This is a genomic window from Candidatus Accumulibacter sp. ACC012, assembly GCF_907163155.1.
In the GTDB taxonomy this organism is placed as follows: Bacteria; Pseudomonadota; Gammaproteobacteria; order Burkholderiales; family Rhodocyclaceae; genus Accumulibacter; species Accumulibacter delftensis.
Genome location: NZ_CAJQUC010000014.1, coordinates 228,838 through 286,078 on the forward strand (window position 1 = coordinate 228,838; position 57,241 = coordinate 286,078).

The following is a 57,241-nucleotide window of genomic DNA, read 5'->3' on the forward strand; positions in this document are numbered from 1 at the left end:
GCCGCCCTCGAGGCTGCTGACTTCGTCGTCCTCCAGGAAGCATTCGCCAATACCGACACCGCGGCCTACGCCGACCTGATGTTGCCGGCAACCACCTGGGGAGAAAAGGAAGGCACGGTCACCAACTCCGAGCGCTGCATCACCCACATCACGCCTGCGGTGTCGCGGCCGGGTGAAGCGCGGCCCGACTGGGAAATAGTCGTCGACTTCGCACACCGGCTCGGGGCCCGGTTCGGCCAGCCGCTGACCGGGCAGCTGTTTCCCTACGCCAGTCCCGAGGCGATCTTCAACGAGCATCGCGAGAGCACACGCGGCCGCGATCTCGACATCACCGGCCTGAGCTATGCGCTACTCGACAGCAGCGGAGCGCAGCAGTGGCCGTTCCCCGAAGGGGCGAGCAGTGGCCGCCAGCGCCTTTACGCCGACGGCGTTTTCCCGACCCCCTCCGGTCGCGCCCGCTTCGTCGCCGTCGAGCACCTGCCGACCGCCGAAAGCACCGACGAGAGGTATCCGATCAGCCTGCTCTCCGGCCGCCTGCGTGACCAATGGCACGGCATGAGTCGCACCGGTACCGTCGCCCGCTTGTTCAATCTCGACGACGAACCGCTGCTCTCGATGCACCCCGCCGACCTGCGCCAGCGCGGCCTGGCCGGCGGCGATGTGGTGCGCGTCGGCAATGCCCGCGGTCAGGTACATGTGCGCGTCAAACCCGACGATGGGCTGGTGCGCGGACGCGCATGGATGCCGATGCACTGGGGCAGCCAGTTCATGAACAGCGCCGGCGTCAACGCGCTCACCCTTTCGGCGTACGACCCGTTCTCGCAGCAACCCGAACTGAAGCATGCCGCCGTCGCTGTCGAGCAGGCCGAGTTGCCGTGGCAACTGGTCGTTCTGCGCAAGGCGGGAAGCGGAGAACTGGCGGCGCTGACCCTGCTCGCCAGGGCGCGCAGCCTGCTCCCCGAATTCGCCTTGGCCAGCGTCGGACTCTACGGACGCAGCGAAGCACTGGTGGTGTTCCGCGCGGCACACGGCGAAGCACTCCCCGAATCCCGCCTGCGCGAGATCGACGCGCTGTTCGGCCTTGACGCCGACGCTGCGGCGGCGATCGTTTACGCCGATCAGCGCCGACAGATCAGCAAGCGTGCCCTCGCCCCGGACGGCAAGCTGATCGGCATTCGTCTCGCCGGCGAAACACAGGCGCAGTCGTGGCTCAAGGAGCTGATGGCCGCCGAGGTCGAAGGGCCCGGAGGCAGCGACGGCGCCGCCGCAGGGCTCGATCCGGCGCTCATCCGCTGGGCGCTCGCGCCGATCGGCAAGCGACCGGGAAAGCTGCCACAGCGCAGCCGCGTGGTCTGCAACTGCGCCGACATCAGCGAAGCGCAGATCAAGGCCGACCTCGACGGCGGCGCGACGCTGGCGATACTGCAGGAGAAGCGGAAATGCGGTACCTTCTGCGGATCGTGTCTGCCCGAGTTGCGGCAGATGGTCGCCAGTCAGGCGCAGCGCAGCGCCACTGAAGCGGTGGCCTGAAGACGTATCACGGAGGGAGCATGGCGAAGAGCGAGGAAATGGAAGGAATCGACTTGGCGGCGGTCATCCGGGAGATCGGACGCGGCGCAGCCGGTGCGCGCGACATGCCCTGCGGCGAAGCACAGGCGCTCTACGCCGCGATTCTCGACGACCAGGTGCCAGACCTCGAACAGGGTGCGATCGCCATCGCCCTGCGCATGAAAACCGAGACCATCGACGAGATGGTCGGCTTCCTCGCTGCCGCCAACGAACGCCTGCCGAGCCTGGCTCGACCGGCCGGTCACCTTCGCCCGGTACTCATCCCCACCTATAACGGCGCTCGCCGCAGCGCCAACCTGACTCCCTTGCTGGCGCTGCTCCTGCAGCGCTTCGGCGTGCCGGTGCTGGTACACGGTCTCAGCGCCGACTACGGACGCGTCACCAGCGAGCAAATCTTTGCCGAGTTTGGCCTGCAAGCCTGCAGCAGCCTGGCGCAGGCACAACTGGCGATCGACGAATACGGCCTGGCCTACGTGCCGCTGCCGCTCATCTCTCCCGGCCTCGACCGACAACTCGCCTTGCGCAACCGCCTCGGACTGCGCAACAGCGCCCACAGCCTGGTCAAGATGCTCGACCCCTTCCGCGGCGAAGCCTTGCTGTTGGCTGCGGCGACGCACCCCGACTACATCACCAGCATGCGCGCCGTCCTGAGCGCCGCAGGCGCGCACGCCCTCCTCCTGCGCGGCAGCGAAGGCGAACCTTTCGCCAACCCCAAGCGCCGCCCGCTGATCGAACATCTGCACGACGGCGTCAGCGACATCCTCTTCGAAGCCGAGCGCGACAGCCTCAGGAGCCTGCCGCAACTGCCCGAGACCTGCGATGCCGGCGCCACCGTCGCCTGGATGCACCGCGTCCTCGCCGGCGAAGCCTCGCTACCATTGCCAATCGCCAATCAACTCGCCTGTTGCCTCTACGCCTGCGGCCGGGCCAGCAACTTCAATCACGCGAAAGCGCTGGTGGCCATCGAATGCGCCGGGCTGGCGATTGTCTAGCGCGCGGCCACAACACCCGACAAAGCCCCCAGGCAACACGGAGACACGGAGTACCCACATGAAGCGCCAAAGAGCCACCGTCATCGTCGAGATCGACGGCAAAATCCTGCTCGTCGAAAACCGCGGCGGAATGCTGCTGCTACCCGGCGGCGGCATCAACGCGGACGAATCGCTCGCGCAGGCAGCCGCCCGCGAACTCGCCGAAGAAACCGGCCTGCTCTCCGATGCGCTGCAGTTCCTCTTCAGCCACGAATCGCAGACCAATTGCCACCATGTCTTCCGGGCCAGCGCCAGCGGCGCAGCGCTGGCGGGCGATGACGCCATGGCGCTGCATTTCTTCGCGCACGGAGATCTGCCGCTCAGCGCCAGGATGTCGCCGGCAACCCGACAGATCATTGCGCGCTTCGCGAGCACTCGCGAGCAAGGCCAGGGGCCGGAAAAACGGCCGCCAGGAATGTCGCCGGCCGTGATGGCCGATAGCAGCGCCTGAAGAACTTCAGCGGCAAGCGCCCTCCCCCGGCGGGCCGTCGGCCTGCCCGCTCGATCGCGACAGCGCGCGCAATTCCGCGTGCGCAAAACTGAACTCGCCTTTCCGGTCGGCGAGCATGCCTTCGATGATCGCCAGCCGCGGGTCGCTCGGCTCGACCTTCTGCAGCCCGAACAGCCGCTCGATTCCCGCCGGTGGGCGGTCGAAAGCAAAGGCGAAAAGCAGGTCCATGCCGGGTGGGTCGCTCACCCTGACCCGGTCGTACGGACCCGATCCGGGAATCGCACGCGGCTTGCCGGCGGGCAGGGGCTGGGTCTCGCTGGCGGTGTAGGGGTAGAGCACCGAGACCAGGCCCGCGGCGTCGACATTGAGCAGCAGCAGCGTGCTCGCCCGCTGCGGCTTGACCACGAAGTGGATACACTCGCCGATCCGGAAATTGCCGCCGAAGGTCGCCGGTTGCACCTCAAAGTCGAGCAACCCGCGGCTACCCTGCTGCCCCAGCTCGTGCAGGCGCCTGGCCCAGGCCAGTTGCTGAACGCGGCTCACCAGTCGCTGCGGCTCGGCGGCGGGAACCTCGCCGAGTGCGTCGCCGCCAGCGGAGTAGAGAGCGAACCTCGTGCCCTCCTGGCGCACGACGAGTTCGGCGCCGCTGGCCGAAGCCGCCAGCAGCTCGACGCCGCGGATACGCTGCAAGGCCGCGAGCGCAGCGCCATCGAGGCCGACCGCCGCCAGCTGGAGTGTCGTCGTCGCGGCCGGCCGGCGCGCGGCGCTGCTGACGCGCTGGCCAAGGAAAGCGCGCTGTGCCAGCCCGCGCGAATCCTCGGCGACGTTGGGCAGGCGCTGCGGGCTGTGGCCGTAGGCGCGATCGGCCATGAAGCCGCTGACCGCGGCGTGGATCTCGGCCCAGCTCAGGAAGCCGTCACGGTCGTAATCGGCGTCGACGCTGCCGTCGAGCACGCGCAGCAGCGCGTCGGCCAGCGCTCCGTGCGGCTTGCCGTCGACCGTCGGGTAACTTGGCAGCCACTCCGTCGGGATGTCACGCGCGACCTCTCCCTCGGCCGCCGCCGACAGCCAGGCCGTTTCGCTATAGGGATAAGGCGATGGCGGCGTCGCCGGCCCCGCGGCGGCGCGCGCCAGGTCGCGCAAGAGTTCCGGCCCCGGCAGCGGGATGAACTTGCCGGGCAACGAGCCGCGTTCACCGAAGACGCTGCGCACCTGGTTCCCCGAGTAGCAGGAATCGGAAACCACCCACAGGCGCCGACCGCCGGCTTCGAGACGCTCGATGATCGGTTTCAGGTCACTGCGCCCGACGATCAGTCCGTCGACGGGCCGTGCCGCAGCGGGATCGTAGTCGGCAGGCACCATCGCCCCGCTGCCTTGCGGCAGCGGCGGCGCGAGACGCGAATCGAGCGCGCTGGTGCCGTGCCCCGAGTAGAAGACGAACACGTCATCCCCGGGCGAGCTGCGTTTTTCGAGCGCGCGCAGCTCGTCGAGCATCGCCGCGCGCGTCGCTTGCCGGTCGACCAGCGTGCGGATGTTGCCGGGCAGAAAACCCCAGCGTTCGATCAACACCGCGCGCAGCGCCGCCACGTCATTGACCGGGCCCTGCAGCGGCCCCTGCGGCGAAACGAGGTGCGGATAATCGGCGATGCCGATCAACAGCGCGATGCGCTTGTCGACCGCCGAGGCGGCCGTGGCGCCGGTCAGGAGAGCAAACGCCGTGGCAAGCAGGATGGCGCGAACCGATGTCGGCATGATGGGCCTCCGGGTGGCGCTCAGTTTCGCGTTGGGCGCCTCGTTGCAGCTACGCGGGAATCGGCTGAAGGGGTAAAAGCGTAAGCGTCTCAAGGGGCAAGCTTCCTGCGCTGCGCTACGGAAGCGCCCTGGCGAGACGGAAACCGCCGATCATGTTCTGATCCGCCGGCGCGAACCAGTGACGGATGGCAGTACGGGCATCCTGTGGATTATTGTTCCACGAGCCGCCGCGCATAACGCGTGCCTCACACCTTTCGCCGTTCCAGGCACTGCCGTCGGCGGGCACGCCCGCATAGCCGTCCCGATAGCAGTCCTGCACCCACTCCCAAACGTTGCCGATCACGTCGTGTAGCTTAAAGGCATTGGCCTTGAACCCGCCGACCGGGGCGGGCCGATCACCGCGCCCTTGGCTACCCGATTCCCGAAAGTTGGCGTGGCCACTTCCCGGCTGCTCGCCCCAGGGGTAGGCGGAGCGGCTGCCCGCTCGCGCCGCATACTACCACTCGGCCTCCGACAGCAGCCGATAGCGCTTGCCGGTCTCCTTCGACAACCAGACCAAATAGGTCTGCGCGTCATCCCAGCCTACCTCGACAACTGGCTGCGTGCCGCGACCCCAACCCCAGTCGTATGGCTTGTGACGACAGCCACCCGCGGCCACACAGGCGTCCCACTCATCGAAAGTCACTTCGTACTTGCCGGCGGCGAAGGGACGGGCGATCGTCACCGAGTGCTGCGGCCCCTCATCCCGGTCACGACCCGCTTCGCTCTCTGGCGAGCCCATGACGAACGCGCCGGCCGGAATCACCACCATCTCGGGACAGTCACTACAGTCGCGAAACACCTTGCCCGGCGGATAATCGGACGGCTGGCCAGCGGGCGCCGTCGGCGCGCTGGCCGCAACTGTCGCCTGCGAAGCCACCGGCGGCTGCACCGGCCGCGCGATTTCCTGCTGCGCCCAATCCGCGTAGCGTCCCTGCGGGTAGCGCGCCAAATAGGCTTCGTACGCCGAGCGGCTGTTCCCCTGCCGCGCCTGCTGCCAGGCGGCGTCCTCGTCGGCGCGCGGGTCGGCGACCGGTTTCGGTTCGGCCAGATGCAGCGCGGCGTAGAAGCCGATCTCCTCGGTCGATGGGTGCTGGCCGGCGTTGAGCCGATTGACGCGCTCGCCGACGCGGCGGATCAGCTCGCGGATATCGACCTCGGGTTCCTGCGCCAGGGCCTGCACCAGTTCGCCGGTGAACAGCCCGTTCGGCCGCGTCGGGTGCTTGTCCCTGGCCGTCTCGCCCGGTGCCGCGGCGTAGGCGATCAGCGTGCCGCTCGGTGGGGTGATGCGCTCCAGACCACGCTGGCCCGGGCCCCGTTCGGCTTCGTACCAGCGGTTGTTGCGGCAGGCATCGACGATCAGGAGGCGCGCCCCGGCGCCGCTGGCCTTGAGCCTGTCGGCGATCCAGCGCAGGCGTACTTGCCGGCGGCGAAGGGACGGGCGATCGTCACCGAGTGCTGCGGCCCCTCATCCCGGTCACGACCCGCTTCGCTCTCTGGCGAGCCCATGACGAACGCGCCGGCCGGAATCACCACCATCTCGGGACAGTCACTACAGTCGCGAAACACCTTGCCCGGCGGATAATCGGACGGCTGGCCAGCGGGCGCCGTCGGCGCGCTGGCCGCAACTGTCGCCTGCGAAGCCACCGGCGGCTGCACCGGCCGCGCGATTTCCTGCTGCGCCCAATCCGCGTAGCGTCCCTGCGGGTAGCGCGCCAAATAGGCTTCGTACGCCGAGCGGCTGTTCCCCTGCCGCGCCTGCTGCCAGGCGGCGTCCTCGTCGGCGCGCGGGTCGGCGACCGGTTTCGGTTCGGCCAGATGCAGCGCGGCGTAGAAGCCGATCTCCTCGGTCGATGGGTGCTGGCCGGCGTTGAGCCGATTGACGCGCTCGCCGACGCGGCGGATCAGCTCGCGGATATCGACCTCGGGTTCCTGCGCCAGGGCCTGCACCAGTTCGCCGGTGAACAGCCCGTTCGGCCGCGTCGGGTGCTTGTCCCTGGCCGTCTCGCCCGGTGCCGCGGCGTAGGCGATCAGCGTGCCGCTCGGTGGGGTGATGCGCTCCAGACCACGCTGGCCCGGGCCCCGTTCGGCTTCGTACCAGCGGTTGTTGCGGCAGGCATCGACGATCAGGAGGCGCGCCCCGGCGCCGCTGGCCTTGAGCCTGTCGGCGATCCAGCGCAGGCTGACGGCGCGATAACGCAGGTCCGCCGGGTCGGTAATCTTGCTGCCGACCGGGATCAGCCAGTTGTCGCCGCCGCGCCCGACGCCGTGGCCGGCGTAGTAGAACAGTGCCACGTCGGCGCCACGGCTGGCGTCGGCGAACTTCTGCACGACCTGCTCCATGCCGCGCTGGTCGAGGTCGCGCGGCTTCGGCGAGATGACCGAGAAGCCGAGCTTGCCGAGCGCCGCGCCGACGTCGTCCGCATCCTGGCGCGGCGTGTCGAGACGCTCGGCGCCGTCGTACGCGCCGTTGCCGATGACCAGCGCGACGCGCCGCTCGACCGCCTGAACCCCGTCGACGAGGACTCCCGCCAGCACCACGAACAACAGCGCGCCAAGCAGCACGCGTAAACGCCGCTCCCGACCATCAACCGTTGCAAGCCGCTTACGGCCCTCTCCCATGTCTCCTTCCCTTCCCGTGTTCCGGAGCCGTTATTCCCCGACGCGGATGTCGATCGGCGTCAGGTTCTCCCCGCCAGGCAGCGCTTTCGGTATCGGCCGACCCTCGAAATAGAGGGCGATCTCGCGTTGGCGACGGACCGTCAAACCGCGGTACTCCTTGCCATTGGCCTTGTTCCAGCGTGCCAGTTGCAGGGGTACGCGATGATGCTCGCCGGCGTTGATCACCTTGAGCAGCGTCGAGCTCTGCAGGTTGCCCGCCCCGACGTTATAGGTGAAGTCACACAGGGCGGCGTACTGCCCGTCGCTCAGCTCGATGTTGACCAGTCTCGTCACCGCCGATTGCGCGCCACTCATGTCCGCGACGAGCAGCGTTTCGCCCTGTGGTTCGCTGACGCCGTTGCGGAAGTCGGCCGGTTCGCTGCCGTCGCACGGCGCCTTGTGGATCAGGTGGCCATAGGCAATGGTGCAATAGCCTGCCGGATCATTGTACAGACGCGACACGAAGCCTTCCGAAAGCTTGGTCAGCCGGATTCCCTTGTCGTAAACCGGGCGCAATTGGCCTCCCCTGGGCAGCGGCAGTTCGCGCTCCGGGTCGAGCAGGATGCCCGGGACCAGGCGCTCGGCGAGCGGCAAGCCGCCCGACTCCGGCGCCATGGCCGCCGCGTCGCAAGGGCCGCTGGCCGCGCAGACCAGTGCATAGGCCATGCCACCGAGCAGCGGCGCGGCACGCGGCGTCACCGCGAAGCTCTTCGTCGCCAGATTTTCGAGCTGGCGGCGACTGCTGGCCGAGAGCAGTGCAAACTGCTCGTGCATCCGGCCTTGCACGTCGCGCTCACCGGCGCCGTCCTGGTAGAAGTCCAGTGGCTCCGTGCTGAGGAAAGCGGCGACCAGCGTCGGGCCGTAGGGTTTCGTTGCCTTCAGGTCGAACTTCATTTTTTCCGTCGGAATGCCGAAAGCGCCGGCGGCAACGCGGTTGTCGCTGTGATGGCGGTTGGGAAACAGCACCGTCGGCACGTCGTCGGGACCGACGCTGACCACATTGAGGTAGCCCGCGGACGGCACATCGACAGTCACTACCAGGAGGTCGCCATCGCGCAGCGAGCTCTTGTTCAGTCGTACGGCCAGGCCGCCGGCCAGGGCAGCGGCCTCCTCGGTAGTGCGGCGGAAGGACTCGCTGGCGGGCCGCGCGTTATCGACTGCGGCGCCCTGCTCGGCAGCGAGGACGGGCGGCGCCAGCACCAGCGACCCGATGATGACCCAGGGCCGCAGCCCGCGACCAACTCCCTTGCTCATTCTTCTCCCCCTTTTCCGTTCAGACCGTAGTGCGTTCATGGCTCTGCGCGCCAGTATAGGGCAGGGTCAGGGCTGCCCGGTTTTCTGCAGGCCGGCGAACCTGCGGATCTCGACGCGCCGGTTGACCGCCGCGCGTGGCTGCAGCGGATCCTTGAGCTTCTCGAAACCGAAACCCATCGGCACCAGGCGATCGGCATCGATGCCGTGCTGTACGACCAGGTAGCGGCGCGCGGAGAGCGCACGCTCGCACGACAGGCGGTCGTTGTAATCGGCGCCGCCGTCGACGTCGGTGTGGCCGGCGAAAACGAACTGTTGCGTTCGCAAGCCCGGATCCAGCAGCGCCCGCGCCAGTTCGTCGAGTTGGACCCTGCCCGCGGCCAGCAGCGCTGCCTCGCCATAGGCGAAGGCAATATCGAGATCGACTGTCGGCGCTGCCTCAACGTAGAGGTTGCGGGTCAGCAGCTCGCCGCGCTGGCCGGATTTCGCCAGCAGCCGCCGATTCAGATCAGCGTCGCAGACGCGCGTCGCCGCATCCGGATTGGCCTTCGGCAGAAAACCCTTTGCCGGCAGCGGCGGCCTCTGTTCGAGCGCCGCCAGGATCTGCTCGGCGCTCAACAGGCCATCGTCGGCGACGGCCGGCGCGACGAGGAAAAGAGTGGCGAGGAGCAACGCTGCGCCAACCAGCAGGCAGCCCGCCAGCCCGGTTCGCCAGCGGCCCGGACCTGCGCCACGACGAGTCGTCGAGCTCGCCATGTCAACGTCTCCGGAGCGGCGCCCCTGGCAGCAGGAAAGCGTTGCAGACATCAATACTCCTCGATCGCCAGCAGCTCGCTGGCGCCGTAGCGGCCGGGGTCGCCGCTTGCTTCGCCGGTGGCCTCGGCGAACAGGTTCTTCGCCGAAGCCGAGTTCGCCGGCGTGCCATAAAAACCTGTATTACCGATCTTCGCCAGCCCCTTGCGAAAATCGCGCGGCTTCTCCGAGAGCACGGCCAGCAGCCGGGAAGTGCCGGCCGGACCACCCGCCCTGACCCGCCAGCTCGGCCGCGGCAGGTGGACCGTGCTACCGGCGGCGACATGGTTGTTGGCGTCGATGTCGTTCGGAAAGAGCAGGTCGAAGGTCTTGCCGTCGCTGCCGACGTGCAGCACGCTGAGGTAGCCTGCCTGCTGCGTGCTGACCTCGAATTCGAGCCGGTCCTGCCCGATCTTCATCCGCTGTTTCGTGACCCGCAGCGCGACGCGCACGGTCGGCGACGCCGCGCTGCGGATGCCCTGCAGTACTGCGCCGGCATCGATCAACGCCGGCTTGGCAGCGGCCCCCGCGGCGAGGTAGGCGAGCGGCAACTCCTGGTTGCCTTCGAGTGCAATGTGCTGGTCGAAGCGCTGGTGATCGAGCCACTCCTGCGCGCAGCTGCGTAACTCGGCGCCGCGGTAGGCGCCATCGCGACCAGGGCCGCTTGTCGCCTGCAGGCAGCCAAGCCAGGCGACCGTCGCCGCGCTGCCGGCACTGGTCGCGAAAGCCACCTCGCTGTCGGACGCGGCGGCCACGTAGAGCAGGTTCGCGCCGCGTTCGGCGGCGGTCGGCACGATGTTCTTGGCAAACTTCATGTTCAGCGCCTGCCCGCACTGGTAATCGCCGCTCGCCGCCGCCAGCTTGAAGAATTTCGCCCGCTGCCCGGCGAGCGGCAGCGCCTTGGTCGCCGCGCCACCCGAGAAGCACGAATCGTTCATCATCACCAGCTGGCCGGCCTTTGTACTCAGCTCGGCGAGCGCCTCTTCGAGCTCGCGGTCCGAGTACACCTGCAGGTCGTGGGTCAGCAGCCCCTCGCTGCACTTGCCGGGATCGCCCGCGATCTGCGTACCGTGTCCCGAGTAATAGACGAAGACGTTATCGCCACGGCCGACCTTGCGCCCCAGTTCGGCAATTGCCGTGCGCATGCCGGCCACCGACAACTGCCGGTCGCTGAGCACTTGCATGTTGCCCCGCGGCACCGCCATCGCCTCGGCGATGGCGAACGCATTGCGCGCATCGACGTCGATGCCGGGCAGGTTGGCGGTCGGATCGGCGTACTCGCCGATGGTCATGATCAGCGCGTGGTTGGCAGCTTCGGCGGCGGGCGTCGCGAGGGTACTGAGCAGCGCCAGCACAACCATCGTCGATCCGGCCATCCGGCGAAGGGCGTCGCACCCGTTGGGCGGCAAGGCCTTTGCTTTCCGGTGGATCATCGCAGGTCTCCTGGAAGGATGAGCGACAGGCTGGATTCGAGGCCAGGCCTGGCGCAAGGGGTAAAGGCGTAAAGGGTTCAAGGGCAAAGCTTCCTGCGCTGCGCTACGGAAGCGTCCTGGCGAGACGGAAACCGCCGTCGCCGTCCCGGCTCGCCGGCGCGATCCTGTCGCGGTTGGCAGAACGGGCGTAATGTGGTCTGATGTTCCACGAGCCGCCGCGCAGGACGCGCGCCTCACACTTGCCGCCTTCCCGCGCGCTGCCGTCGGCCGGCGCCCCGGTGTAGCTGTCCTGGTAGCAGTCCTGGACCCATTCCCAGACGTTGCCGAGCATGTCGTAAAGGCCGAAGCGGTTCGCCTGGTAGCTGGCCACCGGCGCCGGGAACCAGTAGCCGTCGCTGCAGTCGTGCTTTAGTTCCCAGGATGTGCCTTCGTAGGTCGTATTGTCGGCCACGTTGGCATGGCTGCAGGCGTCCTTCGGATTCTCGCCCCAGGGACGCGCGGTCTTGCCGCCCGCCCGCGCCGCATATTCCCATTCGGCCTCGCTCGGCAGCCGGTAGCCCTGGCCGGTCTCTTTCGCCAGCCACTGCACGTAGGCGCGGGCATCGTCCCAGCTCACGCAGGCGACCGGCTGCTGCTCGCCCTGCGCATAGCCCGGTTCGCTCCACTTCCGCCCGGCCCGCCAGTCCCACTTCCCGTCACCCTTGTCCCAGGCATAGCAGCCCTTGCCGGTGTCCTTCTCGGCGCTGGTGCGGTAGCCGCTCGCCTCCACGAAGCGGCCAAACTCGCCAACGGTCAGCTCCTTGCGACCGAGCGCAAACGCCTTGCCGATGCGCACCTGATGTTGCGGCCCTTCGTCCTTGCCGCGCCCTTCTTCGCTCGCCGGCGAGCCCATGCTGAATTCGCCCGCCGGAATCGCCACCATCTCGGGACAGTCAGGGCAGTCGCGGAACACTGTGCCGGACGCATAGGCTGCCCTTGCGGCAAGCGGCGGCGCAGTCACCACGGGCGCATGCGCTGGCGCTTCGTCAACCGGTGGGCGGAAATAGAAATCGCCGATCGCCTGATCGTAGAGTGCCGGTACCTGCTCGTGGCCGACCGTTCTGGCCAGCCGCACCACCTCACTGCGCACATTGCGCAGAACCTGGCTCACCGGCACCCCCGGCCTGCTCATCTGCTTGAGGAACTCGCGCGCAAACAGGCCATTCGGGTTGCGGTCCTGCTCATTGAGCCGGTCCAGCGCCTGCTGCCCGGTGCCGGCCGCGTAAATCACCATCTGCCCGGTAGCCGGCGCGGTCGCCGCCAGTCCGCGCCCGCCAATGGCCTTTCCCAGCCCCTTGAACGGGTTGTCGCGGCAGGCGTCGATGATCGCCAGAGAGAAGCGGGCTTTCTGATCGTGCAGGTCGTCGAGCACTCGCTGCAGCCCGACCGCATCGTCGCGAACCTGGTCTGCAGTCTGCCCCCCGATGTCGACCGGCAGCAGGAAATTCTCACCGGAGAGCTGCACCCCGTGCCCGGAAAAATAAAACACCGCTTCATCGCCGCCAACGAGCTGCGCCTTGAATGCACGCAGCGCCCGCTCCATGGCTTTCTGGTCGACATCCAGCTTGAGCGTCACGACGAAACCCGCAGCCTCCAGTGCCTTGGCCAGCGCCCGGGCATCGGCGCGCGCGTTGTCCAGTTTCGGGACCTGGCGATAGCTGTCATTGCCGATCACCAGCGCCAGCCGCTGGCTGCGGCCCTCGACGATCAGATTGCGCGCATCAGCGGCGGCGACTGGCTGCAGCGCGCCTGACCAGAGAAGTGTCATCACCATCAACAGCCGCCACGAAACCATATCGCCCTCCCCCGTCTATCGACTCCGCGCGCCTCGCCACGTCGGCGCCCTCATTGGCAATCCCGCGCACCGCCGGTGGATTGTCGCGGCTAAAGGCTTACAAGGGCAAGCGGGTTTAGAGCGAAGTGCAGTAGGGAAGCGTGACCTGCCAGGCGCCGGCCAGCGTTTTTTGCCCGCTGGTCCATGCAGCGACGCTATCTGGCGAGAGAGGGCATGCGAATCGGCTCAGAGCAACTTCAGCCACGTCATTTCCGCCGGCGCGGGGGCCTCGCGGGTGCTTCGGGCAGATCGCGGATGCGGCGCAGCCACAAGGCGCTGTCCGGGTCCATGCGTGCGAGCACGGCCTGTGGATCGTCGGCTTCGTCGACTTGCGCCAACGCGACCAACAGGCTCGCCGTTGTCGGCGCTTGCGGCGTGATGTCGGCAGTCAGGAGGCCGGCGACATCACGGAGCAGACCGGGGTCGCGACAATGCTCGGCCAGGCCGGCAACGAATTCGCCAAGCTGGGAGTCGCGGGCTGATTCCTCGGCGCCGATCAGATCCCAAAGCCGACCCAGGCGAGGCAGTGCCGCACGAGCGGCCTCGAAGCCTTCGGCACGTCCATCGCTCTCTCCCCAGAGCGCGACGGCCCTGCCCACTTCGGATATGGCGATACTTATGAAAACGGGTGAATCGCGCACCCGTTCGGCTTGATCTTCGATCAGCGTATCCCACGCTTCCCAGGCCCCTGCGCGTGTGGCGGCGGCCAGCCCTTCGCCAAGCCAGAATTTCGAGCGAGAGTCCTTCTCGTCACGCGCGCTATCGAGATCCCATGCCAGCCATTGTGCAAATGCGGATACGGCTTGCAGCGAAGGGCAGGAAATAGCTGCACGTAGGGCTGCAACTGCCGTGCCAGCAATCTCGAATCCGTCCGCGAGGGCGTATGCCAACTTGAAGCCGGCCAAGGCCTCGGTAAGTGCTTCCCGGTACTGGCCGAGTTGATTGAGAGAATTGGCGGCGACCTTCATGGCCTCCGCTTGTCCAAGCCGATCGCCCGCCCGGGTAGCCCGCACTTTGGCCTCTCGGGCGCTGGCAATGGCTTCCTCGTGACGATCCAACTGGCCAAGCGACCACGCGGCAATTCGCAGGGCAGCGGCTTGTTCGCCGAAAGCACCCGCCTGGGCGGCCAACGCAACTGCCTCTTGGGTGCTGGCAATGGCATCCTCATGACGATTCAACTGGCCAAGCGACCACGCGGCATGCCGCAGGGCTGTAGCTTGTTCGCCGAGATCGCCCGCCTGTACAGCCAGTGCGGCGGCCTCGCGGGCGCCAGCAATGGCCTCTTCATGACGATTCAACTGGCCAAGTGACCAAGCCGCATCCCTCAGGGCTCGTGCATGTTCGCCGTGATCAACTGCCTGGGTGGCCAGCGCCGCTGCCTCGCGGGCGCTGACGACAGCTTCCTCGTGCCGATTCAACTGGCCAAGCGACCAGGCAGCACCTCTCAATGCAGTGGCATGTCCGCCGAGATCGCTCGCCTGGGCAGCCAGCTCCGCGGCCTCGCGAGCGCTGGTAAGAGCTTCGTGGTAGAGACCAGAATTACAAAGGGCCCATGTCCGATCTAGGTGAGCCAGTACCTTGAAGGTCGCGGGCAGTTCCGCCTCACGCAGCTCGCCCACGGTAGTAGCCTCGCAGATCGCGGCGGATTCATTGCGGTGCGCAAGGAACAGCAGGCACTGTTCGTGATGTAGCAAGACCTCAGTCACCGGACCCGCGCTTGTCGCAAGCTGCCGCACAAGCCGCTCGTCCGCCGCTTCAACCAGTCCGAGACGGACAAGAGCCTGGGCTGCAAGCACGGCGGCAATAGCATGAAAGACTGGCGAAGGCGATTCCCAAGCCTCGACCCGGCCAACCAGTCGCTCGGGGCAATTTTCCATTTCGCCCAGCAGATCGTCGACCGGAGCAGGTAGCGCTTCGCCCGCGGCGTCAAGATAGCGTTGCAGGCGAGGGCCGAATTCCAGGAAATAGCTGCTAGACATCGCTGCGCTCGCTTGGCCTTCCCGCACCAGATCGGCGAACAGCCGTGCTTCGGCGTGCCGGCCGGCGTCCAGGTGATTCATGGCCTGGGTCTTTTGTTCGTCGCGCGAGTAGAACGCGCGCAGGAACTCGAGAATGGTGGCCAGCGGCGTCTGCAACGCCGACTGGCTACCCTGGCGCAGGCGATAGAAGTGCACGAAGACCCGGTCCGTGACGCGATACAGGGTTTCGCGGCTGTCCGGAGCCGGCAGGCCGCGGATGATGTCGCTGCGCTGCAGTTCCTGCATGACCCGGGCGATGGTGCTTTGCGCCGGGGCGCCGACGCGCTCGGCCAGTTCGGTCTGCGAGGCCGGTTCGCCACCGCGGATGAGGGCATCGAGCAGGCCCTGGACCAGCGGCGGCAGGTCGTCGATGCGCCGCCGGTAGTAGTCCGACAGCTTGTCCGCCAGGGCCTTCATGGTGTCGGCGACGGTGAGAGCGTCCTGTGTCTCGAGCACCTCGGCCAGCAACTGCGCCAGCCGCGGGTTGCCGCCGATGAAATCGGCCACGGCACGCGCCTTGGCTTCCATCGCCGCGTCCAGCGGCGCCTTCCCCTCGGCCTGGCGGCGGCGGTTGAAATAGGCGATGCAGGTTTCCTCCTCCCAGGGTTCCAGGCGGATCGACTGGAAGGCCTGAAAAAGCGGGCGTTCGTAGTCCATGTCCACCGAGCCAGTGGCGGTGGCGATCAGCATCAGCCGGTTGCTGCGGCGGTCGAGCCACTTGCGCAGACGCTGTTCGGTGGCCGCTTCCTTGAAGACGCTGAAGAGGAGAAAGTCGAAGTTCTCGATGACCACGATGCCCATCCCCTTGCCTGCGGGCAGCGAGCGATCGAGTTCAGCTTCCAGCGCTGCGGTTGCTTCGTCCCACTGCTGCGCTTCCTTCTTCGGCTCCGGCCATTGGAACATGGCGCCCGCCCAGCTGCCGTCCCCGCCACTGCGCAAATCGGCGAGCCGGTGGGCGATGTAGGCGGGCAGTGCGTGCGGGTTACGGGTCAGGTTGTGCTGCTCCTCGGGCAGCAAGACAAATGGAACGGGCAGCTTGCGCGCGGCGGCGAGCTTGCCCGTCTCGATTTGCACCAGGCGGGCGATGAAGGATTTGCCGAAGCCGCGCGGCCCGTAGATGGCCATGTGTTGCAGCGCGCCGGGCGCCGCCTTGAGGCTGCGTTCGACGGCGTCCATGATCCGCTGCGTCTCGACTTCCCGGCCGGTGGCCAGCATTTCTATCGACGCATCGCTCATGCGATGGGTCATGAAGGTCTGCACCAGAGGCGCGGCGGGCGCGGTGCTCATGCGAGCCTCGACCGCTTCCACCACAGCTGCGCCAGCCGCGAGGCGGGCTGCCAGCTCCGGTTACCGTCGGAGTCTTCGCTAAAGCGGATGAAGCCATCCTCGACAAGCATGTCGAGCACGTCGGCCAGGTCGATCCGGGTATAGCCCTCGGGAAGCTCCAGCTCGTCCAGTTGCGTGCCGGTATTTGCGTCGACGATCCGCTTCAACGCCTGGACGACGAGTTGGCTCTGGAGCTTCCTGTCGATCTCGCCGTAGAGCTTGAAGCGTTTGTTGAATTGCTGGTAGAAATCGTCGTGCAACACGGGGCGCACGCGACTGGCGAAGATGTCGGCGAAGGCTTCTCGTGGTGGCGGCTGGTCAACCCCGAGTTCGAGCAGACCCTTGACCAGGAAACTCGGGTAGAGGACACCCGTTTGCGCGATGAATTCGCGCGTGAGCTCCTCTGTCCAGCGCCCCTCGGGCGGGCTCACGGTCGCTTGCCGGACGAAATCGCTTGCTTCGTTCTCGGTGAGTTCCGGCACCTCGAACGGCAACAGATCATTCAGATGATCACGGTTCAAACCGTATTTGCGCGACAAGGCGGTAATGCCGATCGAGCCGGTCAGCAACATCTTCATGCCCGCCCCACGCCATTCACGCATGGCGGCGAGTAGCTGATTGACTTCATCCCGGCCAGCTTCCGGGTTTCGATCGAGCACGTTCTTGAGCAGGAAAGGGAACTCATCGACGATCAGCAGAGGGGCGTCTCTTGTGTCCGTCAGGGCGTCGCGGATGCTGTTGTAGGCCTCTTTCCAGTAGGCAGAAACAACGTTCTCGCCGATTTTCGTGCCCTTCGCCAGGGCCTCCAGCAGATTCTTGATCGGACTGTCCTTGGCGATCAGGCCGAGAGCCCTGCTGGTCAGCTTCGACTCCTGCGGTAAAGCGCGAAACAATTCAGCGAGCAGGTCGGAAATCGTGTGCAGGCCTTGCGCATCGACGAATGCGCAGGGTTTCCTGCTTTGCTGCATCTGCTCGATCACGTATAGCCGCAGCGTCGACTTGCCTATCCGGCGCAAGCCGAACATCTTGACCCCACCGCTGCTCGCCAGCGTGCGCATCAGCCGGTCCTGCAGCTCGGGGCGTTCAAAACGCTGCTCGCCGGTAACGGCGTTTCCGTAAAGTAGGTGAAGAGGCATAGCCAAGCTCCTATCTGTCTGTTTAGATATCTACAGAGGAGCATACATGTTCTTGGCGCTTTAACAGTTATTCGACACGTCAGATATCTGTTTTTATAGATACAAAACGTGTTACTCCAGATAGGCGCTCTGCGCTCAGCGGAGGCTCTCGCCAATCTCAACACGCTGAGCTTCGGTGCCCGCAATCAGATCGGTGTCATTAGCCTGGCCGACGCCGACCTGCTTCAGGAAGCCGGACGGCCGACGCTGATCATCCTCCATGACGTGCTGGCGTGGAGTGGGCGGGCGCGAGCTCACTGCAAGCCTTACCGGCTGGGTCGAGAGTATGTTCGTGGCTGACGCCTCGGGAACTGCGGCATTTCAAAAAGGCCGCGCCCCTACCGGCAGTTGCTCGGCGAAGTCCACGCCACGCTCTGCCCCCGTCGCTAGTGTAGTGTTGCCTTCTTGATGAGACGTTCGGCAAGCATCTCCCACCCTCCGTCATTGCGAGGAGGCGAAGCCGACGCGGCAATCCAGAGGTTTTGCTTTTCGCGTGCTCACGATGTCAATGCGGTGGGAAATAGTGAGAGGATGGAACTGGATTGCCGCGCCGGCTGCGCCTCCTCGCAATGACGTGGGGGCTGGTGTGGCGGCGCATTCACCATTCACCATTCACCATTCACCGTTCCCGACGCGGCCTTCAGCAAGCATGACAGCAGCCGTGCATAGTGACGCCGGTCGCTTGCCAGCTCAGGCGGCCAGCTTCTTCTTCAGGAAGCGCATCAGCCAGCCGATTCCGGACAGTTTTTCGTAGAGTTCTTCGGCGGCGTCCCAGTAGTCGCGATGCCAGACGACTTTGCCTGCGGCATCGAACTTGAGATGCGATGCGCCGCGGATCACTTGCGCCTCGCCGCCGCCCCGCGCAAGCACGCGCCGGAAGTGCATCTCCCAAACCAGCAGCGCGCCGTTTTCAGCGAGCACTCGTTCGCGCACCACGAAACGCGGTGCGCTGAGCTGCCTGAACATATGGGTGAAGATGCCTTGGATCGAGACAACGCCTCGCACCTCGTTGAAAGGATCTTTGAAGAAAGCGTCGTCGGCGTAGAACTCCGGGAAACGTGCGACGCTCACCGGGCTGAGGTCTTCGTAGAAAGCAATCAGGGCGTTTACGCTGGCGGTGTTGTTCATGGCGGTTTCCATCACCGCCCGGCCAGGCGGCGAATCAGCGGGAAGTAGAGACGGTAGGGTAGATGCGCGAGCAGCTTGAGCACGCGCGTGAAACGTTTCGGGTAGTGAATCTCGAAAGCGCTGCCGGCAAAACCGGCGATCGTCGCCTTCGCCGCCTGCTGGGGAGTCAATAAGGCAGGCATGGCGAAATCGTTTTTCGCGGTCAGTGGCGTGGCGACGAAACCGGGGTTGATCAGCCGTACGCCAATGCCTTTTGGCTGCAGGTCGAGATAGAGCGCTTCGGCGAAATTGATCAGCGCTGCCTTGGTCGGGCCGTAGATCAGCGACTTCGGCAGCCCGCGATAGCCGGCGACGCTGGCGACGAAGCCGATCTGGCCCTGGCCCTGTTGCAGCAGCTGCGGCACGACGCAAGCGGCGAAAGTCAGCGCAGCGACGAAGTTCACGTCGACCATGCGCTGCGCGGCGGCGAGATCGATCTGCCAGGCGCGCATCGGCTGATAATCGCCAGCGACGTAGAGCGCCACATCGACGCCGCCCCACGCCGCCAGCAGTTCGTCCCAGGCGGCGCGCAGACTTGTTTCCTCGACCGCGTCGCAGGGCAAAACCAAGCTTCGCTCGGCGGCCGCAGGCGCATCCGTCGCCGCCACCCCGGCGACGACCTCGGCCAGGCGGCTGGCATTACGCGCCGAAAGCGCGACACGAGCGCCGCGCGCCAGCAGTTCAACGGCCAATGCTGCGCCGATACCGGTGGACGCGCCGAGCAGCCAGACGCGCTTTGCGGACCAGTCGTCGATTTGTGGATTCATGGTCTCAGCGCTTCCTGAAGCTCAGGCTGACTTCGCCGAGACGAAAACCGAACTTGCGCATTTCCGAGCGGTTGAGCATCACCTGGTCGTCGATCAGGAACATCCAGTCGTCAAAATCGACGTTCCACACCCGACCATCAACCGGCAGTGCCAGCACATAGCGCCAGCGCAGCGCGTTGCCGGCGGCCTCGCCGTGTGCTTCGCCGACAACGTCGTCGGCGACGCCAATGTAGCGCGCGGCGTCGACCCGCGTGATCGTCCATACCCGGCGCGAAGTGCTGCCGTCTGACCACGAGAAATGCTCGTCGAGCGTGCCGACATCGACCCCGTCACGCTTTTCCCATTTTGCATCGATCAGCACATGGAAGCGCTTGATCACGGCACCCGATCGATCCTGGAACATTCCCCAGCCGTCGATCTGGCCATTGAAGTAGGTGGCCAGATCGAGCGGCGGCTGTTCGGCCCGGTAACGCTCGACGGGCACACCGGAACAGCCGCCCAGACCAAGAAGGCCGCAAGCAAAGCAGGCCAGCCATAGTGTTTTCATGAAGACAACTCCAGAGTGTTGCGCCAGCGCCAGGCGAGCAAGGCGGCGACGGCTTTGAAGAGCAGCGGCAGCAGACAGTAGACCGCCGCCAGAGCGGCGCTGGCTGCGGCGGCCCCGGGCCGGTAGCCGACGAGATCAAGAAGCGGTAAGGACAAGCCGGCAGCCAGCGCCAGGTTGAGCTTGGCGACCAGATTCCACCAGCCGAAATAGGCGCCTGCCTGCGCCGAACGGCCGGACTCGCCGCAATCGTCAGCGGGGGCTTCCGCTATATCGGCCAGCAAAGCGGCGGGCAAGGTCAGGTCGGCACCCAGGGCCGCACCCGAGAGCAGGCAGACAACGGCAAAGGGCCAGACATCGCCGGCACCCAGACCCCACGCCCAGGCAAAGGAGGCGACGGCGACGAGCATCGACGCGATCCAGCTGCGCACACGGCCAAATCGCCGTGCGAGACTGACCCAAAGGGGCAGGAAAGCGACGCCGCTGACGAAATAGAGCGCCAGGAAAGCGCCGCTCCAGGCTTGTGCCTGCAGAACATCGGCGACGAAAAACAGTACCAGGGTCGCCGGCAGCGCGGCGGCGATGCCGTTGAGCACGAATACCGCCAGCAAGCAGCGAAAGCGCCCATCGTCGAGCACGCTGCGCAGGTCACCGAAGAGCTTGCCGCTGGCCGGAACACGAGCCTTGGCCGGCGGCGAACCGGAAAAAGTCCAGGCGGCAAGGAGTAGCAGGAGCAAGGGGAAGACCTGTGCCAAGCCGGATAGCCCGGCCGCCAGATCGCTCGAGATCAGGCCGGGCACGGCCGCCGCCAGCACCACGCCAAGCAGGCCGAAACCCTCGCGGCTGGCAGTCAGCTGCGTCCGCTCACCGGCGTCACGACCGAGTTCGGCGCCCCAGGCCTGGTAGGCGACGCTGGCCAGCGAGAAGCCAAAGTAGGTGACCAGCATCGACGCCAGCAGCCACAGGGGTGCCGAGACGGCGGGCGGGTGCAACAGGGCATACATGCCCAGCGCCAGGCAGGGCAGCGCCAGTATGATCAGGCGCGGCCGATTCGCGGCCCGGTCACTCCAGCCACCAAGCAGGGGATCCATGCCGGCGTCAAGCAGCCTCGCCGCCAGCAGCAAGCCGCCGAGCAAGCTCAGGCTCATGCCGGCGGCTTCGGCATAGAGGTGCGGAACATGCACATACACCGGCAGCGCGGCCATTGCCAGCGGCAGGCCGAGTGCGCCGTAGGCGAGAAGTTGCCGGCGCGGAATTGCGGCGGCCTGCGCAATGGCCATTTTCAATTCGCCGGACGGGTAAGCAGCGCGGCGCGAAGGTCCGGGCTGCGGCTGCGCTCGTCGAGCCAGATGGCGAAGAACAGGCGTGCGAAATCGGCATCGGCGACTTCACCACTGAGCCGCCCGCGATGGAAAAAAACGGCGCCTTGCCCTGGGTAATGGACGCCGACGATCGTCTCGCCTTCCTTCACGTCCGGGAAAATGCGCTGCAATTCGCTCTGCCAGCGCTGCAGTTGCGCTTCGCTGGCGCCAAGCCGGCGCATTTCGTCGACACTGCTCTCTACCAGGCGAGCGCGCGGGATGTCGCGCCGATAGTCGAGTTGCAGGGCGCTTGGCGCATCCGCTATGGCTACCGCGGTCGGGCCGGCGTCAACCCACAAGGTGGCGCGATAGAGCGCAATACCGAACCAGCTCATTTCGCCACTACCCCATTGCCGCCAGTCGCTGCCGCTTTGGCGCAGGGCGTCAGGCACTGCCTGCGTCAGTGTGCTGCTGATGAGGAGCAGCATGGCGAACAGCGCTTTCATCGCGCGTGCGCCAGTTCGAACTGCATGACATCGGTAGCGCCGCTGTTGAAGCCGGCCTGGCAGTAAGCGAGGTAGAAACGCCAGAGGCGCCGGAAACGTTCGTCGAATCCCTGCGCCGCGATCGCCGGCCACTGCTGTTCGAAACTGGCCGACCACTCCGCCAGGGTGCGCGCATAGTCACGCCCGAAAGCAAAGCTGTCGTTCACCGCCAGGCCGGCACGGGCTGCCTGCTCGCCGAAGACCGACGGACTCGGCAACATGCCGCCGGGAAAGACGTGCTGCTGGATGAAATCGGTGCCGCGACGGTAGCGGGCAAAAAGCTCGTCGCGAATGGTAATGCTCTGCACCAAGGCTCGCCCGGTCGGTGCCAGGAGTTTTTGCAGAGTGGCGAAATAGCTCGGCCACCAGCGCTCGCCAACCGCTTCGAACATCTCGATCGAGACGATGTGGTCGAACTGCTCGCCGACCAGATCACGATAGTCGCGCAATTCGATATGCACCTGCCGGTCCACGCCAGCCAGCCGCATCCGCTCTCTGGCGTACTGCAACTGGGCCGGCGACAGCGTCAGCCCGACCACTTCCAGGCCAGCCTCGCGCGCCGCGGTTTCGGCAAAAGCGCCCCAGCCGCAGCCTATTTCAAGCACCCGCTGGCCGGGCTGGGCGTCGATTCTTTGCAGGATCCGCCGGTACTTGGCCAGTTGCGCAGCGGCCAGCGAGCGCGGCGCAGCGCTCGAGTAGAGTGCGCTCGAGTAGCTCATCGTCGGATCCAGCCACTGCCGGTAGAAATCGTTGCCGAGGTCGTAGTGGGCCATGATGTTGCGGCGCGAGCCGGCACGGGTGTTGGCATTCAGCAGATGGCGCAGGCGCGCGCTGATGAGCGCCCACCAGCGGCCGTATACGGCCTTCGCCAGCGCCTGGCGGTTGCTTGCCAGCAGGGTCAGCAGTGCCGTGAGGTCGGGGCTATGCCAATGGCCATCGATCCAGGCCTCGGCGAAGCCCACATCGCCACGCTCGATAACCCAGTCGAAAACCGACCAGCTGGCGACCTCCAGGACTGCGGCGCTGTCGTCGCTGCGCGCCTGGCCGAAATGCAGGCTTGCCCCGTCCGGCAAACGCACTTCAAGGCTGCCGTATTCGAGGCCTTCGAGCAGTGCCAGAATCGCCCGCGCGCTGCGCGGCATTGGCTTGCCGGCGGTAGCGGCCGGCAGGGTGAGTACATTTTCGAGAGCATTCATCGTGTCGTCTCCTCAAGTGGAGGTGCGGGTTTTCTGAAGAAGGGAACGCGCTTGACCCAAAGCTTGAGCGCCTGCCAGTGGATACGCAGGACAACGCCAAGGGTGAGTAGCGGGAAATGGAAGAAGGCTTTCAGCAGGGGGCCGCTGGCGAGCGGCTCGGCGGTGCCGGAAATCGAGGTATGCAGCAGGTCGCCGCCGGCATCGCCGTGGTCGATGCGCGCCAGCCGCCAATCCGGCTTGCCGCTCCTGCCGGCACGCGCGTGAAAACGGAAGCGGTAGCTGCCAGCGACGTCCATGAATGGCGAGACATGGAAGACCTTGCGCCGCTCGATGGTCTCGCCGTCGCGAATGGGTCGGCCGTCGGGATGTGCCAGGAGGTAGTTATGGCGCTCGCCAAAAGTGTTATTGACCTCGGCCAGAACCGCCTTCAGATCGCCGCTGCTGTCGTGACAAAACCAGAGGCTGATCGGGTTGAAGACGAAGCCGAGGAGGCGCGGGAAACACTGCAGCCAGATCTCGCCGTCGGCAGTGATCCCCTCCTGCTGCAAGAGCGGACTGATCCACGCCAGCGGATGCGAGCCGTCGCGGGCGCCGTGGTCGGCAAAATGGAAGCTGAACAGGTTCCAGCGATTGACCGCGAAAAAGGCGCTGCGCGTCTGCGCGATGTGCGACAGCGGCAACAGGCAGTAAACCACCGGATAGGTAAAGCGGTTCTCCACCGGACGCAGCCGGCGGTGCATCACTTGCCCGAAGAAAAGGCGTGCCGATGCGGCGGTCACGCGGCCAGTTCCGTCAATCGCCCAAGCGCTGCAGCAGTCGTGGCAGGCGCATCGCTCCCCTGCCATGGCGCATGGCAGCCAAGGGCATTGGCCACCTGCAAGGCGGACTTGAGACCATCCTCGTGGAAACCGTAGCCATTCCAGGCGCCGCAGTACCACACCCCGCTGGCGCCCGAGATCGCCGGCAACTCACGCTGGGCGGCAATCGCCGCAGCGTCGAAGATCGGATGTTCGTAGTCAAATTCGGCAATCACCCGCTCGCCGCGCGGCGCGCGCTGCGGGTTCAGCGATACCAGCAGCGGTGTCTTAAAAGGCAGTGGCTGCAGGCGGTTGATCAGGTACGAGACACTGACCGGGCGCTGGTCGAGTTCCTGGCTGCTGGACAAGTAATTCCACGCCGACCACAGGGCTGGCGAACGCGGCAACAGCGCTTCGTCGGTGTGCAGCACGGCGCGGTTGGCTGCGTAGCGGATCGCGCCGAGCAAACGCCGCTCTGCGGGGCTGGCGGAGTCGCCAAGAATCGCCAGGGCCTGATCGCTGTGACAAGCGAGGATCACCTGGTCATAGTGCTCGACCGCCATGTCGGTATGCAGCTGCACGCCGGCCGCCGTGCGCCGCAGCTGACGCACCGGCGTTGCCAGGCGGATGTCGTCGAGCGAGGCGGCGAGCTTGCCGACGTATTCGCGGCCACCGCCCTTGACCGTTCGCCAGAGCGGCCGGTCGAAAACCTGTAGCAAGCCATGATTGCCGCAGAAGCGGACGAAAGTGGCGAGCGGATAGTCGAGCATCTGCCCGGCCGGGCAAGACCAGATCGCCGCCGCCATCGGCAACAGATACCATTCGGCGAAGGGCCGTGAATAGCCCCCGGCAGCCAGGAAGTCGCGCAAGCTGCGATCGTCGTCGGGATGGGCGCTGGTCCAGGCGACGCATTCACGGTTGAAGCGCAGGATGTCGGCGAGCATGCGCCAGAAGCCCGGCCGCAGGAGGTTGCGCTTCTGCCCGAAAACGGTGGCCAGGCTGCTGCCTGCCCACTCCAGACGAGGCTCCTCGAGGCTGACCGAAAATGACATCTCGGTCTCCACGCTGGCGACACCGAGGTGAGCGAACATGGCCGTAAGGTTGGCATAGGTCTGCGTATTGAAAACCAGAAAACCGGTATCTACCGGGTGACGCACGCCTTCCAGCGTCACGTCTACGGTGTGCGTATGACCACCGAGCCTTGCCCCCGCCTCGTAGAGCGTCACCTGATGTTTCCGGGCCAGTAGCCAGGCGCTCGCCAGGCCGGAAATTCCCGCCCCGACGACGGCGATACGCTGTGCACCACGCATCTTCATCTCCTCGTTCTCAGGCAGTTTCAAGAGTTTTCGCCGCTGAGTTCCGCGTAGGCGGAATGGTTGTGGATCGACTCGAAGTTCTCGGACTTCACGGTCCATTGCGCGATTCGCGGCTCTTTCATCAGACGCAAGGCAATATCGCGAACCAGGTCCTCGACGAACTTGGGGTTGTCGTAAGCACGTTCGGTCACCCACTTCTCGTCGGGCCGCTTGAGCAGGCCGAAAACCTCGCAGGAGGCTTCCTCCTCAGCCAGACGGACGAGTTCCTCGGGACTCATCCCCGAGCGCAAGCGCGCGACGATCGTGATATGCGAACGCTGGTTGTGGGCGCCGTAGTCGCTGATTTCCCTGGAGCAGGGGCACAGGCTGGTCACCGGTGCGACAACCTCCAGCGTCAACTCGCTGCGTTGGCCATCGCGCCTGGCGACAACCATCCGCACGTCGTAATCGAGCAGGCTCTCGACAGCCGACACCGGCGCCGCCTTGCTGATGAAGTAGGGAAAGGCGAGTTCGATCTCACCGCTCGTCGCCTCCAGGCGGAGCAGCATCTCGTCGAGCAGGCGCAGCAGGCGATTGACGTTCAGCGGCGCACGCCGGTATTCGAGAAGCTCGACAAAACGCGACATGTGCGTGCCCTTGACCTCTGCCGGCAAAGCCACCGACAAGGACAAGCGGGCGACCGTGTTTTGCACCTTGCCGTCGGCATCGAGGAGCGCAAGCGGGTAGCGCAGACCCTTCACCCCGACCTTTTGGATCGCCAGTTGACGCTGGTCGGCCCTGGCCTGGATGTCGGGAAGAAAGAAGCTATCTGGTGCATTCATGACGCTGTCTCCAGTGGAGAGAAGAAAGTGAAAATCACTGCTGACCGCTGGTCGATATCTGCTTGCCGCTGCGGTCGATGAGGTATCCATGGAAGCTCCACGGTGGCGGTGCTCACCCCTCGCCTGGCGCGAAAGTCAGCTGACACCAATTGTCCAGGACATACAAGACAGCCATACGAAGACTTCAGGCATGAAACGCATTCGTGTCGTCGGCCGTGATCACGCCTATAAGCACGATTCTCCGCTGCCATCCGAGGAATATCGGTCGCCAGATCGACAATTGAGAGCACCGATCGAAATGCAAAGAGCCACATTTCTGCACCCTGTTTGTCCTGGACATAAGTATTCATGGCTCAAATATATGGGCGCAGAAAGCGATTGTCAAGCCAAGTTCTCTTTTTTGTCCTGGACAACTTCTGAGATATGCGCGACACTTGGGCATTACGAAGCAATTCACAGGCTTTCTTGCCAACTTGCCCAGGACATCATGACAACTCTCCCCTCCATGAATATCAGCGCCGTCGAGCGCGACACCGGTCTGGGCAAGGACACGCTGCGCGTCTGGGAGCGTCGTTATGGCTTCCCGCAACCGACGCGAGACGACAATGGGGAGCGCGTTTACCCGGCCGAGCAGGTCGATCGTTTGCGCCAGATGAAGCGCCTGATCGACCAGGGCCACCGCCCCGGCCGGCTGGTGGCGGCAAGCGACGAAGAGTTCGAACAGCTTTGCAGCGTCGCCACCTCGGGTGGCAGGAGCGAGGCGGCGGCAACGGGCGAGGCTTCACTGATCGCCAGGATGATCGCCCTGCTCAAGGCCAACGATGTTCCAGCGCTGCGCCAGGCGCTGAACCAGGCCATGATGCGCATGGGTCTGCAGCGTTTCGTCATCGACGTCGTCGCGCCACTCAATGACGCCGTTGGCGAAGCATGGATGACTGGCGAGTTTCAGGTCTTCGAAGAACATCTCTACAGCGAGCAGATCAAGTCGCTGTTGCACCAGGCGATCGCCAACCTGCCGACAGGCGGCGCTCCACGCGTGCTGCTCACGACGCCGCCGGACGAGCAGCACGTCCTCGGCCTGCTGATGGTCGAGGCCTTGCTCGGCCTCGACGGCGCCACCTGTATTTCACTGGGTACGCAAACGCCGCTGGTCGACATCCAGCTGGCCACCGCGGCCCATGCTGCAGACATCGTAGCGGTATCGCTTTCGGCAGCTTTTTCCGGACGCCAGGTGCGTCCACTGCTCAGCCAGCTGCGCGCGATGCTGCCGGCGTCCGTCGAGCTCTGGGTGGGTGGCGCAGGCGCCCAGCGCATGCCAGCGCAAGACGGCATCGTGCCCTTGCCGACACTGCAGGCTGCGCTCGACGCGCTGGAAAGCTGGCGAAGAAGCCGCGCGAACGACAACTAAGGCGATTGCTTGCCAGGGGTGCTGGCGGCCCCAACGCGCCGCGGCGGGGGCAGGTCAGCGCGCTCTCGTCGCGCATCCGAAACGATAGCTAGCCTGGCTTCTCCGAAGTTGGTGGGCCACCACCCTCTTCTTGCCCATCCCACCACTCGCTGGAGCTATTCGCGCAACCGGGACCGACTCCATTGCACTGACATTTAATGTGAAAGTCGCGCAAGCGACTCACGAAACTCCCTTCTCCTCTCACGTCACTCACCGCAGCACGAGCCAGCGGCGACTGAGACCGAGAACGCTACGACTCCGCCGCGCCGAGAGCTGCCGAGGAGCGCTTGACGCGCGGCGTCGAGGCGACTGCGTGCCTTTCTCGCTTCTGCCTCAAACCGGCTGCAGCGGCCAGAACAGAGGAATCAGCACGCTCGCCGTCACCCAGACCACCAGATTGAGCGGAATGCCGAGGCGCGCGAAGTCGGCGAAGCGGTAATTGCCGGCCGTGTAGACCAGGGTATTGGTCTGGTAGCCGATCGGTGTCGCAAAACTCGCACTGGCGGCAAACATCACCGCCACCACGAAGGGGCGTGGATCGACGCCGAGATGTTCGGCGATACCGATCACGATCGGCGTAAACAACACCGCCACGGCGTTATTGCTGAGGAATTCGGTGGCAATCGAAGTGAGCAGAATCACCAGCGAGAGCATCATCCAGGGCGACAAGCTGCCGCCGACGCCGACCAGCGCGCTGGCCATCAACTTGTCGAGTCCGGATTCGTGCATGGCGATGCTCAGCGCCAGCATGCCGAAAATGAGTACCAGAATCGGCCATTCGATCGACTTGTAGGCCTCGTCGGCGCGCAGGCAGCCAGTCGCCACGACGAGCACCGCGCCGATGATTGCCAGCCCTTCGATCGGCATCACATTGAAAGCGGCCAGAGTCATCACGCCGACGATGCTGGCCAGTGCAATCGGCGCCTGGCGATGATTGCTCACCGGCGTGAGACCTTCGGTGATGGCGAACAGATCGCCGTTTTCGCAGAAGCGCTTGATCTGCGCCGAGCCGCCTTCGACCAGCAGGACGTCGCCAAACTGCAACTGAAAGTCGTCGCCGATATCGGCAATCGACGCGTTCTTGCGATGCACGGCGACCAGGTGGATACTATAGCGGGCAGTGAGGTCGAGGTCGCGGATCGGGCGTAGGACGTAACGCGAGGTCTGGCCGACGATTGCCTCGACCATCACCACCCCACGGCGGCGCAGCGTTTCCAGGTCATGCGAATCAGCCACCTGTGCCTGCACACCCATCAGGTCGGTGCTGCTGCGCAGATCCATCATCGCGCTGCTGCGGCTATGCACCACCAGCCGGTCGCCGACCATCAGGGCCGTCGCCGGCAAGGGTGCGGACCACTCCTCGTCACCGCGAAACAACTTCAGCACTTCGATCGTGCCGTTTGCCAGGCGCGCTTCCTGCAAGCTTCGTCCGGCCAGATGGGAGCCTTCAGGAACGAACAACTCGCTCATGAACAGGCGGTCGCCGCTACCGGTGAACTGCTGCGTCAAGGTCTCGCGCACGGGCAGAAAGCGCGGCGCCAACCAGAGCAGCAAGGCGCAGCCGATCAAGGCGATGGCGATGGCCGGAGCACTGATCTCGAACATCCGGAATGGCTCAAGCCCATGCTGACGCGCCACGCCATCGACCAGGATATTGGTCGAGGTACCGACCATGGTGATCATGCCGCCGAGGATGGTCGCGTAGGAAAGCGGAATCAGCAGCCGTGACGGCGCCACCCCGTAGCGCCCGGCCATGGTGATCACCGCCGGAATCATCACCATCACCACCGGCGTATTGTTGATGAACGGCGACACCAGCAGACCCACCGCGAGCATTGCCAACAGCAGGCGGCGCTCACTGTGGCCGGCCATCGCCCCCAGCCAGTCACCCAGGCGATCGACGCAGCCGGTCTTGCTCAGTGCCCCACTGATGATGAACAGGCAGGCAACCGTAATCGGCGCGCTGTTGCTGAAGACGCTGAGCACCTGCTTCGGAGTCAGCAAACCGAGCGCCATCAGCAAGGCCACCGCGCTCATCACCGCCACATCCGGCTTCAGCCATTCGCGCACGAAGCACGCAAACAGGCCGACCAGCGTCAGGCCGACAGTCAGGGCATGCAGTGACTCGGGGAGCAACATCAACAGGCCTTTGTGGCTAAGGGTCGGGTGGGCGTAGGCGAAGCAGCGCGCCAAGGTAGCGCAAAGCCCAAAGACTGCGAAAGAATAAAAAGTTTCCTGCTTATTCCTTCAAGGCCTATCGTTCGACGACAAGGAATGCGCCGCGCTGGCCCGAGCAGCGAACGGCGACCACCGCTCGCCGCGGACAAGTTGAGGCGGCGGTGGTAGCGGCTTCTGTTCCGGAGCACGCGATGCCAGTTTGCGGCGGCGTAGAACGGCAGGGGTTTGGCGGCAAGAACTGGCGACGGTATATGGCGGTGATGGACGTCGGCAGTGCGACGACCATCAGCGTCTGATCCTTCGTTAAGGCCCCTGAGCCGCGCGTGCCAGCCGCTGAGTCTGTTGCCCGTCAGGGAACGTCGTCGAATTTCGCCCAGGTCTTGGGACCGACGATGCCGTCAGGTACCAGGCCATGAAGCCGCTGAAAAGCTCGTACCGCAGCTTCGGTTCGTGGCCCGAACTCGCCATCGACGGTCACGCCGACCTTGGCCTGCACCGCTTTGACCACATCGCCGCTGCGCGGGCGCCGCAGCGTCGCGCGGGCGCCTTGCGTCGCGCCGGGCTGTGGCGGCTCGCTTGACGGGATCAGCGTCAGCACCTGTTGCCCGCCCAAGATCGCCTCGACGCGGCTGCGGAACGTCGGCATGTCGAATAGCGGATCGGGCTTGCGGCCTGGCGGCAGCGCGTATTCCTTGTGCCCGGCGCAGGCTTCGGCGCCCCTGCCGAGGTGGCGAAGGATCGCTGCGACGCCGTGCTGGTAGGCGTCCATCTGGATCGCCGGCCAGGGGTCGACGCCGGGCAAGCCACGGTTCTCCGCCTCGATGCCGATGAAGCTGGCATTACCCGTCTTGCGCCCCTGCCAACTGCCGTGCCCGGCGTGATTGCAGCGCCCGGCGGCGATCACGTAGTAGGTGCCGTCGCGGCCCAGCCCGAGTTGTGCCAGCGGGCCCGAGAGGTCGGGACGACCGTCGATCAGCATTCGCAGGCTTGGCATGTTGCCGCTCATCGGGCCGGCGGTATGGTGGCAGATGACGCCGAAGATCGCGCCGACGTCACCGCGGCCACGGCTCTGCCAACCGGGTACCTCGGCGACCTTGAGTCCGGCGCCGAGCAGGATATCGGGTAACCAGGTCAGCGAATAAGTGATAGCAGGCATCTCAGAGCACCCCCCCTCTCGCCGCCGGCAGCTGCTCGTCGGCGCTTGCCGCAGCGGCATCGATGGCGACATCGCAGCCACAGCCTTCCTCCTCGTCATCGGCAGGCGCGGGCCCTGACCCGTCACCAGCCGCCGGCTGCGCCGACGGCTCGTTGTTCAGCAGTGTCGCGATGTCCTGACTGGTCAGCTCGTTCGAGCCACCACGGCGCGTCTCTATATGCCAGGCGATGATCGCTTCCCGGCTGTCGGCGTCGAGGACGCCGCTCAGCTTGCTGCTCGGCATTTTCAGCGCCCTTTGGATGTCGCGCGTCTGCTGCTCGCTGAGCGCCCGCTCCGACTCGTTCAAAACATTCTGGAAGGGGCCGCTGGCGCCGGCTGGCGCCTGGCCGCCGGCGCCGCTCGGCGGACTTGGTGCCGCTCCAGCCGTGCCGGCTTTGCCGCTGGCGTCGGCTTCATTGGGCTTGGTGCCACGCAGTTTCACGAGTTGGCCAAGGAGGTCGAACCAGAATTGCGCGCCCAGCGTACAGGCAACGGCGGTAATAAAAAAACCGAGCACCATCGCGGCAAGGTTGCCCAGCGTCGCCACCGTGTCATCGCTCCCGAACACCGGTGGCAGCCACTGCCGACCGTTCCAGCCGAGCGGAATGCCAAGCGCACAGAGTTGACCAAGCGCCGCTTTCCCCTGCGCGGACTCGTTCTGCCCCTGTGTGAGCGCTCTTGCACTACCGTCGCCCGGGCCATTGCTCTCGAGATTCTGGAGCGTGCCCAGCCCCGGGACACTCGGACACACAGCAAACCCAGGCGTGCTGTCCGCGGCCGGCGGCGCGGCCGGCGGCGCCGGCATTGCGACGTGGCGCTCGTTGGCGATCGCCAGGCCGATCCGTTTCGCCTGCGCCTGCGCCAGCTCCAGGGTCGCCAGAAATGGCTTGCTGGCGCTGACGCTGGCGCCGGCAAAGTCCTGCTGCAGTTTGACCAGGCCCGCGTCGATCGACTTCTGCGCCTCGGCGAGCAGCTCTGAATGTGGACTCGGCATGGCTTCTATGTTGCGCGCGCGCAGGACTTCCTGGCGCAGACTACTGGCCTGCATGATCAAGGCGGTTGCCCGACTACCGCTGCTGGCGTTGAGGATCTTGATCAACTGGTCGATATCGTCGTTGCTGAGCTTCTGCGCGCTGGCCAGCGCGCTCACAGCCTTCTGCTGCTGATCGCTCGCTGCCGGCGCGGCTGCCGGTACGGCCGCTGCGCGCACCGTCGCTTCGCGCTCGGCGACCGCCTGCTGGGCGGCAGCGACCGTCGCCGCGCGCAGCACCGGGTCATTCCATAAGGCGATGCTGATGACGATCGGGTTGATGTTGAGGACTACGGCCAGCGCCAGGCCGACGCCAAAAAGCAGCGCTTGCGTCTTGCGCGTGAACCAGCCGATCGAGCGATCAGTGGTAGCGACGAACCACTGGCGGACGCGCCCCTCGAAGGCCGGCCAATCGTTTTCGACGCCGGCGCACAGGCTTTGCAGCGTCTCGCCGACCGCCGCCAGCCCCGTCGCCGTGGCGGCGTTGCCGGCCGCTGGTGTGATCTTCGCCAGCAGCGCCGAGACGTAGCCCTGCGGCGTTCCCTGGCCGCGCTGCACGGGTAGTGTCGCTTCCTTGCCGAGCAATTCGAACAGTGCGCTCAGGAAAATGTCCGGTTCCAAATACGACGGTTTGCCGTCCTTGAGGTAGAGCGTGCGCACCAGCGGCAGCTGATAGAGCTTGCCAGCCAGTTGCGCGTCGTCACCGAGCATCGAGGCGACGGCGGCGAGCAGGTTGCTGCCGCGCGTCTGCTGCCAGTTGCTCACGAAACTGGCCAACACGCTGGCAATCAGGCTGGACAGTGCGAAAACGAGCACCAGGCCAATAGCTACGTCAAGGATGCGGTTGTCCATGCTGTACCCAATCCGTCAAGCGATGTCGTTGAAGAAACGATGCCGACCGATCTGCGCGCACGGCTGCTTGCCGCGCGCCCATTTCGGTGGCACCGACAGGATCTCGGAGTAGTAGTGAGTGGCGCCGCGCGTCGGGTCGTCACCGAGCCTGTCCGACGCAGCGTGCTGGCGGCCGTCCAGCCTGGCCACGGCGGCGCCGGCGATCGCCAGCGCCAGGACGAATTGCGAATCGGCCTCGTTCACGGCGAGGAGTTTCTTCAGATTGGGATCGCCGACGTTCCAGCACGAGAACTGCCACGCTTTGCGGCATACCTCGGTGATCGTCCGGCCCCACCACGATTTCTTCCGGCAACGATTGAGGACGACGTGGGCGACGGCGGCCATCGCCACGGCACCATTGCGCTGATCGCGCGCCTCGCCCCAGATCGTCCGCGCCAAGGTGTCTTCGCTGCTCTTGCTCGGCGCGTCGGCAACGCGCGGCGTCACTGCCGGCGACGCCGCCCGCACACGGACCGGATTATCGGCAGGCGCGAGCCCGTGCCGACTGCCGTCGCCGAGCCGGCAGCCGAGGCGCTCCAGTACCGGCCCGATCGGGCATCCGAGAGCGTTCCAGTCGACTTCCGAACGTGGCGCGCCAGCACAGTGCAGGCCGAGCAATTGGCCGCGCGCGTCGACCAGCGCGCTGCCGCTGTCGCCGGGCCCCGTTCCCGGCTCGTCGACCAAATACGCCAGCCCGTTTTCGAGCCAGTAATCCCGCATTCCGGGCACTTCCGGGGCATCGACCCAGCCCGACCACCAGCCGCGAAAGCGCGCGCCGAGTGGTCCCTGCTGGCACAGGATGCTCAAGGGTTGGTCGAGGAAGGAGAGATTGCCGGCGTGCGTCTGCGCCATGCCTGGATGACGCGCGATCAGTACGTCTGCTTGCGGCGCTGAAATCTCGGCGATCGCCGCGTCGATCGGCGTCTGCGGCCGCCACGCGCCGAGCACGGGCTGCCAGTCGCGCAGCCTGGCAACGACGTGGCCGTCAATCTCGATCTGGTCGTCGACGCTGGCGTCCGGGCTGCCGGCGAAGACGTGCGCGGCGCTGAGCACGAACAGGCGCGACGCATCGCGACGTCCCCGCAGGATCGCCGCCGCCGTTCCCGGCAGTCCGTTGCAAGTCGCATTGCGGGCGCTGCCCATGCTCGTGCCGACGTTTTGCTGGACGCAGCGCGGCGCACGAATCGAGCGCACCGGCCAGCGTTGGCGCCCGTCGGCCGACGACAGCTGTGTGAGCAGACAGCCTCCGGGAGCGTCGTCGGCAAAACCAAGTACCAGCGGCAACCATGGCGACGATGGCGCCAATGGCGCCAATGGCGCCGGCCGCCACAGCCACAGCAGATGCGCGGCGGCAAGTTCACTCAGCACCGGTGCCGAGCGGTAGTCGGGTCGGCACAGCAGTCGCGGGCCCTGGGCAGTGGCACCGACGATCGGCGGGCAGAATGGCGGCCAGATCATGGCTTGCCGCAGCGGCCTGCCAACAAGGCGTCGACGATTCGCGGGTCAGTGCTGTTCGTGGTGCCCGGCAAGCCGAGCTTCGCCCTGCAATCCGCGACCGCATCCTTCATCCGCCCGCCAACAAGGCAATCGTCCTCGAGCTGCCGCTGCGCGCAGACCTTGTGCAGGTCGTCCCGTGTGGCAGGAAGAGTGCGCTGGTTGTCCGCCGCGGGTGGCGGCGACCCATCCGCAGCGCCAGCCGTTTCCCCCTTTGGCCGAACACGAACCTCGCGGCGGGCAACGCCACTCCCGTCGGCGATCAGCAGCATAAAGTCGACATTCGGTGCCGTCGCCGGCATCTTCAGCGTCACCACCTGCAAGCCATTGACGCCGCTGACGCTGACCTCGGCGCCTCTGGGCGCCGTGCCGAGCACTGCCGCCCGTGGTACCCCGGAGCCGCCGCTGACGACCCAGGTGAAGGTCTCGCCGCCGCCGAGGTGGATCTCGTCGCTTTCGGGATTGAGCATCAGCAAGGCATTGCCGGCGGCGGCGTTGAAGCGGCATCGCGACAAGCCGGCGACCTGGCGCGACAACATGTCGGCCTGCTCCAGCCAGTGCTGCAGATCAACCGTGCTGGCGGCCAGTTCCTCACCGGCCTGCTGCATCGCATCGACGGCCTGCGTCGCTGCGTCGCTGGGCGCGGCCTCGACGCCACCTGCCTGCGCGGGCGCCACTCCCGGCGGCGCCGCCGGCGTCGCCGGCGCCAACAGTGTCGCGCCCGAAAAGCGGAAAGCGTTGTTGCGCAGCGCCTCGGTGACCGCGAAGATGGCGCTGAGGTCGGGTTGCGTCTTTATGACTTCGGCGGCCACCTGACTCTGGATCTCGCGCGCCTTGCCGGTCAGCTGTGCCGGCGCGAGCCTGATCCGGGCCAGCAGGTCCTCGCCGCGGCCAATCACTTCACGCACCTTCCTGGCCAGCTGCGACGCAGCATCGGACTGCTGCCGAACGAGTGCGCGACTCGCACGATCACGCGCGACGGCGCGCGCGTCGGGACCTTTCATGCATTGCCGAAACTGAGTGTCGCTCTCACTGCTGGTCCGGATGCGCAACAGCTTGGCGTCGACGGCAGCCGTGTTCGGCGCGATCGCGGTCGCCTTCCTGCCGCACTTGGCGGCTGCGGCAGCTGGCCAGCTCGCGACGCTGGCGTTGACCCTGGTAATAATCTGTTCGTAAGTGGCCAATGCGCGACGGGCGGTCGCCATCGCAGCAAGCAGCGTCGGTCGCGCGCCGCTGTTGCCGCCGCTGTCCGGGTTCGCCACGGCGGGCGCCGGTGTCGGCTGTGCCGCGTCGTGGGCCACGGCTGCAGGTTTCGCGGCGTCCGCTGCAGGTGCTGCGACCTCGCCGTCCGGACTTGCGACGGAGTGGGTCACGACCGCAGGACTCACAACCGCAGGGCTGGCGAGCGCGGCAACAGGCATCGCTGCACTCGCCGGGCGTGGGCGAACGCTTTCGATCTCGTCCCGACGGTAGAGATAGGGGCGAGCGGCCAGCGATGCGCAACCCAGGGCGTCGGCGCCGGCCACGTAGATCAACTGCCGCGGCTGCGAGGTGAAGGTCGTGCCATAGGCATAAGCCGCGGCGCCGGTCAGGCCGGCGGCGGCCAGCCAGTTCTGCGTCGAATCCGATGAGCTGGTGATACCGCGATACATCGCGACCGCCGACAGCGGGATCAGCGCCGCGCTGATCAGGTTGCTCAGCGTCGTTTCGCTGCTGACGGCGTCGAGATAGCGCATCCGCAAGCGATTGACCCGGGCGATGACCGCGGGCAGTTCGCCGTAGAACTCCTCGTCAGCCTGTCCGCCCGGCGTATGCGAAAGATCTGTCTGTTCGAGCACTAGCTCCTGAGAAATGATCACCGGGCTAATTGTCGTACAGGCGCCAAGGACGAGAAGCACCGTGGCCATCAGCAAGCGGCTAGCCGCTGCAAGTCCGGCGCATCGTCGGCCACGGTCTCGGTAAACAGCAGATCCACTCACGCTTCCCCCCTCCCGGGTGGAACAACATCAACGCGACATTCACTGGAGAGAGCGAGATTGGCCCCTTACTCCGGATTAGGCAAATCCAATTTATCTATCGAAGTCTTCCTGGATGCGAGCTATGTCGGCGCCGACAAGCGGGAAAAACTGAAGGACCGGGACGTCAACTGGGAGATTGCCATGAAGCGCGGCAAGCTCAAGTCTGTCTCTGAAAAGAGCGGGGTTGGTCAGCTGCCACGCAACTGCACACGCTGTTCGCCCTTGCCAATCTGATGATTGCGAAGCGAAAGCTACTGGCGCTCAACAGCCAAGTTGCGTCCTGGATAGGACGAAAGGCCCGGGAATGGGCCGCCTACAAGCGGTTCAGAAGTAGCCACCACGGATCTAGTGGTCTTGTGGAGCGACTTGGTAGGCATTTTCCAAGGCCTGCCTGATTGGGGCAGGAATTTCTTTTGCCTTGCGCGTTTGTGGGTCAAAGAAGACTTCTACCGTGTCGTACGTGGCATGCACTTCCTTGGTATCAACATGCAACATTCGCTCGGTAAAAGTACAACTTTTGCGGCCGATACGGGTCAGCGAACTATCTACCAAAATCAAATCCCCTGCCAGCAGCTCCTGCAAAAACTGCACCGTCGCGGAGGCGGTTACCGTATGCACTCCAAACTCCTCCTGCATTTTCTTGTGACTCCCCCAGTAGAGCGGCCAAAGATGAAAGGCGGCGTCATCGAAAAAATGGCTATACCAACGGACATTCATATGGCCGAAGTTATCGCAATACCACGGATGCACAACTCCGCGCAGGATTTCTATGGGTTCAGACATACTTCTTCTCCAGTGATTTTTCGTCTCTCAATGCGACGCCATCCATGTATGCGATGGGTCCTCTGCCGGTCGAGCACCTGCGCGGGCGATGCTGACGGCTCCACGTAGGCATGACCGTCAAGCAGCAACGGGATCCGCTCACCCTGCCGACTGCGGAGCGCCGGATCAACAATCAGCGCCACGCCGACCCACCGTCATTGCGAGGAGGCGCAGCCGACGCGGCAATCCAGAGGTTTGGCTTTTCGCGTTGTAACTGTGTCACTGTGTCAATGTGGCGGAACATAGCGAGACGATGGAACTGGATTGCCACGTCGGCTGCGCCTCCTCACAATGACGTGCGGGCTGGTCTCGCGGTTTCACGAGCCAGGCGCCGGGCGCCAAGCATGGCCGAAGTACTGCTGACGCACCTCGCCGGCGACGCTTGGCGTCTCAGCGCTTCTTCCTCTCCGCCATCAGCTCATGCAGCGTCCGCGCCGCCGGCTTCATCGGCGTGCGGCTGACCGTCCAGCCGCCCTGCATTGGCGGGGTCAGCGCACGAAAGCGAGTCGCCAGCCAGCCAAAGGCGCGATATAGCGCCGGGCGGGTGTACAGCGCAGCCCAGCCCGACCAGACGGCGTCGACCAGGCGGCTCTTGGCAGCGCCCTGACCGCGCAGCGGAGCATGTCCGGGCCGCGCATCGTGCTGCGCTTCCTCGCGCAGGCGGACCAGCAATTCGGGAATCGGGATGCGCACCGGGCAGACTTCGCCGCAGGCACCGCAGAGGCTGGAAGCGGTTGGCAGGACGTGCGTGGCATTCAGGCCGAGCATGTGCGGCGAGATGATTTCGCCGATCGGCCCCGGATAGGTGGTGCCGTAGGCGTGGCCGCCGATGCGCGTATACACCGGGCAATGGTTCATGCAGGCGCCGCAGCGGATGCACTGCAGGGTCGAGCGCAGCTGCTCGTCGCCGTAGGCCTGCGTGCGCCCGTTGTCGACCAGCACCAGGTGCATCTCGCCGGGGCCGTCCTTCTCGCCGGGCTTGCGCGGACCGCTGATCATGTTGAAGTAAGTGGTGATCGCCTGCCCGGTCGCGGAGCGCGTCAACAGGCCGAACAGTGGCGGCACGTGTTCGAGCTTCTCGACCACTTTTTCGATGCCGGTGATGGCGATATGCACTTCGGGGACGGTGGTGCACATGCGCCCGTTGCCTTCGTTCTCGACCAGGCACAGGGTGCCGGTTTCGGCGACGGCGAAGTTGACCCCGGACAGTCCGACCTCGGCGTTCATGAACTTCTCGCGCAGGACGGCGCGGCCAATGCCGATCAACTCATCGACCGATTCGGTGTAGCCGGCGCCAGGCACCTTGTCGGCAAACAGGCGGGCGATCTGCTGCTTGGTCTTGTGAATCGCCGGCATGATGATGTGCGAAGGCTTCTCGCCGTCGAGCTGGACGATGTACTCGCCCATGTCGCTCTCCAGGGCGTCGATACCGGCGGCGGCCATGGCATGGTTGAGCTCGACCTCCTCGCTGACCATCGACTTGCCCTTGACCATCAGTTTCGTCGAATGGCGCTGCGCAATGCCGACGATGATCGCGCAGGCTTCTTCGCCATCCTCGGCCCAATGCACCTGCACGCCATTGTCGGTCAGCTTGCGCTCGAGTTGTTCGAGCAGATCCGGCAGCCGCGCCAGACTGTACTTGCGGATGTGCTCGGCGAGCGAGCGCTGACGTTCGAGCGCTTCAGGATTGGGGAACTGCGCGGCGCGCTTGCTGATCAGGAAATCCATCGCGCCGCGAAAACTCTTGCGCAGATGCGCATCGGCAACGGCGACGGAAGCACGCTGCTTGAATTCGCTGGCCGGAACGAAGTTGAGCTGCTGGCTATTATTCATTGCCCTTCCTCGTCGTTGACCTCGTTGACCGCGTTGACCGCGTTGTCCAGCAACAGCACTACCAGCTCCTTCGGACCGTGCGCGCCGTAGGCGAGAGTGACCTGAATGTCGGCAGTCTTCGACGGACCGGAGACGAGCAGCGCATTGGTCGGCATGCCCTCGCTCCAGCGCTGCGCCTGCATGGCGTCGAAAAGCGTGTCGTGGAGCTGATCGGCGTCGAGCAGCGCGAAGTGGATCGGTGGCACCAGCGACATCAGGCGCGGCTCCCTGGCGTCCGGCCAGACAATCAGCGTGCCGGTTTCGGCGATCCCGCCGCGCGTCGAAGTCAGGCCGGCATCGGTGTCTTCGAAGAGTTCCTTCTTCCACTCGCCGAGCGGGCGGTCGTAAGGCTTCAGCCCGGCAATACCGGCCGCCTTCAGCGCTTCGGCGTGTGCACTCGCTTCGCCGTAGAGTAGCGAGCGCACGCCCTTGGCGGCGCAGATTTCGCGCAGCTTTTGTGGCCAGTTGTCATGCGTGACGCGCAGCACTTCACCGTGCCAGAACGCCATTTTTTCGCAGAACAGTTCGATTCTCGCCGCGCGCGTGCTGGCTGGCGTGGCCGCGCGGATGGCAGCATAGAAAGCAGGCACAGCCGGTGCCAGCGGCACTCTGCCTTGTGGCGCGGCGCGCAGGCGCTGCAGGATGTTGTCACGCGCGCTCATTGCTGTCCTCCTTCGCCACTCGTCCGCTGCCACAGGAAAGTCGCCAGGTGCTGCCCCTGAAAACCATCGCGCCGCTTCTGCAGCGTGTGGTTCAGGCTGAGCATGCAGCCGCAGTCGGCCGACAGGAAAGTCTCGGCACCGGTCTCCTTGAGCGCATCGACCTTGTCACCAGCCATCGCCGACGAGATCGCCGGGTGCTTGAGCGAGAAAGTGCCCCCGAAGCCGCAGCACTCCGATTCATGTTCGTGCATCACCACCTCGACCGCCCCCAGCTGCGCCAGCAGCGCGCGGCCGTGCTCGTGCGTGCCCATCTCGCGCCGCGCCGCGCATGAAGTGTGCAAGGCGACGCGTGCCGGCACACCCTGGTCTGCCAGATTGACTTTGGCAACATGCACCAGGAACTCGCTGAGTTCGAACACCCGCTCGGCAAGCGCAGTCGCCTCGGCCTTCAGGCGCGGATCGTCGGCAAACATCTCCGGATAATGATGGCGCATGGTGCCGGCACAGGAACCGGAAGGAACGATCACCGGCCACGCTTCCGGGAAGAGCTGCAGCTGCGCCAGGGCAACGGCGCGTGCCTGCTCGGGAAAGCCACTGCTGTGCGCCGGCTGCCCGCAGCAGGTCTGGTCGGCCGGAAAAAGGACCTCGATCCCTTCGCGCTCGAGCAAGCGAAGAGCGTCCATGCCCGCCTCCGGGCAAAACATATCAATCAGACAGGTCCCGAAAAGGTAGACCTTGGCCGGCTTGGCCGGGTAGTGGCGAGGGCCTGCTGCTTCCATGGCTGTCTCCTGTGCTCTTGTCGGCGGAAAGTGGCCAACCAAAAAGTGGTAAGACCAATTACCCAATACACTAATTGCAGCCCCTGCCTTTGTCAATCGCCTGCCGCTCACTGCAGCCAGTGCGCCCCGATTACCGGCAATTCGTAGCGCCGTAAGGTTAAACTGGCACGCCATACGCGGGGCAGGAATGGAAGCCGCAAAAATTTGTAGACTGCCGGACGAAACAGACGGGTAAGACCATTTTAACGGTCATGACACGTGGAGACACCGCAAATCATGAAAGTCATGACCGTTTCCCTCTTCCCCTGCCCCTTCTCCCGCAAGGGGAGAAGGGAGTTTCGTGAGTCGCTTGCGCGACTTTCACATTAACGGCGCAATGATTTCGGCGAACCCGCCAAGGACATCAACAGATCAGCATGAATATTGCCAAGCTCCAGCTCCCGCGCATTCCTGACGCCGTCGCCCATCAGATCGAAACGCGCATTCTCGAGGGCTCCCTCAAACCCGGCGACCGCTTGCCTGCCGAACGCGAGTTGGCAATCGAGTTGGGCGTCTCGCGCCCTTCACTGCGCGAAGCCATCAAGAAGCTCGTCTCCCGGGACCTGCTGATCAGCCGTCATGGTGGCGGCACTTTCGTCACCGACCGGCTCGCAACCAGTTTTTCGGATCCCTGGCAGCAACTCATCGAGCAACACCCCCGCCTGCAGGAGGATGTGCTCGAATTTCGCCATCTGATCGAAGGGTCGGCTGCCGAACTGGCTGCGCGACGGGCAACCGAGGGTGACCTGGAGCGTCTGGAGCAAGCCTACGTGAAACTTGACGCAGCGTACGGTGAGAACAATCGCAGTGCCCAGGTTGCGGCCGACGTCGCTTTTCACCTGACGATTGCGGAGTCGGCGCACAACGTGCTGTTCGGTCACCTGCTGGGGAGTGTTCTCCGCCTGCTACACGAGCATGTGCGGCGCAGTCTCCGTGACATCGCGGTGAGCCCGGAAACCGGGCGGCAACTGATGGCGCAACACCGGGCCATCCACGACGCGATTCGCGCACACGAGCCGGAAACTGCTCGCCTGGCGGCGCAAACGCATATCGATTTCGTCCGCCAGCGGCTCGACGAAGCCGCAGATTCGGAGCAGCGGCAACAGCGCTCCTTGCGCCACTTCAGTTGATGTGAAGTCGCGCAAGCGACTCACGAAACTCTCTTCTCCCCTCGCGGGAGAAGAGCCGGGGGAAGAGGGGCGGTCATGACTTTCATGATCCGAGGTGTATCGATTGTCATGACCGTTAATGTGAAGTCGCGGCCGGCGGCCGATGGCCAGGCGCTGCGCATGCCCGCAGCCGGCCGAGCGGCCTAGACCTTGGCGCGCATCAGCCGCGCTTTCTCGCGCACCCAGTCGCGGTCTTTGTCGGCTTCCCGCTTGTCGTACTGCTTCTTGCCTTTCGCCAGACCAATTTCAACCTTGATGCGACCGCGCTGGAAATGCAGGTCGATCGGCAGCAGCGTGTAGCCCGCGCGTTCGACCTGGCCGATCATCTTGCTGATCTGCTTGGCGTGCAGCAGCAGCTTGCGAGTACGCACTGCATCCGGTTTGATGTGCGTCGACGCCGCCATCAGCGGTGTGATGTGCATCCCGAAAAGGAAAACTTCGCCTTTGCGGACGACGACATAGGCTTCCTTGATACTCGCCCGACCGGCGCGGATCGCCTTCACTTCCCAACCTTCCAGCACCAAGCCCGCCTCGACCTTCTCTTCTATGAAGTAGTCATGAAAAGCCTTCTTGTTGGCGACAATGCTCATGGTGCCTTTTCTCGGGAAATTGGGGCGTGGGTGGGGGCGTGCGATGCTAGAATATTTGATTCTACAGGATTCACGAGGTACGGCAGAGGATGGCCATGGTCAAGAAATCGGTGCTGATCGAACGTTCATCGCAGCAGATGTTCGACCTTGTCGACCGTGTCGAGGACTATCCGAAGTTTCTACCGTGGTGCAGCCAGACGCGCTGCGAGTTTCGCGACGAGCAGAAAACGGTCGCCACGCTGCACATCAACTACCGCAACGTGACTTCGCATTTCACCACCGAGAACGACAAGGAGTCGCCACAGTGGATGAGAATCCACCTGGTGGATGGCCCGTTTCGCCGCCTTGAAGGCCTCTGGCGTTTCAAGCCCCTGGCCGACTACGCGTGCAAGATCGAGTTCCAGCTGTCCTACGAATTCTCCAGCAAGATGTTCGAAAAAGTGATCGGTCCGGTTTTCAGCCAGATCGCCAACACTTTCGTCGACGCCTTCGTAAAACGCGCCAACGAAGTGCATGGCTTGCCCAATGCCTGAACTGCTCGCCATCGAGGTGATCTACGCCTTGCCAGACAAGCAGCAGCTGGTCAGCCTGCAGCTTGCCGCGGGCAGCACCGTGCGCGAGGCGATCGAGGCGTCCGGACTGCTGCCAAAGCACCCGGAAATCGACCTCGCAAAAAACAAGATCGGCATTTTCGGCAAACTCACCAAGCCCGATGCAGAACTACGCGATCAGGACCGCGTCGAGATCTACCGCCCGCTGATTGCCGATCCGAAAGAAGTGCGCAAGCAACGTGCCGCCGAAGGCAAGGTCATGAAAAAAGGCGCCGGCGAAGGCGAGTAGGCGAGAAAGCAGGATTCGCGCAGCGCGTTTGCCAGCACTTCCGCAGCGTCCATAGCACACTTCACCCTCCAACCTCCACGCTTCTCTCAGTGGCAACTGGCCTGCACGTCCTGGCGTAGCTTGGCGATCGCCTGCGTGCGCTGCGCCTCGTCGAGGTAGTAGCGCTCGCCCTTGCTGTCACGCATTGCCACGCGTTCGCCAGACTCCAGAAGCTGCAGCGAGCGACGCGCGCTCGCGCAGTTTTCCTTTTTCTGCTCCGCCAGGCGCTGCTCCTTGTCGGCCTGCTCGGCGCCTTCCTGCGATTCCTTCTGACGCTTGCGAAACGCCATCTCGCGGTCAGCCAGGGTCTGGTCGCTGGCCTCGCTCGCTGGTGGGGAATCGGCTTCGATTTTCCGCGCGCCCGTGACGCTCCCGGGAGGCGGTCGGTCGGAAATTACCGTCGTGTTGTTTTCGTCCTGCCATTGATAAATCTGCGCCTGCGCAGCGAAGGCGGCAAGTAGCATGGCGGCAGCAGGAGCAATGCGCTTCATGGGCGTTCAGCGGTAAGGGAGCACGCTGTATAATACGTTTTTGTGACCTCGGATCAAAGGCTATGCGTTTAATCCAACGGGCGCTGACGTTCGATGATGTGCTCCTCGTTCCCGCCCATTCTTCCGTAATGCCACGCGATGTCACGCTCAAGACGCGTTTGACGCGCAACATCAGCCTCGAACTGCCGCTGGTTTCGGCGGCCATGGACACCGTCACCGAGGCGCGCCTGGCGATCGCCCTGGCGCAGGAAGGCGGCATCGGAATCGTGCACAAGAACTTCAGCCCAAAAGTGCAAGCCGCCGAAGTCGCCAAGGTCAAGCGTTTTGAGTCCGGGATCCTCAAGGACCCGATTACCGTACCGCCGACCATGTCGGTGCGCGAGGTGCTGGCGCTGACCACCCTGCACAAGATCTCCGGCGTTCCGGTGCTCGATGGCCGAGTCGTCGTCGGCATCGTCACCAACCGCGACCTGCGCTTCGAAACCAAACTCGACCAGCCGGTGAGCAACATCATGACGCCGCAGAATCGCCTGGTGACTGTCCCTGAAGGGGCAACGATCGAAGAAGGCAAGGCGGTAATCCACAAGCACCGTCTCGAACGCGTGGTGGTCATCAACGACGCCTTCGAACTGCGCGGCCTGATCACCGTCAAGGACATCATCAAGACCACCGAACACCCGAACGCCAGCAAGGACGCTTCCGGACGCTTGCGGGCCGGCGCCGCCGTCGGTGTCGGCCCAGGCACCGAAGAACGCGTCGAACTGCTCGCCGAAGCGGGCGTCGATGTCCTCGTCGTCGATACCGCGCACGGCCATTCGCAAGGCGTGCTCGATCGCGTCAAGTGGATCAAGAAGAACTTCCCCGATGTCGAGGTGATCGGCGGCAACATCGCCACCGCAGAAGCGGCGCTGGCGATGGTCGACCATGGTGCCGACGGCGTCAAAGTGGGCATAGGCCCGGGCTCGATCTGCACCACGCGCATCGTTGCCGGCGTCGGCGTGCCGCAGATCACGGCCATCCAGAACGTCCATGACGCCCTCAAGGACTGCGGCGTGCCGATGATCGCCGACGGCGGCATTCGCTACTCCGGCGACATCTCGAAGGCAATCGCGGCCGGCGGCAACGCGGTCATGCTCGGCGGCCTCTTCGCCGGCACCGAGGAAGCGCCCGGCGAGGTCGAGCTCTTCCAGGGACGTTCGTACAAATCCTATCGCGGCATGGGTTCGATCGGCGCCATGGCCGCCGGCGCTGCCGACCGCTATTTCCAGGAAGAAACGGCCAACGTCGACAAACTGGTCCCCGAAGGCATCGAAGGCCGCGTTCCCTACAAGGGCTCCGTGCTGGCGGTGATTCATCAGTTGATGGGCGGCCTGCGCTCGTCGATGGGCTACCTCGGCTGCCGGACGATCGCCGAAATGCACGCACGGGCGACCTTCGTCCAGATCACCTCGGCCGGTGTCCGCGAATCGCACGTCCATGACGTACAGATCACCAAGGAAGCTCCCAACTACCACGTCGATTGAGCATCGATTGACGATTCACGGGCGGCTACGGGCCGCCCGCTTCATTTGAGGCGTCGCCATGTCCCACCAAAGAATTCTGATCCTCGACTTCGGTTCGCAGGTCGCGCAGCTGATTGCCCGCCGCGTCCGCGAGCAGCAGGTTTACTGCGAGCTGCATCCCTACGACGTCTCCGCGGACTTCATCCGCGACTTCCAGCCGCAGGGAATCATCCTCTCCGGCGGCCCCAATTCGGTCTACGACGTCGAGGACTTCAAAGCCCCGCAGGTGGTGTTCGAACTCGGCGTGCCGGTGCTCGGCATCTGCTATGGCATGCAGCTGATGGCGGCGCAGTTGGGCGGCAGCGTCGAAAGCTCGAACAAGCGCGAATTCGGCTATGCCGAAATGCGCGCCCGCGGCCACTCGGAGTTGTTCAGGGGCATCGAGGATAGACGCAACGGTGAAGGGCACGGGCTGCTCGACGTCTGGATGAGCCACGGCGACAAGGTCACCACCCTGCCCCCGGGTTTCAAGCTGATCGGCAGCAACCCATCGACGCCGATCGCCGCCATGGCCGACGAAGAGCGCAAGTTCTACGCCGTACAGTTCCATCCCGAGGTCACGCACACCCTCAAGGGCAAGGACATCCTCGGCCGCTTCGTGCGCGACATCTGCGCCTGCGGCCACGACTGGAACATGCCTGATTACGTCGGCGAAGCGGTCGACCGGATTCGCGCCCAGGTGGGCCAGGAGGAAGTCATCCTCGGCCTTTCGGGCGGCGTCGATTCGTCAGTGGCCGCAGCGCTGATCCACCGCGCCATCGGCGACCAGCTGACCTGCGTTTTCGTCGATAACGGCCTGCTGCGCCTCAATGAAGCCGAGCAGGTTATGCACACCTTTGCCCGCAATCTCGGCGTCAAGGTGGTGCATGTCGACGCCAGTGCACAGTTCATGGGCCATCTGCAGGGAGTCTCCGATCCCGAGCAGAAGCGCAAGATCATCGGCCGCGAGTTTGTCGAAGTTTTCCAGGTCGAGGCCGCCAAGCTGGCCAACGCCAAATGGCTGGCGCAGGGAACCATCTACCCCGATGTAATCGAGTCCGCCGGCGCCAAGACCAGGAAAGCCCACACCATCAAGAGCCACCACAATGTCGGCGGCCTGCCCGAAGATCTCAACCTGAAGCTGCTCGAACCGCTGCGCGAGCTGTTCAAGGACGAAGTCCGCGAACTCGGCGTCGCCCTCGGTCTGGCCCACGACATGGTCTATCGCCACCCTTTCCCCGGCCCCGGTCTCGGCGTGCGCATCCTCGGCGAAGTGAAGCCCGAATTTGCCGACCTGCTGCGCCGCGCCGACGCCATCTTCATCGACGAACTGCGTGCCGCCGGCTGGTACGAGAAAACCAGTCAGGCCTTCGCCGTCTTCCTGCCCGTCAAGTCGGTCGGCGTCATGGGCGACGGTCGCACCTACGAATACGTCGTCGCCCTGCGCGCCGTTGAAACGCAGGACTTCATGACCGCGCAATGGGCCGAACTGCCACACAGCCTGCTCGGCAAGGTATCGAACCGGATCATCAACGAAGTGCGCGGCATCAACCGCGTGGTCTACGACATCTCGGGCAAGCCGCCGGCGACGATCGAGTGGGAATAGGCAGCCGCCCGGCTTCTGGCCTTCTGCTGAGCACACCAGCGGCGTGACTTCCTGGTGAATTCTTCGCTTTGACGCGGAGAGCTTTAGCCAAGGGCATGTTACTTGGCCAGCGGCCGCCAATGAAGGGGTTTGGAGTGCGGCGGAACGGAAAGCTTTACGAGCTATTCTCTTGCGGCGCGCTGTGTAGTCGAAGCGCTGACCACAGGCTGCCGTTTGCCTGTCTTCACGCTCTTCAGATTGACCTCAAACGGTAAGCAGCGCTCATCCGCTACGTGCGCCATCAACAGGCGAATAGCGTCCGAAATGGACAGGCCCATTGCTTTGAGCGCGACGACGGCGCGCTTCTTTGTCTTGGTGTCGATACGCGCACGCACATCAGTATCGGTTCTCATGGCAATTCTCCTTCCATCGGCTTCGTCCCTCGCTTGTGTTCCCATGGGGTAGCCTCACCGGGAAGACAGGTATCGGGACCTGCCAAACGCAAGAAAAACGGGGGGCCAACCGGCCCCCGCATTCTCCTGCGTCAATAGCTCAATAGACGTCGTGCTGGGTGTTGAAGACGTTGAACTTGCCGGTCGGCGTGATCAACTCCGGATCCTTGATCACTGCTTTCAGCTTGCGCGTCTTGTCGTCAACGACGACCAGCGCCGAATTCTTGTCCTTGGCGCTCCACACCGAGAACCAGACCTCGTCGCCGGCCACGTTGTACTCGGGCTGCACGATGCGCCTGGCGCCATCGTCGCCAAGGTCGGCCCAATCACCAATCGGCAGGATTTCAAAACCCTTGTCCAGGTTCTTGATGTCGAAGACGGCAACCGACTGACTGATCTTCGCTTCCGGATTGAGCGGTGTATCGACCCAAAGATTGGTCGATTTGGGATGCGTCTTGATGAACAGTGAGCCGCTTCCCTGCCCCGTAAGCGTTTGCACGACCTTCCATGCCTGTGCCTTGTGCTTGATCGGGTCGGTGCCGATCAGGCTGATGAACTCGTCACCCAGGTCGCTGGTCGCCCATACCGGACCAAACTTCGGATGGACGAAATTGGCGCCGCGTCCAGGATGCGGGATCTTGCCGACGTCGACCAGCGCGGCAAGCTTGTCCTCCTTGGTATCGACCACCGCGATCTTGTTCGACGCATTGGCGGCGACCATGAAGTACCGGCCCGTCGAGTCGAAGCCCCCGTCATGAAGGAATCGCGCGGCGTCGATGATGGTGATCTTCAGATTCTTGAGGTCCGAGTAGTTAACGGCCATGATCTTGCCGGTTTCCTTGGCATTGACGATGAACTCGGGGTTGTAGTGCGAACCGACGATCGACGCCACGCGCGGTTCCGGATGGTATTCCTGCGTATCGACCGTCGAACCGCGCGTCGATACGATCTTCAGCGGATTGAGCGTATCACCGTCCATGATCACGAACTGCGGCGGCCAGTAGGTACCGGCAATCGCGTACTTGTCTTCGTAGCCCTTGTACTTCGAGGTTTCGACCGAGCGCGCTTCGAGGCCTACCTTGATCTCGGCGACGTTGGTCGGCTCCGCCATCCACAGGTCGATCAGGTTGATGCGGGCATCGCGACCGATCACGTACAGGTAGCGCCCGGACTTCGACATCCGGGAAATGTGTACGGCGTAGCCGGTCGGCAGGATCTTGACGATCTTCTTGGTCTTGCCGTCGATCAGCGCGATCTTGCCGGCATCACGCAGCGTCACCGAAAAGAGGTTGTCCAGGTCCAGGTTGTTCATCTTCTTCGTCGGGCGCTGTTCGGGCGGCACGCTGATCTTCAGCGAGGCCATCATCTCCTTCATTCCCCATTCAGGCGGCACGGGCGGTTCCTGCTGGACGTAGCGCGCCATCATGTCCACTTCGGCCTCGGTCAGATCCCCGGAAGTCCCCCAGTTTGGCATCCCGCCGGGCGAGCCGTAGGTGATGAAGACCTTCAGGTACTCAGTGCCGCTAGCCAGCGTTTTGTCCGTGGTCAGCGGCTTGCCCGTTGCGCCCTTGCGCAGTACGCCGTGGCAGCCAGCGCAGCGCTGAAAATAGATATTCTTGGCCTTCTCGAATTCCTCCTTGGTCATCGGAGGCGCTTTCGGGTTGATGTTGTGGTGCATCGCGGTGTCGCCGACCGGCGACGAGTCGCCGGCCTGATAGCTCTGTTCGACCTGTGAAATCGGTTTCTTGGCATCCTCCTGTGCAAAGGCGCTGCCCAAGGCCAATGGCAAAGAAGCGGCAAGCAATATGGCGGTACTACGCAATCTGCGATGAGTCGTCATTTTCCTGAATCCTCCATGTTTGGTCCTGCGGCCGGCAAAACGCCAAGCCGAGGTGTCGATTTACGCCTCAACCGCCGAATAGTTGTTGACAATGGTCAACTATTCTCAATTCTGCCGTGCGAAAGGGCGGCTATGGATGTGCAGCTGCGCGGATTGGCAATAGTGGTGGCTGCCAGTCTGTCCACATGTCTTCCCGGGATCGAGACGCATGACCCGATCGCAGGCAATGCAGAAGGTGTATTTCTGCTGACGGTTCGAGCGCCGTCTCCTGGTCGAGCCGTTCCAGGCGCGGAATGACCTGTCCCTCGCCTTCAAAGGCAAGCGAGGAAAAAAACAGGCTAGCCGGGTTTTCCGTCTAGCCGTGCCCGTGACAGTAGCGGCCAGTAGCGAATCGCGTAGAGTGATTGCGCGTACGGGCAAATGTACTTGCACATGTGCTCGTGCATGAAACCGGCGTTGCCATAGATGGCAGCGCCGTAGAAGAGAACCCAGAATAGCTCCCACGGGCCAAGCGACCGCTCGACGATGCCGTGGGTCAAGTCGCGAATAGGCGTGAAATAGCCGACGAAAGTCAGGCCAGTCCAAAGGGCAAGCGCGATCCAGAGGGTGTGCTTTGCAGTCTTGACGGCCAACTTGTGCACCGACCACGGTGCAGCGTCGAGCTTCATGCGTTTCGGTCGCTCACCTTCTGCGAGTTTTTCTAACCACAGAGACACCTCGGTGTAGACCGTTTGCGGACAGGTGTAGCCGCACCACAAGCGCCCGGCGACGGCGAAGAACAGGAACAGTGCCAGCGCCGAGAGGGCGAGGAGGATCGCCAGATAGATCGCGTCCGGCGGCCAGAGGACGAGATCGAACAGGTAGAAGCGCCGCGTATCGAGGTCGAACAGAACCGCTTGCCGGCCATTCCAGGGCAACCAGCAGAGGCCATAGAAGACGAGTTGGGTCAACCAGATGAAGGCCCAGCACCAACGTTGAAAGTAACCGTTGATCGAGCGTGGATAGACTTGGCGTCCGGGTCGACGATGGGCTTTATCGCGATGACGCGCTTTCTCGGGCTGGCCGTGGCGTTTGGCATGGTCTGGTGGTCTCGCTCCGTGCGGATTGATATACGGCAGATGGAAGTGCGGGGCAAGGGCCACCGGCCCTTGCCCCGGAACTCTCGCCTGATCCAGTCCTACATCGTCTTGCCGGCAAACGCGTTGGCACTGGCGACGGCTGCCGGATTACGTTGCACAATCAGTAAGCGCCCAGCGAAGATGGCCAGGAACAGCGTACCAAGAGCAAAAACGATGTCTCCCGGGACGCGCAACCAGACGAAGGTTTCCATCCACGACGAATGCACGAAAGCCGGCGAACGTGCAAACCATACACCCTCGCTGATGCTGGCCCACGCCTGGTAGACACCGGCCGGAACGAGCGACATGAAGACCATCATCGCCAGACCGATATTGAGCGACCAGAAAGTCAGGGCGAGCAACTTGTCGGACCACGCCCCGTGGTTCGAAAGACCACGCAGACAGAACAGCAGCAGGCCGATGCCGAGCATTCCATAGACGCCAAACAGAGCCGCATGACCGTGCGCTGCGGTCATGTTCATTCCCTGCATGTAGTAAAGGGCGATCGGCGTATTGAGCGTGAAGCCAAGGAGGCCGGCGCCGACGACGTTCCAGAAGCCAACGGCGATGAAGCACAGAATCGGCCACTTGTACGCCCGCACCCAGGGTGCTGCTTGCGAACGCTGATAGTTGCGCCATGCTTCGACGCCGATCATGGCCAGTGGTACCACTTCCAGTGCCGAGAACATGGCGCCGATGGCGATAACCGAAGTCGGCGTGCCGGTGAAGTAGAGATGGTGCAGTGTGCCGAGAATGCCGCCGAACAGGAAGACAATGGTTTCCAGGATGATCGCGCTGTTGGCGGTCGCCGCGCGGATCAGGCCGAGACGGGTGAAAAGCAGGGCAATGACGGCCGTGGCGAAGACCTCGAAGAAGCCCTCGACCCACAGATGAACCAGCCACCAGCGCCAGTATTCGACCATCGCGTAGTGTGTTTTCTGGCCCCAGGCCAGCGAAGTCGCGTAAAAGCCACCGATGCACAGCGCAGCAAGGAAGACCATGGCGATCAGCCCGCGGCTTTCGGAGGGTGTGCGCAGCGCCGGCATCAGGGCGCGGCCGAGCAGCGTTACCCAGATCAGCAGACCAGCGAACAACAGGATCTGCCAGACACGGCCCATGCTGGTGTACTCGAGCCCCTGGTTGCCGATCCAGAAACTGTAGTCGTTACCGATATTCTGCAAGGTGCCCAGCCAACCGGTGACCGTCGAGCCGGCGACGATGATCAGTAAGGCATAGAACAGAACATTGACACCCAGGCGCTGGTATTTCGGTTCGCTGCCGGAAATCGCCGGTGCGATGTAGAGGCCTGTGGCCAGCCAGGCGGTGGCGATCCACAGCACGGCGAACTGCGTGTGGATGGTTCGACTGACGGTAAAGGGCAGGATCTCGCCGAGCGGGATACCGAAGAAGCTCGTTCCCTCGACCGCATAGTGTGCGGTGATGACGCCCATGCCGACTTGCGCCAGGATCAACGCGATGACCACATAGAAATACTTGCGGGTGGCCAGCATCGATGGCGTTGCCTTGAAGTTGAAGAGCGGGTCAGCCTTTGGCGGGGTTGGGTCACCTGCTTCGTGGCTGGTCGAGTGGAAGAAGATCATCGCCGCGATCGCCCCGAGCATGAGAATGACGCTGGCGATCGACCAGACGCCGGTACCGGTCGTCGGCGTATTGCCGACCAGCGGCTCGTGTGGCCAATTGCTGGTGTAGCTCAAGTTGCTTTCGCCCGGGCGTTCGGTCACAGCCGACCAGGCGCTCCAGAAGAAGAAAGCCGTCAGGTCCTGCCGATCGGTTGCGTCGCGCAGAATATTGGCCGGCATCGCGTACTGCTCGCGCAATGCATCGAGCGCCGGTTCGCCACCAAAGAGGTCGGCGTAGTGCTTTGCCACCTGCGCGACTGCGGCAGCTCGATCAGCACTCAGGCTGATCGAACCGCTGCCAGCGTCGTAGGTATTGCGGCGGAGCTCGGTCTTCAACAGTGCATCGAGCTGTGCTTGCTGACTGGGCTGAAGGTGCTCGTAGGCGGCGCCGAAATCACGCTGTGCCCAGATCGCCCGCAGCGCAACCGCTTCGCGGTGCAGCCAGTCGGCTGACCAGTCCGGCGCGAGATAGCTGCCGTGCCCCCAGACCGAGCCCAGTTGCTGGCCGCCGGCCGAGAGCCAGGATTGCTGGCCTTGCTGCACCTGCTCTTCGGAAAAGAGAACCTGGCCGTCACTGCTGACCACCTGCGTCGGAATGGGCGGCGCGTGCACGAAAATCTCGCGGCCAACCCAGCCCAGCGCGGCGAAGGAAAGCACGCAGATCAGCGCTAGCCAGATCCACAGCTTGCGTGTGTTATGCATGATAAAGCTCCTTTACGGTATCGGTAAAACCAATGGAAGGGAACGAAACGGCGACAAGCTTCTTTAAGTGGCATTCTAAATACCTCTTATAAAAGATGCAAACAAAATGCTTCTTATGTGACGGCAGAACCGAATGAAGTTGGCGACGATTGTCGCCAAGTGCGGAGGAGCTACTTGGGAATGGCTAGCACAGGGCGCAGGACGTGAAGGATCACCCGTTCGCTCTTGCCGAGCAGATCGGCAAGCGTAACGCCATCCAGCACCTTGAGGAACGCAGCGAGGGCCTCTGAAAGCGCAAGCTTCAGCTGGCAATCGGGATCCAGAATGCAGGTAGAGTTCTTGCCGAAGCACTCGACCAGGTCCATGCCCGACTCCATATGGCGCAGAACATCGCCGACAACGATGGTCGTGGCTGGACAGGCAAGCCGCAAACCGCCGCCCTTGCCGCGCAAGCCATCAACATAGCCGCCACGGATCAAACGACTGACAACTTTCATCAAGTGGTTGCGCGACACGGCAAAGCGGTCCGCGATTTCCTGGATGGTCACCCAGCGGTCCTCGTTGGTCCCGAGGTAGATCAGTACGCGCAGTGCATAGTCAGTGTGCTGGGTGATGTGCATGGCAGGTTCTCGCTTCGCCCATTGGCATCGCCATCTCTGGCGGTCAGGCCCTGCCCCGCGGCGACGGCAAGGGACAGGATGCGCACTCTACCGGAGAGCGCCCACTGGTGTAAGCCCGGCTGTGCACGCCGATTGCATCTTGAGCTTCCGTGCAAGAACAATGATGAACCAGTGTGGATGACTCGTAACAGTGGCTGGCAGGCCTTCGCCCGTGTCAGTACGAACTCACGCCGATGGTCAACACCCGCCGAAGCTGTTACCCACGCATCCATGCCACAGCAGTTACTTGCGATGCAACATCAGGGTAATGAGAAGGATGGTCCCCTGTTTGCTATGCAGGGCATGCGGCGCCGCATCGTTCAGATAGATAAGGTCGCCCGGCCGCAGCGTCTGGGTTTTATCGTGACAACTGAAATCCACTTCGCCTCCCAGGCATTGCACCGTCATGGCACCGGCAGCGCTGTGCTCCTGCATGTGGGTGCCGGCACCCAGGACCAGGCGGAAGATCTCGATATGATCATCGCGCACCAGCGTGACTGAAGTATTGCTGCTGAACTCGGCGGCGGCATCTTGGATGTTCACCAGATCGCCCGACTTGGCGTGTGATAGTGCCATGACCATTCTCTCCTGACGAAGCGACAGTCTCGCGGCAGCGCCGGGGACTGTCAGCATGTGAGCCGCTCATAGCGGCAGGTCGGGGGCGCCAACACGGCCCCACGTTCGTGGCGCAAGCTGCGGAGGTGCTTTTCCGCCCGCTCGGATGAATCAGGTGAGTGGGTCACAGGTACCTCCTACGAAGAATGTCGCTCGGCGGCCCTGGCTGCCCATCGCACAGCCTTCACAACCCTGTCGGCGGTTCAGAAGTCTGCGCTGCCGCGGCGCACTCTGCTACTGCGCTGTCTTCTCTCTCCAGTCTCCTCGGTATCGGGGCCGGAGCCACGCGCAGAGGGTTCGCGCACCAGCGCGTAGTCGGTACCACGCACGCCCTGCAACAGACCCTCGGTGCTTTCGGCCGCGACGCCGAGCATCTGCAGCGCCTCAGCCCCGAGGCGAAGACTGCTCTCCACCACCTCGGGAAACACCCGAGTAGCGCCGGCTTCTTCCAGTTTCGCGGTAGCCTCCAGGTCGTGTGCCCGGGCAATGATCGGCAGTTGCGGATACTGGTGGCGCAGGTGTGCCAAGGCCGCGATCGCTGTTGGCATGTGATCGACGGTGATTATCGCCAGCGCCGCGTGCTCGACCGGTGCCGCGGCGAGCAGTTCCGGATCGGCCAGGTCGCCATAGTGAACCGGCAGGTGATCGGCCCGACCCTGGGCAACCCGCGCAGGGTCTTTGTCGAACACCAGGATCGGTACACCACTGGCACGCAGAATCATGGCGACGGTGTGCCCTACCCGACCGTAGCCGGCAATGATGACCGTACCACCCTCCGCGTCCCCCGCCGCGAGGACAGGTGCGCCGGTCGGCCCGACGCTTGGCTTCGTCAGGCGCCGCACCAGGGCATCGCCCGCACGCACCATCAGCGGCGTGAACATCATACTGATCGATATCACCGCCACCGACACCACGAAAGTACGGTCGTCGATCACGCCCAGTCCACGCGCCGCACCGAACAGCACGAATCCGAACTCCCCCGACTGCCCGAGCAGCACGGCCATGCGGATGGCCGATTCGACAGTGAATCGGAACGCCAGCGCCAGAGCAAACATTACGGCCAGTTTTATCAACAGGATGATGGCCACTTGCTGAATGAAAACCCAGGGTTCAGCGGCGAGGACCTCCAGTTCGATGGACATGCCGACGGCGACGAAGAAGACGCTCATCAGGATGCCCTTGTACGGCTCGATGTAGGCCTTTACCTGGTAGGCATAGCGTGATCCGGATAACAGCATGCCCATGACGAAGCCGCCCAGTGCCATCGACAGGCCAACCTCATTGGTCGCCCAGGCAGCGACGAACACTGCCAGCAGCACGACCAGAATGAACCCCTCGCGGTTGCGCTGCCGAGACAGTTGCTCGAGGACCCTGGGCACCACGTAGTGACCGAAGCCGAACAGCAGAGTCAGAGTGCCGATCACCAGGCCGATTTGCTTCCAAAGCGGCACCTCGATCGACAGAACCCCGGTCTGGGAGAGGATTGGCACAACTGCCAACAGGGGTACGATGGCCAGGTCCTGCATCAACAGCACCGCAAACGACGCCTGTCCGTGGGTGCTGGCCAGTTCCCCCCGTTCGTTGAGCAACTGGATGACGAAGGCGGTCGACGACAGGGCCATGGTGAGGCCAGCGAGCAGCGCCGTTTCCCAGCGATCCAGGTAGAAAAGCATGTAGCCCGCGACCAACAGGCCCGAGAGCAAAATCTGCAGCGACCCCAGGCCAAACACCTCGCGGCGTAATGCCCACAGCCGCGCGGGACGCATCTCGAGCCCGATCGCGAACAGCAGCAGCACGACGCCCAACTCGGTGAAATGCCGCACCTCATCGACATGCGTCGTAACAGAGGGGCCGGGAGAATGCGGGCCAACCACGATCCCCGCCACGAGCAATCCGAGCACCGATCCCAGCCCAAGATGCTTGAACAGCGCCACGCCGACCGCTGCTGCGCTCAGCAGCAGTATTGCGGAGAAAAGAAAGCTTTCGAGTTCCATTGAGCCAGACCTTTCACAAACCGGGTTCGCTGTGCGAACCGAGACGGACGAGTTGCAGCACGCTGTCGTCCGGTTTTCTGTAGATCAAGCCAGGTCTGGCTTGACGTCGTAAGCGGAAGCTCACCAAGAACCGCGAAGCGAGGGCGATGCTCCGCGATATTCCTCACCATCACCGCCCTACTTCCGGATCGTCGAAGCAATCACAATCGGCTTCTGTGGCGATCACTCGGCGCAGGTCGACGAAGCGCTTCTCGGTCAGCGACACAAAGAGCGGATCTGCCGGCTCAGGTGTCAATAAAGCGGCAATAGCATGCCAATCCGCGTCGCCAAGACGCTGTTCAGCCACGGGAAAAACGGCGAGCTCTTCGACTGCCATGTTGTGGCGAAGGCGTTCAGCGTATAGCCGGGCGCTGACCACAGCGGCGTGCCACGAAGTGGTTTCCTCGCGCGCAGCCGACTCGAGGTCACGCATCAAGTCTGTGCCCTGCCTGGCCAGTGCACAATGCTGCCTTTCGATCTCGTCAGCGATATCGGCAGACAGCGCATTTTGCGCGAGGAGACTGGCGACAATCCGGTCTTCGACCGGGTGATGACGGACATCTGGAAAGCAGGTCAGGTAAGCGAAGACGTCAACCAGCAGCGTGATTTCGTCGAGTTTCGGATCCGTCATATCAACAGGAAGGCGATCCAGTAGTCCGACCAGTTTCCCCAGGTTTCGATGCTCCACGAGCAGTTTCGAAATGATCTCGTTCACACAATCCTCCGTTCTTTGTGGGCCGCCATTTTCGGGAAAAACAGCCTTCGTAAATGCTGCCGCAACGACTCCATGGAGCCGGCGTCAAAACACCCCCGACCGAAGCAAGTGCGTCAGTTCAGGTCTACTTCCCGGCGATCGACCAGGTCGGCGAATTCCGGGTGGCACTCAATGAAGCTGGCTACATAGGAACAGCGCGGGACGATCTTCCAGTGCCGTTGCCGCGCCTCATCCAGCGCGACACGAACCAGATCCGCGGCGATTCCCTGGCCGCGAAGCGCGTCCGGTACGAAGGTGTGCTCCAGAATGACGCGCTCGCCTTCGACGCGGTAGCTCAGAAACGCCGAGGCGCTTTCCCCTGCCTGCGCCTCGAAGCGCTGACGAGCAAGGTTGTGTCTCACCGCGAGCGACGTGCCGACGGGGCTTGTTGGGCTGTTGAACTCGGGCGAAGCAACCGGGCGACGCCGGTTCCAGTCGTCCTGCACCTGCGCCCGGATGGCGCGCGTCGAGTGCACCGACAGAACCTGCTCGGCGAGCTTTTCAGCCTGTTTTAGGTCGGTCGCGCGAATGGCGTGCTTGATGTCCAGCAACCGTCCTGGGCTGACACTGAAACTTCGAAATCCGAGGCCGATCAAGAGGTTGGTGTAGGTGGGGTCACTGGCAATTTCCCCGCACAAAGAGATTGGTGTTCCTTTGCTCCTGGCCACCGTCACCAGCTTGGCGAGCACCTGGATGACCGCCGGATGCAAGGGGTCATAGGTGGACACCATCTCGCCACGTATCCGGTCCGCAGCCAGCAGAAACTGGACGAGGTCGTTGCTGCCGACACTGAAGAAGTCGACCTCGTCGGCCAGGTGCTCGATGAGAATCACCGCTGAAGGCGTCTCGATCATCGCCCCGACCGGGATCAGTGGATCGAACGACTGGCCGGCTGCGGTGAGTTCCTCCTTCGCATGGTCG

General features: G+C 64.2%; 46 protein-coding genes and 4 pseudogenes (2 of these 50 running past the window's edge). 11 read left to right on the plus strand and 39 right to left on the minus strand.

Annotated elements, in window-relative coordinates; translation table 11 throughout:
• The 3 genes in view from QZ648_RS15200 to QZ648_RS15210 are tightly spaced (at most 58 nt apart) and all read left to right on the plus strand, a layout consistent with a single transcriptional unit that may run on beyond the window.
• Positions 1–1,530, plus strand: the 3' portion of a protein-coding gene (locus QZ648_RS15200; protein WP_291997551.1) for a nitrate reductase. Its footprint begins 1,245 nt before the window's first position; 1,530 of the gene's 2,775 nt are visible here — the last part of the coding sequence; the start codon falls outside the window, past its left edge; the stop codon is at positions 1,528–1,530.
• Between the two features lie 20 nt (positions 1,531–1,550).
• Complete coding sequence (ybiB, locus tag QZ648_RS15205; protein ID WP_291997552.1) at positions 1,551–2,561, plus strand: DNA-binding protein YbiB; 1,011 nt, start codon at positions 1,551–1,553, stop codon at positions 2,559–2,561.
• 58 nt (positions 2,562–2,619) lie between these two features.
• A complete protein-coding gene (locus QZ648_RS15210) occupies positions 2,620–3,051 on the plus strand; it encodes an NUDIX domain-containing protein (RefSeq protein ID WP_291997553.1) in 432 nt (143 codons plus the stop codon).
• A gap of 6 nt (positions 3,052–3,057) precedes the next feature.
• Here QZ648_RS15210 and QZ648_RS15215 read toward each other — a convergent pair whose 3' ends face one another.
• From QZ648_RS15215 to QZ648_RS15255, 9 genes and pseudogenes are all read right to left on the minus strand, one after another.
• The gene (locus QZ648_RS15215; RefSeq protein ID WP_291997554.1) at positions 3,058–4,803 is read right to left on the minus strand and encodes a caspase family protein; all 1,746 of its coding nucleotides are present in this window, start codon (positions 4,801–4,803) and stop codon (positions 3,058–3,060) included.
• 115 nt (positions 4,804–4,918) lie between these two features.
• Positions 4,919–6,256 (minus strand): annotated as a pseudogene (locus QZ648_RS25035) (SUMF1/EgtB/PvdO family nonheme iron enzyme).
• A complete protein-coding gene (locus tag QZ648_RS15225; RefSeq protein WP_291997555.1) occupies positions 6,202–7,464 on the minus strand; it encodes a caspase family protein in 1,263 nt (420 codons plus the stop codon). Before QZ648_RS15225 ends, QZ648_RS25035 begins: the two are co-directional and overlap by 55 nt.
• 30 nt (positions 7,465–7,494) lie before the next feature.
• Entirely contained in the window at positions 7,495–8,757 is a 1,263-nt protein-coding gene (locus QZ648_RS15230; RefSeq protein ID WP_291997556.1) for a DUF4384 domain-containing protein, read from the minus strand.
• Positions 8,758–8,823: 66 nt separating this feature from the next.
• The gene (locus QZ648_RS15235; protein ID WP_291997557.1) at positions 8,824–9,510 is read right to left on the minus strand and encodes an OmpA family protein; all 687 of its coding nucleotides are present in this window, start codon (positions 9,508–9,510) and stop codon (positions 8,824–8,826) included.
• Positions 9,511–9,560: 50 nt separating this feature from the next.
• Complete coding sequence (locus QZ648_RS15240; protein WP_291997558.1) at positions 9,561–10,979, minus strand: DUF4384 domain-containing protein; 1,419 nt, start codon at positions 10,977–10,979, stop codon at positions 9,561–9,563.
• A gap of 103 nt (positions 10,980–11,082) precedes the next feature.
• Positions 11,083–12,792: an SUMF1/EgtB/PvdO family nonheme iron enzyme gene (locus QZ648_RS15245; RefSeq protein ID WP_291997559.1), complete on the minus strand. Its 1,710-nt coding sequence runs from the start codon at positions 12,790–12,792 to the stop codon at positions 11,083–11,085.
• Between the two features lie 266 nt (positions 12,793–13,058).
• Positions 13,059–16,157, minus strand: coding sequence for a hypothetical protein (locus QZ648_RS15250; protein WP_291997560.1), 3,099 nt, complete (start codon positions 16,155–16,157; stop codon positions 13,059–13,061).
• Complete coding sequence (locus tag QZ648_RS15255; protein ID WP_291997561.1) at positions 16,154–17,332, minus strand: AAA family ATPase; 1,179 nt, start codon at positions 17,330–17,332, stop codon at positions 16,154–16,156. The genes QZ648_RS15250 and QZ648_RS15255 overlap by 4 nt, the downstream gene beginning before the upstream one ends.
• A gap of 165 nt (positions 17,333–17,497) precedes the next feature.
• Here QZ648_RS15255 and QZ648_RS15260 point away from each other — a divergent pair.
• Positions 17,498–17,602, plus strand: a pseudogene (locus tag QZ648_RS15260) (GTP-binding protein); the annotation flags it as partial.
• Positions 17,603–18,061: 459 nt separating this feature from the next.
• On the opposite strand, the gene QZ648_RS15265 reads toward QZ648_RS15260, so the two are convergent.
• Genes QZ648_RS15265 through folE2 form a run of 9 tightly spaced genes read right to left on the minus strand, consistent with a single transcriptional unit; the run spans position 18,062 to position 25,825 of the window.
• On the minus strand, positions 18,062–18,499 hold the full coding sequence (locus tag QZ648_RS15265; RefSeq protein ID WP_291997562.1) for a nuclear transport factor 2 family protein: 438 nt from the start codon (positions 18,497–18,499) through the stop codon (positions 18,062–18,064).
• A gap of 11 nt (positions 18,500–18,510) precedes the next feature.
• Entirely contained in the window at positions 18,511–19,305 is a 795-nt protein-coding gene (locus QZ648_RS15270) for an SDR family NAD(P)-dependent oxidoreductase (RefSeq protein ID WP_291997563.1), read from the minus strand.
• A gap of 4 nt (positions 19,306–19,309) precedes the next feature.
• Positions 19,310–19,852: a DUF3833 domain-containing protein gene (locus QZ648_RS15275; protein ID WP_291997564.1), complete on the minus strand. Its 543-nt coding sequence runs from the start codon at positions 19,850–19,852 to the stop codon at positions 19,310–19,312.
• Positions 19,849–21,129 carry an MFS transporter gene (locus QZ648_RS15280; protein WP_291997565.1) on the minus strand — a complete coding sequence of 427 codons (1,281 nt, stop codon included), beginning with the start codon at positions 21,127–21,129 and terminating at the stop codon, positions 19,849–19,851. Before QZ648_RS15280 ends, QZ648_RS15275 begins: the two co-directional genes overlap by 4 nt.
• A gap of 2 nt (positions 21,130–21,131) precedes the next feature.
• A complete protein-coding gene (locus QZ648_RS15285) occupies positions 21,132–21,656 on the minus strand; it encodes a chalcone isomerase family protein (protein ID WP_291997566.1) in 525 nt (174 codons plus the stop codon).
• The gene (locus QZ648_RS15290) at positions 21,653–22,891 is read right to left on the minus strand and encodes a cyclopropane-fatty-acyl-phospholipid synthase family protein (protein WP_291997567.1); all 1,239 of its coding nucleotides are present in this window, start codon (positions 22,889–22,891) and stop codon (positions 21,653–21,655) included. The genes QZ648_RS15285 and QZ648_RS15290 overlap by 4 nt, the downstream gene beginning before the upstream one ends.
• Entirely contained in the window at positions 22,888–23,670 is a 783-nt protein-coding gene (locus QZ648_RS15295; protein WP_291997568.1) for a DUF1365 domain-containing protein, read from the minus strand. The genes QZ648_RS15290 and QZ648_RS15295 overlap by 4 nt, the downstream gene beginning before the upstream one ends.
• Positions 23,667–24,998, minus strand: coding sequence for an FAD-dependent oxidoreductase (locus QZ648_RS15300; RefSeq protein ID WP_291997604.1), 1,332 nt, complete (start codon positions 24,996–24,998; stop codon positions 23,667–23,669). The genes QZ648_RS15295 and QZ648_RS15300 overlap by 4 nt, the downstream gene beginning before the upstream one ends.
• A gap of 26 nt (positions 24,999–25,024) precedes the next feature.
• Complete coding sequence (folE2, locus tag QZ648_RS15305; protein WP_169068099.1) at positions 25,025–25,825, minus strand: GTP cyclohydrolase FolE2; 801 nt, start codon at positions 25,823–25,825, stop codon at positions 25,025–25,027.
• A gap of 487 nt (positions 25,826–26,312) precedes the next feature.
• On the opposite strand from folE2, the gene QZ648_RS15310 reads away from it, so the two are divergent.
• Positions 26,313–27,233: a MerR family transcriptional regulator gene (locus QZ648_RS15310; protein WP_169068100.1), complete on the plus strand. Its 921-nt coding sequence runs from the start codon at positions 26,313–26,315 to the stop codon at positions 27,231–27,233.
• 372 nt (positions 27,234–27,605) lie between these two features.
• Here QZ648_RS15310 and QZ648_RS15315 read toward each other — a convergent pair whose 3' ends face one another.
• From QZ648_RS15315 to QZ648_RS15335, 5 genes are all read right to left on the minus strand, one after another.
• Positions 27,606–29,411 carry an SLC13 family permease gene (locus QZ648_RS15315; RefSeq protein ID WP_291997605.1) on the minus strand — a complete coding sequence of 602 codons (1,806 nt, stop codon included), beginning with the start codon at positions 29,409–29,411 and terminating at the stop codon, positions 27,606–27,608.
• A gap of 388 nt (positions 29,412–29,799) precedes the next feature.
• On the minus strand, positions 29,800–30,606 hold the full coding sequence (locus tag QZ648_RS15320; RefSeq protein ID WP_211203841.1) for a peptidoglycan-binding protein: 807 nt from the start codon (positions 30,604–30,606) through the stop codon (positions 29,800–29,802).
• A 1-nt stretch (position 30,607) separates the two neighbouring features.
• The gene (locus QZ648_RS15325; protein ID WP_291997569.1) at positions 30,608–32,527 is read right to left on the minus strand and encodes a hypothetical protein; all 1,920 of its coding nucleotides are present in this window, start codon (positions 32,525–32,527) and stop codon (positions 30,608–30,610) included.
• A 15-nt stretch (positions 32,528–32,542) separates the two neighbouring features.
• Positions 32,543–34,024, minus strand: coding sequence for a cell wall hydrolase (locus QZ648_RS15330; RefSeq protein WP_291997570.1), 1,482 nt, complete (start codon positions 34,022–34,024; stop codon positions 32,543–32,545).
• On the minus strand, positions 34,021–35,967 hold the full coding sequence (locus tag QZ648_RS15335; RefSeq protein ID WP_291997571.1) for a hypothetical protein: 1,947 nt from the start codon (positions 35,965–35,967) through the stop codon (positions 34,021–34,023). Before QZ648_RS15335 ends, QZ648_RS15330 begins: the two co-directional genes overlap by 4 nt.
• Positions 35,968–36,096: 129 nt before the next feature.
• Here QZ648_RS15335 and QZ648_RS15340 point away from each other — a divergent pair, with 129 nt between their 5' ends.
• A complete protein-coding gene (locus QZ648_RS15340; RefSeq protein WP_291997572.1) occupies positions 36,097–36,312 on the plus strand; it encodes a hypothetical protein in 216 nt (71 codons plus the stop codon).
• A 111-nt stretch (positions 36,313–36,423) separates the two neighbouring features.
• Here QZ648_RS15340 and QZ648_RS15345 read toward each other — a convergent pair whose 3' ends face one another.
• From QZ648_RS15345 to QZ648_RS15360, 4 genes are all read right to left on the minus strand, one after another.
• Entirely contained in the window at positions 36,424–36,861 is a 438-nt protein-coding gene (locus tag QZ648_RS15345) for a thioesterase family protein (protein WP_169068104.1), read from the minus strand.
• A gap of 429 nt (positions 36,862–37,290) precedes the next feature.
• Entirely contained in the window at positions 37,291–38,733 is a 1,443-nt protein-coding gene (locus QZ648_RS15350; protein ID WP_169068105.1) for a LutB/LldF family L-lactate oxidation iron-sulfur protein, read from the minus strand.
• Positions 38,730–39,434 (minus strand): lactate utilization protein, encoded by a 705-nt coding sequence (locus QZ648_RS15355; protein WP_291997573.1) that lies wholly within the window; start codon positions 39,432–39,434, stop codon positions 38,730–38,732. Before QZ648_RS15355 ends, QZ648_RS15350 begins: the two co-directional genes overlap by 4 nt.
• On the minus strand, positions 39,431–40,213 hold the full coding sequence (locus QZ648_RS15360; RefSeq protein WP_291997574.1) for a (Fe-S)-binding protein: 783 nt from the start codon (positions 40,211–40,213) through the stop codon (positions 39,431–39,433). The genes QZ648_RS15355 and QZ648_RS15360 overlap by 4 nt, the downstream gene beginning before the upstream one ends.
• A 416-nt stretch (positions 40,214–40,629) precedes the next feature.
• Here QZ648_RS15360 and QZ648_RS15365 point away from each other — a divergent pair, with 416 nt between their 5' ends.
• The gene (locus tag QZ648_RS15365; RefSeq protein ID WP_291997575.1) at positions 40,630–41,382 is read left to right on the plus strand and encodes an FCD domain-containing protein; all 753 of its coding nucleotides are present in this window, start codon (positions 40,630–40,632) and stop codon (positions 41,380–41,382) included.
• A gap of 182 nt (positions 41,383–41,564) precedes the next feature.
• Here QZ648_RS15365 and smpB read toward each other — a convergent pair whose 3' ends face one another.
• Positions 41,565–42,011, minus strand: a complete 447-nt coding sequence (smpB, locus tag QZ648_RS15370) for an SsrA-binding protein SmpB (RefSeq protein WP_291997576.1) — start codon at positions 42,009–42,011, stop codon at positions 41,565–41,567.
• A gap of 89 nt (positions 42,012–42,100) precedes the next feature.
• On the opposite strand from smpB, the gene QZ648_RS15375 reads away from it, so the two are divergent.
• Positions 42,101–42,544, plus strand: coding sequence for a type II toxin-antitoxin system RatA family toxin (locus QZ648_RS15375; RefSeq protein WP_169068110.1), 444 nt, complete (start codon positions 42,101–42,103; stop codon positions 42,542–42,544).
• Positions 42,537–42,851, plus strand: coding sequence for an RnfH family protein (locus QZ648_RS15380; protein WP_291997577.1), 315 nt, complete (start codon positions 42,537–42,539; stop codon positions 42,849–42,851). Before QZ648_RS15375 ends, QZ648_RS15380 begins: the two co-directional genes overlap by 8 nt.
• Before the next feature lie 86 nt (positions 42,852–42,937).
• On the opposite strand, the gene QZ648_RS15385 is transcribed toward QZ648_RS15380, so the two are convergent.
• Positions 42,938–43,381, minus strand: coding sequence for a DUF4124 domain-containing protein (locus tag QZ648_RS15385; protein ID WP_291997578.1), 444 nt, complete (start codon positions 43,379–43,381; stop codon positions 42,938–42,940).
• Positions 43,382–43,443: 62 nt separating this feature from the next.
• On the opposite strand from QZ648_RS15385, the gene guaB reads away from it, so the two are divergent.
• Both guaB and guaA read left to right on the plus strand, forming a co-directional pair.
• Complete coding sequence (gene guaB, locus QZ648_RS15390; protein ID WP_169068113.1) at positions 43,444–44,904, plus strand: IMP dehydrogenase; 1,461 nt, start codon at positions 43,444–43,446, stop codon at positions 44,902–44,904.
• Between the two features lie 58 nt (positions 44,905–44,962).
• The gene (guaA, locus tag QZ648_RS15395; protein WP_169068114.1) at positions 44,963–46,528 is read left to right on the plus strand and encodes a glutamine-hydrolyzing GMP synthase; all 1,566 of its coding nucleotides are present in this window, start codon (positions 44,963–44,965) and stop codon (positions 46,526–46,528) included.
• A gap of 161 nt (positions 46,529–46,689) precedes the next feature.
• Here guaA and QZ648_RS15400 read toward each other — a convergent pair whose 3' ends face one another.
• The 10 genes and pseudogenes from QZ648_RS15400 to ptsP all read right to left on the minus strand — a co-directional run.
• The gene (locus tag QZ648_RS15400; RefSeq protein ID WP_291997606.1) at positions 46,690–46,926 is read right to left on the minus strand and encodes a type II toxin-antitoxin system RelB/DinJ family antitoxin; all 237 of its coding nucleotides are present in this window, start codon (positions 46,924–46,926) and stop codon (positions 46,690–46,692) included.
• Between the two features lie 133 nt (positions 46,927–47,059).
• Positions 47,060–48,799, minus strand: a complete 1,740-nt coding sequence (locus tag QZ648_RS15405) for a nitrite reductase (RefSeq protein ID WP_291997579.1) — start codon at positions 48,797–48,799, stop codon at positions 47,060–47,062.
• A gap of 407 nt (positions 48,800–49,206) precedes the next feature.
• Positions 49,207–49,791, minus strand: a pseudogene (locus tag QZ648_RS15410) (4Fe-4S binding protein); the annotation flags it as partial.
• 185 nt (positions 49,792–49,976) lie between these two features.
• Entirely contained in the window at positions 49,977–52,259 is a 2,283-nt protein-coding gene (locus QZ648_RS15415) for a nitric-oxide reductase large subunit (protein WP_291997580.1), read from the minus strand.
• A 170-nt stretch (positions 52,260–52,429) separates the two neighbouring features.
• The gene (locus QZ648_RS15420; protein WP_169068118.1) at positions 52,430–52,879 is read right to left on the minus strand and encodes an Rrf2 family transcriptional regulator; all 450 of its coding nucleotides are present in this window, start codon (positions 52,877–52,879) and stop codon (positions 52,430–52,432) included.
• A gap of 282 nt (positions 52,880–53,161) precedes the next feature.
• Positions 53,162–53,551, minus strand: a complete 390-nt coding sequence (locus QZ648_RS15425) for an AraC family ligand binding domain-containing protein (RefSeq protein ID WP_291997581.1) — start codon at positions 53,549–53,551, stop codon at positions 53,162–53,164.
• A gap of 185 nt (positions 53,552–53,736) precedes the next feature.
• Positions 53,737–55,527 (minus strand): cation:proton antiporter, encoded by a 1,791-nt coding sequence (locus tag QZ648_RS15430; protein WP_291997582.1) that lies wholly within the window; start codon positions 55,525–55,527, stop codon positions 53,737–53,739.
• 13 nt (positions 55,528–55,540) lie between these two features.
• A pseudogene (locus QZ648_RS15435) lies at positions 55,541–55,632 on the minus strand (type II toxin-antitoxin system mRNA interferase toxin, RelE/StbE family); the annotation flags it as partial.
• Between the two features lie 64 nt (positions 55,633–55,696).
• A complete protein-coding gene (locus QZ648_RS15440; protein WP_291997583.1) occupies positions 55,697–56,281 on the minus strand; it encodes a hemerythrin domain-containing protein in 585 nt (194 codons plus the stop codon).
• A 113-nt stretch (positions 56,282–56,394) separates the two neighbouring features.
• Positions 56,395–57,241, minus strand: the 3' portion of a protein-coding gene (ptsP, locus tag QZ648_RS15445) for a phosphoenolpyruvate--protein phosphotransferase (RefSeq protein WP_291997584.1). Its footprint extends 1,259 nt past the window's final position; only the last 847 of its 2,106 coding nucleotides appear in the window; the start codon falls outside the window, past its right edge — the gene reads right to left on this strand; it ends in the stop codon at positions 56,395–56,397.

What these genes read in the sequence shown, in the direction of transcription:
- smpB (WP_291997576.1), bottom strand. Translation starts at nt 42,011, where the DNA reads ATGAGCATTGTCGCCAACAAGAAGGCTTTTCATGACTACTTCATAGAA.
- QZ648_RS15355 (WP_291997573.1), bottom strand. Translation starts at nt 39,434, where the DNA reads ATGAGCGCGCGTGACAACATCCTGCAGCGCCTGCGCGCCGCGCCACAA.
- QZ648_RS15225 (WP_291997555.1), bottom strand. Translation starts at nt 7,464, where the DNA reads ATGGGAGAGGGCCGTAAGCGGCTTGCAACGGTTGATGGTCGGGAGCGG.
- QZ648_RS15280 (WP_291997565.1), bottom strand. Translation starts at nt 21,129, where the DNA reads ATGGCCATTGCGCAGGCCGCCGCAATTCCGCGCCGGCAACTTCTCGCC.
- QZ648_RS15375 (WP_169068110.1), top strand. Translation starts at nt 42,101, where the DNA reads ATGGCCATGGTCAAGAAATCGGTGCTGATCGAACGTTCATCGCAGCAG.
- guaB (WP_169068113.1), top strand. Translation starts at nt 43,444, where the DNA reads ATGCGTTTAATCCAACGGGCGCTGACGTTCGATGATGTGCTCCTCGTT.
- QZ648_RS15255 (WP_291997561.1), bottom strand. Translation starts at nt 17,332, where the DNA reads ATGCCTCTTCACCTACTTTACGGAAACGCCGTTACCGGCGAGCAGCGT.
- QZ648_RS15345 (WP_169068104.1), bottom strand. Translation starts at nt 36,861, where the DNA reads ATGTCTGAACCCATAGAAATCCTGCGCGGAGTTGTGCATCCGTGGTAT.
- QZ648_RS15275 (WP_291997564.1), bottom strand. Translation starts at nt 19,852, where the DNA reads ATGAAAACACTATGGCTGGCCTGCTTTGCTTGCGGCCTTCTTGGTCTG.
- QZ648_RS15310 (WP_169068100.1), top strand. Translation starts at nt 26,313, where the DNA reads ATGACAACTCTCCCCTCCATGAATATCAGCGCCGTCGAGCGCGACACC.
- QZ648_RS15235 (WP_291997557.1), bottom strand. Translation starts at nt 9,510, where the DNA reads ATGGCGAGCTCGACGACTCGTCGTGGCGCAGGTCCGGGCCGCTGGCGA.
- QZ648_RS15430 (WP_291997582.1), bottom strand. Translation starts at nt 55,527, where the DNA reads ATGGAACTCGAAAGCTTTCTTTTCTCCGCAATACTGCTGCTGAGCGCA.
- QZ648_RS15380 (WP_291997577.1), top strand. Translation starts at nt 42,537, where the DNA reads ATGCCTGAACTGCTCGCCATCGAGGTGATCTACGCCTTGCCAGACAAG.
- QZ648_RS15325 (WP_291997569.1), bottom strand. Translation starts at nt 32,527, where the DNA reads ATGGACAACCGCATCCTTGACGTAGCTATTGGCCTGGTGCTCGTTTTC.
- QZ648_RS15270 (WP_291997563.1), bottom strand. Translation starts at nt 19,305, where the DNA reads ATGAATCCACAAATCGACGACTGGTCCGCAAAGCGCGTCTGGCTGCTC.
- ybiB (WP_291997552.1), top strand. Translation starts at nt 1,551, where the DNA reads ATGGCGAAGAGCGAGGAAATGGAAGGAATCGACTTGGCGGCGGTCATC.
- QZ648_RS15425 (WP_291997581.1), bottom strand. Translation starts at nt 53,551, where the DNA reads ATGCTGACAGTCCCCGGCGCTGCCGCGAGACTGTCGCTTCGTCAGGAG.
- QZ648_RS15335 (WP_291997571.1), bottom strand. Translation starts at nt 35,967, where the DNA reads ATGGCCACGGTGCTTCTCGTCCTTGGCGCCTGTACGACAATTAGCCCG.
- QZ648_RS15210 (WP_291997553.1), top strand. Translation starts at nt 2,620, where the DNA reads ATGAAGCGCCAAAGAGCCACCGTCATCGTCGAGATCGACGGCAAAATC.
- QZ648_RS15420 (WP_169068118.1), bottom strand. Translation starts at nt 52,879, where the DNA reads ATGCACATCACCCAGCACACTGACTATGCACTGCGCGTACTGATCTAC.
- QZ648_RS15265 (WP_291997562.1), bottom strand. Translation starts at nt 18,499, where the DNA reads ATGAACAACACCGCCAGCGTAAACGCCCTGATTGCTTTCTACGAAGAC.
- QZ648_RS15405 (WP_291997579.1), bottom strand. Translation starts at nt 48,799, where the DNA reads ATGACGACTCATCGCAGATTGCGTAGTACCGCCATATTGCTTGCCGCT.
- QZ648_RS15320 (WP_211203841.1), bottom strand. Translation starts at nt 30,606, where the DNA reads ATGCCTGCTATCACTTATTCGCTGACCTGGTTACCCGATATCCTGCTC.
- QZ648_RS15365 (WP_291997575.1), top strand. Translation starts at nt 40,630, where the DNA reads ATGAATATTGCCAAGCTCCAGCTCCCGCGCATTCCTGACGCCGTCGCC.
- folE2 (WP_169068099.1), bottom strand. Translation starts at nt 25,825, where the DNA reads ATGAATGCACCAGATAGCTTCTTTCTTCCCGACATCCAGGCCAGGGCC.
- QZ648_RS15330 (WP_291997570.1), bottom strand. Translation starts at nt 34,024, where the DNA reads ATGATCTGGCCGCCATTCTGCCCGCCGATCGTCGGTGCCACTGCCCAG.
- QZ648_RS15360 (WP_291997574.1), bottom strand. Translation starts at nt 40,213, where the DNA reads ATGGAAGCAGCAGGCCCTCGCCACTACCCGGCCAAGCCGGCCAAGGTC.
- QZ648_RS15240 (WP_291997558.1), bottom strand. Translation starts at nt 10,979, where the DNA reads ATGATCCACCGGAAAGCAAAGGCCTTGCCGCCCAACGGGTGCGACGCC.
- QZ648_RS15300 (WP_291997604.1), bottom strand. Translation starts at nt 24,998, where the DNA reads ATGCGTGGTGCACAGCGTATCGCCGTCGTCGGGGCGGGAATTTCCGGC.
- QZ648_RS15385 (WP_291997578.1), bottom strand. Translation starts at nt 43,381, where the DNA reads ATGAAGCGCATTGCTCCTGCTGCCGCCATGCTACTTGCCGCCTTCGCT.
- QZ648_RS15290 (WP_291997567.1), bottom strand. Translation starts at nt 22,891, where the DNA reads ATGAATGCTCTCGAAAATGTACTCACCCTGCCGGCCGCTACCGCCGGC.
- QZ648_RS15230 (WP_291997556.1), bottom strand. Translation starts at nt 8,757, where the DNA reads ATGAGCAAGGGAGTTGGTCGCGGGCTGCGGCCCTGGGTCATCATCGGG.
- QZ648_RS15250 (WP_291997560.1), bottom strand. Translation starts at nt 16,157, where the DNA reads ATGAGCACCGCGCCCGCCGCGCCTCTGGTGCAGACCTTCATGACCCAT.
- QZ648_RS15315 (WP_291997605.1), bottom strand. Translation starts at nt 29,411, where the DNA reads ATGTTGCTCCCCGAGTCACTGCATGCCCTGACTGTCGGCCTGACGCTG.
- QZ648_RS15245 (WP_291997559.1), bottom strand. Translation starts at nt 12,792, where the DNA reads ATGGTGATGACACTTCTCTGGTCAGGCGCGCTGCAGCCAGTCGCCGCC.
- QZ648_RS15415 (WP_291997580.1), bottom strand. Translation starts at nt 52,259, where the DNA reads ATGCATAACACACGCAAGCTGTGGATCTGGCTAGCGCTGATCTGCGTG.
- QZ648_RS15285 (WP_291997566.1), bottom strand. Translation starts at nt 21,656, where the DNA reads ATGAAAGCGCTGTTCGCCATGCTGCTCCTCATCAGCAGCACACTGACG.
- guaA (WP_169068114.1), top strand. Translation starts at nt 44,963, where the DNA reads ATGTCCCACCAAAGAATTCTGATCCTCGACTTCGGTTCGCAGGTCGCG.
- QZ648_RS15350 (WP_169068105.1), bottom strand. Translation starts at nt 38,733, where the DNA reads ATGAATAATAGCCAGCAGCTCAACTTCGTTCCGGCCAGCGAATTCAAG.
- QZ648_RS15215 (WP_291997554.1), bottom strand. Translation starts at nt 4,803, where the DNA reads ATGCCGACATCGGTTCGCGCCATCCTGCTTGCCACGGCGTTTGCTCTC.